Origin of the sequence: Pseudomonas aestuarii (genome assembly GCF_027988105.1) — a bacterium.
Lineage (GTDB): Bacteria > Pseudomonadota > Gammaproteobacteria > Pseudomonadales > Pseudomonadaceae > Aquipseudomonas > Aquipseudomonas aestuarii.
This window is the reverse complement of record NZ_JAQJZJ010000003.1, coordinates 343,872-401,542: the sequence shown is the minus strand read 5'-3', so window position 1 is coordinate 401,542 and position 57,671 is coordinate 343,872. Positions and strand designations below refer to the sequence as shown.

Below are 57,671 nucleotides of genomic sequence, written 5' to 3'. Positions count from 1 at the left end.
ATTTCTTCCTGCCGGTCGAAGAGCGCGAGCAGCCACACATCTTCAGCTACGTACTGCGCAATAAGGAAGCCTTGTGGATGGGCGTACCGGCCACCCACAGCCTCAACGAACTGGTGACCCAGCCGCTTCGTCAGCGCCTGGGTCAGGGCATGTTCTTTATCGCCCCATTATTGGCCGGCAATCGCGAGATTGGGGTGATCTATGCGGACAGTCGGGTTTCCGGACGCGCCCTGAAGCATGAGCAGTTTGTTGCATTTCAGCGCTTCACTCAGCTGGCCCGGCGTTGCCTGGAGGCGCTGATCAAGCGCGATTGAACTCTGCCTGGTCAGGGCAGACGCAGGGTCAGGGTCTGCCCCGGCTTGATGGCGCTGCCCGTACGCGGGTTCCAGCTTTGCAGATGCTGCATCTCGACCTTGAAGCGTTTGGCAATCACATATAACGAATCGCCTTTGCGCACCTTGTAATAGGTCACGTTGCCGCGCGGGCCGCTGCTGGACTTCGTTGTTGCCTGAGCGTCGTATAAGGCCAGAGCCTGGCCGGCACGCAGGGAGTTGCCAGTGATGTTGTTCCAGCGTTTTACATCTTTGACCGAAATCCGATGAGTCTTGGCGATTTGCCAGAGGTTGTCCCCACTCTTGACCCGGTAAGTGCGAGGCTTCGCTAAGCGTCCGGCGGCGGCCTGAAGCAGCGGCTCTTTCGGCGTGACACCGGGTTGCCCGGGTATGCTCAGCACCTGGCCAATGCGTAAGCGGTTGCTGGAAAGCTTGTTGATATCTTTAAGATTAGCGACCGTCAGATGGTGGCGGTTGGCAATCCCGCTGAGGCTGTCGCCCGAGCGCACCCGGTACTGCTGCCAGTCGAGCAGGTCCTGTGGTTTCATTAGCAGCAGGTTGGCGGCCAGTAATTCCGCATTGGCGGTCGGCACCAGCAGCTGCTGCGGACCGTCCAGGGTGATGCGCTTTTTAAAAGCGGGATTGAGCTGATACAGCTCGTCTTCATCCAGGTCAGCCATGGCCGCAATCCTGGACAGGTTCATGTGCTGCTTGAGTGGGACCTGCTCGAAATACGGCTCGTTGGCTATGGGCTCAAGGTCTACACCGTACGCTTGGGGGGACATCACCACCTGTGACAGCGCCAGTAACTTGGGCACGTAATTCTGCGTCTCTTTGGGCAGTGGCAGATTCCAGTAGTCGGTCGGCAGGCCGAGTTTCTGGTTGCGCTCGATGGCCCGGCTGACGCGGCCTTCGCCGGCATTGTAGGCAGCCAGGGCCAGCAGCCAGTCGCCATTGAACATTTCATGCAGGCGCGACAGGTAGTTCATCGCGGCAGTGGTCGAGGCCATGACATCGCGGCGACCGTCGTACCAACTGGTCTGGCGCAGATTGAAATGACGGCCGGTGGAGGGGATGAATTGCCATAAACCGACGGCATTGGCGCTGGAGTAGGCCAAGGGGTTGTAGGAGCTTTCGATCATCGGCAGCAATGCCAGCTCCATTGGCATATTGCGTTCGGCCAGACGTTCGACGATGTAATGGATGTAGGGGCTGCTGCGCTCGCCGGACTTCTCGATATAGGAGGGGTTGCTGACGAACCATAGGCGCTGCTGTTCGATGCGAGGATTGACACCAATGTCATCCTGCATTTGATAACCGTCACGGACACGTTGCCAAATATCTGTGGGCTCAGCGGGGACGATGCTATCGGTCAGCCACACGGGCTCGCGCTCAAGCTCCACCGTCAGCGCGGTGTTGTTACCGCTATTCTCGGGTTTTTTGCCGGTGGTCTGACAGCCGGCCACTATTGCACAAAACACCACCACCAGCGTCTTCGCGCCTTGTGTAAATGCCTTTATATTCAATGTGTTACGCGATAATAAAGGCATTAGTTGGTTGGGGCTTCCCGAGGAAAAGGTCGGGGGATTCTAGGAACCGATGCCAGGGTGGTCAAGTTTTAACCACTTTTTTTGCTAAGTTATCGACTTTTTAGAAATTATCCTTCCAAGCACGCAGACGCGCGAACACCTCGCTGGGTGAGCGGTTTTGCACGCCGTCACGCTGATCGATCTTTGCCTTGACCGCTTCTTCGGCGCTACGCAGAAAGGGGTTGGTCGCGCGCTCCAGGGCCAGGTTGGAGGGCAGGCTGATGCGGCCTTCGGCGCGCCAGGCGGTTACTTCCTGCAGGCGTTGAGCGATCTGCGGGTTGCCTGGCTCGACCGTTTGGGCAAAGCGCAGGTTGCTCAAGGTGTATTCATGGGTGCAGTACACCTGGGTGTGCTCGGGCAAGGCGGCCAGGCGAGTTAGCGAGTCGTGCATCTGCGCGGGTGTGCCTTCGAACAGGCGGCCGCAGCCGCCGGCGAACAGGGTATCGCCACAAAACAGCCAGTGCTGCTCCGCCTGGTAATAGGCGATATGCCCGAGGGTATGACCGGGTACCTCGATCACGCGAAAGCGCTGGCCGAGCACCTCGACCTTGTCATTTTCACGCAACGCCAGATCGCGCGCGGGAATATTTTCCTGCGCCGGGCCGAGTACCCGTGCCCCGGTGGCGGCCTTCAACGGCTGGATGCCGCCCACATGGTCGGGGTGATGGTGGGTGATCAGGATATCGCTCAATTGCCAGTCGCGGTGGCTGTCCAGCCAGGCCAGCACCGGCCCCGCATCACCGGGGTCGACCACCGCGCAGCGGCGCTGTTCGAGGTCTTGCAGCAACCATATATAGTTGTCAGAGAAGGCGGGCAGGGCGTCGATCTTTATCATGATGCGGGTCGCTAAGCAGGTCATAAAGGTGCATCTTAGGACTCATTGGCGGTGCTGGCTACGCAGGTAATCCTTTATGTCCGATCATCCTTTCGCCCAGGCCGATGCCGATTGGCTCAAGCTCATAGGCACGGCGCGCCATTGGTTCAATGGGCCTTATGGCCAGATGCTGCTGGAGGACGAGCAGCGTTTGCTCGAGGAAGAGCTGGCGCGCTTCTTTGGCGGCTACATGGTGCATTACGGTCCTTCCGCACGAGCCTTGCCGAATGCCGCGCAGATCCAGCGCAGCGTGCGGGTCGGTGCGCCTTTCAACGGGGTGGAGATCGTCTGCGAGGAGCAGGCCTGGCCGCTGACCGAGTATGCCGCCGATGTCGTGCTGCTGCAGCATGGCCTGGACTTCAGCCTGTCGCCCCATGGCCTGTTGCGCGAAGCCGCGCACAGCGTTCGCCCAGGAGGCCATCTGCTGGTGGTCGGTATCAACCCGATGAGTGCCTGGGGCGTGCGTCACCTGTTCGCCCGTGATGCCTTGCGCCAGGCCCGCTGCATTGCACCCAATCGCGTCAGTGACTGGCTGCACCTGTTGGGCTTCGCGCTGGAGAAACGCCGCTTCGGGTGCTATCGTCCGCCGCTTGCTTCCACTGCCTGGCAGGCTCGTCTGGCTCCACTGGAAACCTGGGGCGACGCCTGGCAATCGCCAGGAGGCGGCTTCTATATATTGGTGGCGCGCAAGCTGGTGATCGGCTTGCGCCCGTTACGGCAGACGCAACGAGCGCCCATGGGCAAGCTGGTGCCCATGCCGGTGGCCAAGGTCAGTCGCCGCGATTCGACGCCGTAAGCGCTAGAGCCTGCCGAGCGGAATTTACTGAGAGAAATGCTCTGCATGAATGAACAAGTCGAGATTTATACCGATGGTGCCTGCAAGGGCAATCCCGGGGTCGGTGGCTGGGGCGCGTTGATGATTTTCAAGGGCGTGGAAAAAGAGCTCTGGGGCGGTGAGGCCGAGACCACCAACAACCGCATGGAGCTGACCGCAGCGATTCGCGCCCTGGCCGAGTTGAAGCGGGCTTGCGATGTGCGCCTGGTGACCGACTCGCAGTACGTCATGCAAGGTATCCAGGACTGGATGCCGAACTGGAAGAAGCGTGGCTGGAAAACCGCCGCCAAGCAGCCGGTGAAGAACGCCGATCTGTGGCGCGAGTTGGACGAGCAGGTCAACCGGCACCAGGTGACCTGGCAGTGGGTGCGAGGACATACCGGCCATCCCGGCAACGAGCGTGCCGACCAGTTGGCCAACCGTGGCGTCGAAGAAGTGAGAGGGCTGCAACGTGCGTAGCGTAGTGCTGGATACTGAAACTACCGGTATGCCGGTCACCGATGGCCACCGGATCATCGAGATCGGCTGTGTCGAACTGATGGGCCGACGCCTGACCGGGCGGCATTTTCATGCCTATCTGCAGCCCGATCGCGAGATCGACGAGGGCGCTATTGCGGTGCACGGTATCACCAACGATTTCGTTCAGGACAAGCCGCGCTTCAAGGAAGTGGCCGACGAGTTCTTCGAATTCATCAAGGGTGCGCAGCTGATCATCCACAACGCGGCGTTCGACGTTGGCTTTATCAACAACGAATTCAGCCTGATCAAGCAGCTGGACCGCGCCGACCTCAGCGAACATTGCGCGATCCTCGATACCCTGCTGATGGCCCGCGAACGCCATCCGGGGCAGCGCAACAGCCTCGATGCCCTGTGCAAGCGTTATGGCGTCGACAACTCCGGACGCGACCTGCACGGCGCCTTGCTCGATGCCGAGATCCTCGCCGATGTCTACCTGACCATGACTGGCGGGCAGACCAATCTGTCCCTCGCCGGTGATGGCTCAGAGGGTGACAGCAATGGTCGCCAGCAAGCCAGCGCAATTCGCCGCCTACCCGCCGAACGCCAGCCTACCTTGGTAGTGCGCGCTTCTCAGGCCGAGCTGGAGGCACATGCCGCGCGTCTGGCTGCGATCGAGAAGGCAGCCGGCGGCCCTGCCTTGTGGTCGACGCTGGAGCCCTAGGCCGGACAAGTTGATGCCGTTACCGTGAGGACCAGCAGGCTGGCGCCTACAGAAGTTGTGTTGCCGCATCGATACATAAAAAAACAGCCCCGGCGTGATGCGTCGGGGCTGTTTTTTATTGCGTTGGGGCTCAGTCGAAAACGATGCCCTGGGCCAGCGGCAATTCGCGGGAGTAGTTGACCGTGGTGGTCTGGCGGCGCATGTAGGCTTTCCAGGAATCGGAGCCGGACTCGCGACCACCGCCGGTGTCCTTCTCGCCACCGAAGGCGCCACCGATTTCCGCACCACTGGTGCCAATGTTGACGTTGGCGATGCCGCAGTCGCTGCCCGCGGCGCTCTGGAACTGCTCGGCCTCGCGCAGGTCGGTGGTGAAGATGCAGGACGACAGCCCCTGCGGCACCTCGTTGTTCAGGCGCAGGGCCTCATCGAAGTCGCTGTAGCTCAGCACGTAGAGGATCGGCGCGAAGGTCTCGTGGCGCACTACCGCGCTCTGGCCAGGCATCTCGACGATGGCCGGTGCGACGTAGTAGGCGTTGGGGAACTGTTCGGCCAGTTGACGCTCGCCACCGAACACCTGACCGCCTTCCGCGCGGGCCTGGTTCAGTGCGGCTTGCATGGCCTCATAGGCGTGCTGATCGATCAGCGGGCCGACCAGGTTGCCCTGCAGCGGATGGCCGATGCGCACCTTGGCATAGGCCACTTTCAGCCGCGCGACTATCTCGTCCTTGACCGACTCGTGGGCGATCAGCCGGCGCAGGCTGGTGCAGCGCTGCCCGGCAGTGCCGACGGCGCCGAACAGGATGGCCCGCACGGCCATGTCCAGATCGGCACTCGGGGCGAGGATCATGGCGTTGTTGCCGCCCAGCTCTAGGATGCTGCGGCCGAAACGGGCTGCCACGCGTGGACCGACTTCTCGGCCCATGCGGGTGCTACCGGTGGCGCTGATCAGGGCCAGGCGCGGGTCGTCGACCAGTGCTGCGCCGGCCTCGCGGTCACCGATGACCAGCTGACTGAGACCTTCCGGGGCGTCGCCGAAGGCCTGCAGGGCCAGCTCGAACAGGGCCTGGCAGGCGAGGGCGGTGAGCGGGGTCTTCTCCGAGGGTTTCCAGATCACCGAATCGCCGCAGACCAGGGCCAGGGTGGCGTTCCAGGCCCAGACCGCGACCGGGAAGTTGAAGGCGCTGATCACGCCGACCACGCCAAGCGGCTGCCAGGTCTCGCGCATGTGGTGGCCCGGGCGCTCGGAGGCGATGGTCAGGCCGTAGAGTTGCCGCGACAGGCCGACGGCGAAGTCGCAGATGTCGATCATTTCCTGTACTTCACCCAGGCCTTCCTGGGTGATCTTGCCGGCTTCCCAGGAGACCAGTTCGCCAAGATCGGCCTTGTGCTGGCGCAGCACCTCACCGAACAGGCGAATCAGCTCGCCGCGACGGGGGGCAGGCACACTACGCCAGGCCTGGAACGCCTGCTCGGCGCGCTCGACCTTGGCCAGTACCGCGGCGCGGTCCTCGAGGCCGACCAAACCGATCCGGCTGCCGTCGATGGGGGTATAAACCGGGTAGTTGCCAATCTCTACTGCGTGGGCGCTAACCGCGAGGCGGCTCAGAAGTCCGTCAACCATGGCTATCTCCTGTTTGTCCTGGCGGTTGAGAATTGCGATCCGGATCAGTATTAATCTTCCGCCTGGAACACAACAAGCGACCATTATTCGCCATGTCATTCCTAGGATTCATTCATTCGCCCCTGTGGGCCTTCGCGAGTACTCCATGTCCAAACGCCTGATGCCGTCGATGGCCGCTCTGCAGTGTTTCGAGGCCGTGGCCCGGCATCTCAGCTTCACCCGCGCCGCCGAGGAGCTGTTCCTGACCCAAAGCGCGGTGAGCAAGCAGGTCGCGCAGCTGGAGGAAATGCTCCAGCATCTGCTGTTCCGCCGTATCCGTCGGCGCCTGCAGCTGACCCCTGCCGGCTCGCTGTACCTCACCGAGGTCAACAAGATTCTCAAGCAGGTGGAGATGTCGACCCGCTACATCCTCTCCTACGGCGGCGAGACCGAGGTGCTCAAGGTCGCGACCCAGCCGACTTTTGGCGCGCGCTGGCTAATCCCGCACCTCAAGGGTTTTGGCGCCGCCAACCCGGGTATTCACCTGGATATCTGCAATGAGCTGGAACCCTTCGACCTGCTGCAGTCGCGGGCCGACGTGGTGTTCTTCTTCGGCCAGGGCACCTGGCCGGGCGCCGAGTGCATCGAACTGTTCGGCGAGCAAGTGGTGCCGGTGTGCGCCCCCGATATCCTCCCGGTCGCGCCGCTGGACAGCCCCCTGCAGATGGCTGACATGCTCCTGCTGCAGTGCGCCTCGCGTCCCGAGGCCTGGCATGAATGGTTCCAGGGCCTGGGCCTGCAGACCGAACACAGCTACCACGGCCCGCGCTTCGAGACCTTCTATATGTGTATTCGCGCCGCCCAGTCCGGCTGCGGGGTGGCGCTGGTGCCGCGCTTCCTGGTGGAGGATGAACTGAGCGAAGGCAAGTTGGTGATTCCCTGGGATCACCCGCTCACCAGCAGTGGCGCGCACTTCCTGGCCTACGCGGAGCACGCGGCAGAGGTGCCGAAGATCCGTAGCTTCGTCAGGTGGATCGAGGCGCAGGTCGGACTCGAGCAGCGACGCTGAGCTGGCGCGGTGGTCGGCCGGCGCGAGCTGATGGACGCGCTGCCCAGGGGCGGCCTGGGCGGTACCGCGTCTCGAAGAAGGTTTCGACATCTTCGAGCGTTGCCTGGACGCGCTGGTCTGAGTAGACGCTCGCGGCCAGCGGATGTGCCCTCACGTCACCCGGGGCAGTCTAGAAAACTTGGGCCAGGGACTTTGTCAGGACCTGCCGGTGAGTTTCCAGGAGCGCCTTGATGCACCCGCTGAGAGAAAGCCTGCACGCTGAACTGCATGCGCGACCGTCGATCTATTTTTCCGGTCCGGCCCATGTCTACCACTTCGCCCTGCTGGATGACGGGGTGTCGCTCGACGGTCTGGTCCGCCAACTCGACGAGCTGGCGGACAACCCGGGGCGGGGCGTGCAGCGTCATGGCCTGCTGCGCATCGCCGGCTGTGCCTTCAAGTGGGAACGCCACAGCGAATTTCTCTCGCTGACCTGGGTGGTGCCGCGTCTGGCCGATACCTCACGCTGGGCCGAACTGCCGCAGCCGTTGCGCGGTGTGCTCGACACGCATCGCGAACTGATCATCAGTGCCCTGGTGATCCTGGTCGAGGATCAAGCGGACGCCGACGGGCAGCCATCCAGCTACGGTTTCAAGGACCCGGCCGGCTCTCTGCTCGGCGGTGGCGACGCCACCGTCTGGAGCGACTTTCGCCTGTCGGCGCAGGGCTTCAACCGCATGCTGCTGGTCAATCGTGGCCTCAACGCCTACCGGCTGGGACGGATGATCCGTCGCCTGGTGGAGATCGAGACCTACCGCATGCTTGCCTCGCTGGCGTTGCCGGCCGCCCAGCAGCTCGGCGATACATTGCAGGAGCTGGACCGCGAGCTGATCGGTCTGGCCGAGCGCAATGCCGCCGCCGACAACAGCCAGGCCAAGGCCCTGCTCGATGGCCTGACCTCGCTCTCGGCGCGGCTGATGCGCTGCTCGGCCGGCTGCCGACAGCGCTTCAGTGCTACCGCGGCCTACGCCCAGATCGTCTTCGAACGCATCGCCGAGTTGCGCGAAAGCCATGCCGACGGTCACCAGCGCCTCGGTGTGTTCATCGAGCGGCGCTTCAAGCCCAGCGTGCGCTACTGCGCTGCCACCGAGCAGCGTCTCGATCGCCTGGCAGCCGGCATTGCCAATCTCGGCGAATTGCTGCAGGCCAAGGCCCAGGTGGAGGTGGAGGAGCAAAACTCGAAGATCCTCGAGAGCCTCAATGCGCGTAGCAACACTCAGTTGAAAATTCAGAAGGCAGTCGAGGGCTTTTCCCTGATTGCCATCAGTTACTACCTGCTCGGCTTACTGAAGATGACTCTGGAGGGGCTGGCGGCTCTGGGATCGCCGCTGTCCAGCAAGGTGCTGTTCGTCCTGCTGGCACCGCTGTTCCTGCTCGCTCTGGTGCTGTTGGCGCGGCGCCTGAAACAGGCGGCGCAGCATTGACGGATGCACTGGAGGATTCTTTCAGGGAATGATCTGGAGAAAATTAGTCGTTTGAAAGGGGCTATTCGGCTCGCCAGAATGTTACGCATGAATCACCGGAATAGTCTCCGCGCTGGAGACTGCGGTCAGGCCGATCAGGCGAAGCAAGGAGTCGAACCCCATGAGTGTGTACGCGGACGCCAACCGAGAAACCTGGGTCCACCCGGACGAGATCCGCATGCAATTTTCCCGCGCCATGTCCGCCATGTACAAGGCCGAGGTGCCGCTCTACGGCGAGTTGCTGGTGCTGGTGGGCCAGGTCAACCAGCAGGCTCTGGAGCAGGATGCCGAGCTGGCCGAGCGGCTGCAGCTGACCGGAGAAATCCAGCGCCTGGACATGGAGCGGCACGGCGCCATCCGCTTGGGCTGCGCTAGTGAGCTGGCCACCATGCGCCGGTTGTTCGCGGTGATGGGTATGTACCCGGTCGGCTACTACGACCTGTCCTGTGCCGGCGTGCCGGTGCATTCCACCGCGTTCCGGGCGATCCACGAAGGCTCCTTGCAGCACAGTCCCTTCCGCGTGTTTACCTCCTTGCTACGGCTGGAGCTGATAGACAACCCCGAGCTGCGCGAGCTGGCGCGCAGCGTGCTGGAGCGGCGCAATATCTTCACGGCGCGTGTTATCGAGCTGATCGAGCGCTTCGAACAGGCCGGCGGGCTGGAGCAGACCGAGGCGGTCGAGTTCATCGAGCAGGCCCTGGAGACCTTCCGCTGGCACCGCGAGGCGACGGTCAGTGCGGCGTTGTATCAGCAGCTGAGCGAGCAACACCGGCTGATCGCCGATGTGGTGGCGTTCAAGGGCCCGCACATCAACCACCTGACCCCGCGCACCCTCGACATAGACGCGGTGCAGGCCGGCATGCCGCAGCGCGGCATCGAGCCCAAGGCCATTGTCGAAGGCCCGCCCGCGCGGCGCTGTCCGATCCTGTTGCGTCAGACCAGCTTCAAGGCCCTGCACGAGCAGGTGGTGTTCGTCGAGGACAATGGTGATTGGGCAGTGGGCGGCCATTCGGCCCGTTTCGGCGAGATCGAGCAGCGCGGCGCGGCCCTGACCGCTAAAGGGCGGGCACTGTATGACCGTATGCTGGACAACGCGCGTCAGGCAGACGGCGACTATGCGTCGGCGCTGGTCGCCCAGTTCGCCGATTTCCCGGATGACTACGCCAGCCTGCGGCGCCAGCAATTGGCCTATTTCCGTTACTTCGTCAGTCCGGTTGGGAGGGCTGCCAAGGCGCAAGGCGAGCTGGCGAGCACCCTGGAGGCCTTGCTCGCTGCCGGGCATCTCTGTTGCGAGCCGCTGGTCTACGAGGACTTCCTGCCGGTCAGCGCGGCGGGCATCTTCCAGTCGAATCTCGGCGATGCGGCGCGCGACAGCTACGGGAATTCAGCCAATCAGGACGCCTTCGAGCGTGACCTGGGTGCGCGGGTCTACGACGAGCTGGCGTTGTATGCCGAGACCCAGCAGCGCTCGTTGGAGCGCTGCGCCGAGCAATTGGGCTTGCCTGGTCTGAGTCTCTGCTAGGACGTGCTTCAGCTCCGGGCCTGCAGCCAGGCAAAGAGTCGTTCGGTATCGGCGCGGCGACACAGTTCGCTGCCCGCCGTCATGATCGCCGCGCTGCCGGCGGCGATACCATAGCGTGCGGCTTCTGAAAGGCCCGCGCCTTGGGCGAGCTTGAGGGTGACGGCGCCGACCAGGCTGTCGCCGGCACCCACAGTGCTCAGCTTCTTGACCGTCGGCGCGATGATTCGCTCGCTCAGCTCGCGGGTTGCCAGCAGCGCGCCCTGGGGCCCGAGCGAAACCAGCACAGCTTCGCATTTACCCGCATCGACCAGGCTGCGCGCCACCCTGAGCAGCTGGTCCGATTCGTCGACGCTCTCCCCGGTCAAGGCGGCGAACTCATTGAGGTTCGGCTTGATCAGGAACAGCCCACCGATGTCCAGCGCCTGGCGCAATACCTCGCCCGAGCTGTCGAGGATGCAGCGTGCGCCACGCTGCGCGACTGTCTGTAGCAGGCGCGCCATGAAGTCATCGGCGAGCCCGGCAGGCAGGCTGCCGCTGATCACCAGGTAGTCCAGTTCGGGCAGCTCGTTCAGCGTCGTCAGCAATTTCGTCTGTTCGGTCTCGCTCAGGCGCGCACCCGGCAGGATGAAGCGGTACTGCTGGGCGCTGGCCTGTTCCACCACATTCAGGCATTCGCGGGTCCAGGCGCTGATCGGCAGGGCCTGGCAGGCCACCCCTTCGGCGACCAGCAACTCGGCCAGGTGCAGGCCGGTGGGGCCGCCGGCCGGGAACAGCGCCAGGGCACTGCCACCGAGCAGGTGAATCGCGCGGGCGACGTTGATGCCGCCGCCGCCGGGCGCGTAGCGTGGCTCGCTGCAGCGCAGCTTGGCGTCCGGGCGCAGGCGCGCAATGCTGGTGGCGCTGTCGAGCGCCGGGCTGAGGGTCAGGGTCACGATGCTGGCCATGAGGGACTCCGTTGGCGGCTGGGTGCTCGCGCCGGCCGCGTCTGTTGGTTGGCCTCAAGCTTAAAGATAGTGCCTGGGAGGCGGGACTCATGAAAAAACTCCCGCCGACTGCGGCACGTCTATTTTCACAACCTCCTGCTGAAGGGGTCACCGCTGGGGTGTCGACACCTGGCAATCCGCGACTCGATAAGGCCACTGGTCCTGCAATGATTCATAAATGCGACAAAGCATTACCGAGGTCGACGGGCCGGTTTCCTAAAAGGTTATTGCATGGTGTTTACTGGCGGCAGTTATCAAATCGTTCCGTTAATGCCGGATGCCCCCAATGTATAAAGACCTCAAGTTTCCCGTGCTGATCGTACACCGCGATATTAAGGCCGATACCGTGGCCGGCGATCGGGTGCGGGCCATCGCCCACGAACTGGAGCAGGACGGTTTCAGCATCCTGTCCACTGCCAGCTCCGCCGAAGGGCGGATCGTCGCCTCGACCCATCACGGCCTCGCCTGCATCCTGGTCACTGCCGAAGGCGCGGGGGAGAATGAGCATCTGCTGCAGGACATGGTCGAGTTGATCCGCATCGCCCGGCGCCGGGCACCGCAATTGCCGATCTTCGCCCTGGGTGAGCAGGTGACCATCGAGAACGCTCCGGCCGAAGCCATGGCCGACCTCAACCAGCTGCGCGGTATCCTCTATCTGTTCGAGGACACGGTGCCGTTCCTCGCCCGCCAGGTCGCCCGCGCCGCGCGTAATTACCTGGACTGCCTGCTGCCGCCATTCTTCAAGGCGCTGGTGCAGCACACCGCACAATCCAACTACTCCTGGCACACGCCCGGCCATGGCGGCGGGGTGGCTTACCGCAAGAGTCCGGTGGGCCAGGCGTTCCACCAGTTCTTTGGCGAGAACACCCTGCGTTCCGACCTGTCGGTGTCGGTGCCGGAACTGGGTTCGCTGCTCGATCACACCGGCCCCCTGGCCGAGGCCGAGGCCCGCGCTGCACGGAACTTTGGCGCCGATCACACCTACTTCGTGATCAACGGCACCTCGACCGCCAACAAGATCGTCTGGCACGGCATGGTCGGGCGCGACGACCTGGTGTTGGTCGACCGCAACTGCCACAAGTCGATCCTCCACGCGATCATCATGACCGGTGCGATTCCACTGTACCTGTGCCCGGAGCGTAATGAGCTGGGCATCATCGGGCCGATTCCACTGTCCGAGTTCAGCCGCGAGTCGATCCAGGCGAAGATCGACGCCAGCCCCCTGGCCCGCGGGCGCGTGCCCAGCAGCAGCGGGGCGATGGTCAAGCTGGTGGTGGTGACCAACTCGACCTACGACGGGCTGTGCTACAACGCCGAACTGATCAAGCAGACCCTGGGTAACAGCGTCGAGGTGCTGCATTTCGACGAGGCCTGGTATGCCTATGCGGCTTTCCATGAGTTCTATGCCGGGCGCTATGGCATGGGCACGAGCCGTACGGCCGATGCGCCGCTGGTGTTCAGCACCCACTCCACGCACAAGCTGCTGGCGGCGTTCAGTCAGGCTTCGATGATCCATGTGCAGGATGGCGGTGCCCGTCAGCTGGATCGCGATCGCTTCAACGAAGCCTTCATGATGCATATCTCGACCTCGCCGCAGTACGGCATCATCGCTTCGCTGGATGTCGCCTCGGCGATGATGGAAGGTCCGGCGGGGCGTTCGCTGATCCAGGAAACCTTCGATGAGGCGCTGAGCTTCCGTCGTGCCCTGGCCAATCTGCGGCAGAACCTCAGCGTCGACGATTGGTGGTTCAGTATCTGGCAACCGCCCCAGGCCGAGGGCGTCGACGAGGTGGCGACCGAGAGCTGGTTGTTGCAGCCGCAAGCCGAGTGGCATGGCTTTGGCGAGGTGGCCGAGGATTACGTGCTGCTCGATCCGATCAAAGTCACCCTGGTGACCCCGGGCCTGACTGCGGGCGGCAAGCTCGATCGCTGCGGGATTCCGGCGGCGGTGGTGAGCAAGTTCCTCTGGGAGCGTGGCCTGGTGGTCGAGAAAACCGGCCTGTATTCCTTCCTGGTGCTGTTCTCCATGGGCATCACCAAGGGCAAGTGGAGCACCTTGCTCACCGAGTTGCTGGAGTTCAAGCGCAGCTATGACGTCAACCTGCCGCTGACGGTCGCCTTGCCCTCGATTGCCAAAGTGGGCGGTGCGCACTACCACGGCATGGGTCTGCGTGACCTGTGCGATGCGCTGCACCGCTGCTACGGCGACAACGCCACGGCCAAGGCGATGAAGCGCATGTACACGGTGCTGCCGGAAGTCGCCCTGAGACCCGCCGATGCCTACAACCAGCTGGTGCGCGGCGAAGTCGAGGCCGTGCCCATCGACCAGCTCGACGGGCGGATCGCCGCGGTCATGCTGGTGCCCTATCCACCGGGTATCCCGCTGATCATGCCGGGCGAGCGCTTTACCCCGGCGACCCGCTCGATCATCGATTATCTGGAGTTCGCCCGCACCTTTGACCGCAGCTTTCCCGGCTTCGACGCCGACGTGCACGGCCTGCAACGCAATGAAGGTCCCGACGGCAACGCCTACACGGTGGACTGCATCAAGCTCTGAGGCGCCAGCGCGGACTATTTCCGCTAGATCAACTGGTTACCGTCAACAGTCAAAACGCTGCTTAAGTCCAGTGGCGTGTTCTGCGTCACAGAGGCCGGCATCGACATTTATGCCGTGCTTGTTATAGTTGCGCGGCAATGACCACAAGAATGTCTCTGCGCGCGTTCGCGCCTTTAGTTGCTGAGGATGACTGCCGTGTCCGACTACCAAGCCTTTAGTGTCGAGTTGGCAGATAAGATCGCCCACGTGTTGATCAACCGCCCGGAAAAAATCAACGCCATGAATGCCGATTTCTGGACGGAGATCATCGAGATCTTTCGCTGGATCGACGCCACGGACGAGGTGCGGGTGGTCGTGCTGTCGGGGGCCGGCAAGCATTTTTCTTCCGGTATCGACCTGATGATGTTGGCCCAGCTCGGCAGCCAGATGGGCCCGGATGTCGGCCGCAACGCGGAAAAATTGCGGCGCAAGATCCTCGAGCTGCAAGCCTCTTTCAATGCCGTTGACCAGTGTCGCAAGCCGGTTTTGGCGGCGATCCAGGGTTATTGTCTGGGCGGTGCCATCGACTTGGTCTCGGCCTGCGATATGCGCTACTCGACGGTCGACGCGCAGTTCTCGATCAAGGAAATCGATATTGGCATGGCCGCCGATGTTGGTACCTTGCAGCGCCTGCCACGGATCATTGGCGATGGCATGATGCGTGAGCTGGCGTTCACCGGGCGCACCATCGACGGTGAAGAGGCGCGGCGCATCGGTCTGGTCAATCGCACTTACCCGGACATGCCTGCCTTGCTCGACGGGGTGATGGCGATTGCCCGTGAAATCGCCAAGAAATCCCCGGTAGCGGTACGCGGTACCAAGGAAATGATTCGCTACATGCGCGATCATCGGGTTGACGATGGCCTCGAGTACATCGCCACCTGGAACGCTGCGATGCTGCAGTCGGTCGACTTGCGCGTGGCCATGGCCGCGCATATGAGTAAGCAGAAGCCGGAGTTCGCCGACTGATGCGAGCCATGCAATTGTCTTCACTACCGGCGCGGGAGGCGCACTAGCGCATGGTTTCTGGAGCCACGTCACTGAGTCTGGTGCGGAACGAACTGTTCACCACCATGGAGGAGGCCGAGTCGAGCCTCGAACATTTCATTGCCGAGCGGCATAACGGCAGCCTGCTGCAACAGGCGGTGGAAAGTCTTCGTCAAGTCCGCGGTACGCTCAATGTGGTCGAGTTGGCCGGTGCCGAGTTGCTCGCTCAGGAAGTGCTCGAACAGGCCACCGATATTCCTGTCGGCGCTGGCCCAGAGCGCGATGTGCAACTCTCGGCGCTGAGCAATGCGCTGCATGTACTGCGTCGCTATCTGGAAAACGTCGGCGTGCACCGTCAGGAAATGCCCGAGTTGCTGCTGCCGGCGATCAATGACCTGCGCCAGGCCGGTGGCCAGCCGGCACTGCCGGAAAGCTTCTTCTTCAGCGTGCGCCTTGACCATGCCCGCCCGCGCTCGGCACCGGCGGCACTGGACGCAGCCGCCAAGGAAACCGAAGGGCGACGCTTGCGCCACATGTATCAGGTGGGCTTGCTGGGCTTTATCCGCGATCAGAATCCGCAGGCCAGCCTGAAGCTGATGGGCCGCGCCATGGGCCGACTGGACAGCCTGTACGCCAATGAGCCGCGTGGCCGACTGTGCTGGCTTGGCGCTGCGGCTATGGAGGCGCAGCTTGAGGGTCAGCTGCTGGCACGCAAGTCGCGCAAGCAGTTGTTCTCGCGCATCGACCGTGAACTCAAGCAGGTACTGGCTAATAGTCAGCATGAGCCGCCGCGCAGCCTGCTCAAGGAGCTGCTCTATCTGGTGGCCTTGGCCGACAGCCGCGGACCTTTGGCCACGCCCGTACGCGAGCTGTTTGCGCTGACTTCGCTGCCATTCACCGATCATCTGCTGGAAGAGGAATACCAGCGCCTGTCCGGCCCCGGTCAGGCGGTGATGCGCTCGCTGAGCACGGCCATTCGCGAAGAGCTGATCAGCGTCAAAGACATGCTCGACCTGATCGAACGGGGCACCGTGCAGGCTGAAAGCATCGGCAATCTGCATGCCCTGCTGGGCAAGCTGAGCAAGACCCTGGGCATGGTTGGTCTCAGCTCGGCGGGCAATATGCTGAATGCGCAGCTGCACACGGTTGCCGTCTGGAGCGAGGCGCGCGCCCCGCAACAGCAGGAGCTGCTAAAGCTGGCCGATGCGGTGCTCTATGTTGAAGGGATGGTCGCCAGCCTGGAGCGCGGTGAACAGCGTGACAACAGCGCCACGCAGCCAGCAGCGGGCAAGGAGCTGGAATCCTTTGCCTACTACCAGCTCAACGAGGCACGTATCGTCGTGGTCGATGAGGCCCGTGGCGGTGTGGCGCTGGCCAAACGCGCGATCACTGCCTATCTGGAGGCCGACGGCGACCGCATGCACCTGTCCAATGTGCCGTTCAGCCTGCAGGCGGTGCGCGGCGGGCTGTGGTTTCTCGGCCAGGAGCGGGCAGCCTTGCTGATTGGCGCCTGCGCCGAATATATTCAGACGCAGATGTACGAAGCGCCGAAGATGCCGTCCGAGCAAATGCTGGAAACCCTGGCCGACGCGCTTAGCAGTCTCGAATACTATCTCGAGGCGGGTGCGGTAATGCGCCCGGAAACTCAGCCCAGCGTGCTCGACTTGGCCGCAGAGAGCGTGCGCGCCCTTGGCATAGAGGTAGCCGCATAAATGCCCCAACGTTGGCAGCCCGCCTTACTCGATAGCCAGCTGCCCGGCGGTTGGGCGCTGGTGCATTGTCGGCAGGAGTTTCTGGCGGACAGCAACGGCGTGCTGTTTCCCCGCGAATGGTTGAAAAAGCAGGAGCTGCCGCTACTGGCCGAACACGGCATCGGCCATTTCGATGGCGATGCCATCTACCTGCTGGAGTTGCAGGAACCCTTCGCTATGCCCGGTTGCAGCTGGCAAAGCCTGCGACAGTTCATGCTGCAGGGCGATGCCGAGAGCTTCAAGATGCTCGGCTATGCGGCGCAGATCGGCACCTGGGCGCGCCAGCACCGTTTTTGCGGCAGTTGTGGCGAACCGATGCTGCATTTCGCTGGCGAGCGCGCCATGCATTGCCCGCGCTGCCAGTTGCACCACTATCCGCGTCTATCACCGAGCATGATCGTGCTGGTCACCCGCGAGGATGAAGTTCTCCTGGCCCGATCGCCGCGCTTCGTGCCCGGTGTCTACAGCACTCTGGCCGGCTTCGTCGAGGCGGGGGAGTCGGTCGAACAGTGTGTGGCACGGGAGGTGCGCGAAGAAGTCGGGGTCGAGGTCAGGAACCTGCAGTACCTGGGGAGCCAGGGCTGGCCGTTTCCGCATTCCCTGATGCTCGGTTTTCATGCCGAATATGCGACTGGCGAAATTGTCATGCAGGTCGACGAGATCGAAGATGCACAGTGGTTCAGCGTGCACCAGTTGCCGCCGTTGCCAGCCCCGCGCTCGATAGCCCGCTACCTGATCGACCTCTATGTGGCTCGCCGGCTCGGGCTGCCGGAACCGGCGCTGCTGGAATAACCGTGCTCGGCAACCACCTACGCCAGGCCGAACCAGTGCTGCCAGGCTAGCCGGGCGGCGAGCGCCAACACCATCAGGATGAACACCGGGCGGATGAATTTCGAGCCGCCGCGGATTGCCGAGCGTGCACCGAGAAAAGCCCCGGCCATCAGGGCGATGCCCATGCTGATGCCGAGCAGCCAGGCCACTTGCCCGGCGACGATGAATACCACCAGGGCACAGGCATTGCTGACGAAGTTCATGCTGCGGGCCACGCCACTGGCGCGTACCAGATCGAGCGGGTAAAGCAGCAGGCTGCTGACCGTCCAGAATGCACCGGTGCCCGGCCCGGCGACGCCGTCGTAGAAGCCCAGACCGAGGCCTTGCGGCCACTGCCGGCCCTGGGCAATAGGCGCATCAGCGTTGAGCGGAGCCGCCGGGGTGCGACCGAACAGTAAATAGAGTCCGCAGGCGAATACCACCACTGGCAACAGTTGATTGAGCCAGGCGGCCGGCAGCCAGTGCACCAGTGTCGCCCCCAACAGGGCGCCGATCGCGGTACCAATCAGCGCATTGCGCCAGGATCGAGGGGCGAACAGCTTGCGTCGGTAGAAGGTATAGCTGGCAGTGGCCGAACCGAAGGTCGCGCAGAGTTTGTTGGTGCCCAGCACCAGGTGAGGTGGCAGACCGGCCATCAGCAAGGCCGGAATGGTCAGCAGCCCGCCGCCGCCGGCAATTGCATCGACGAAGCCGGCAACGAAGGCTACCAGGGCAAGAATGGCTAGGGTTGCCGGGTCAACGGCAAGCTCGAAAGGCAAGGGCATGGAAAAGACGACCTGTGTCCGATTGTGCGGCGAAGCTGCTGTTCGCTGGCGGGGTTGCTGCGCATAATGCCGGCATTTTCACGGGCAAGGAATCGACTCGATGCAATATGACGGTCTGGCATGGGCGACAGCGTTGCTGGCAGTGTTGGCGGTGTTGGTTGCCGCGCGAATTCTGTTTAACACACACTGGTTCCTCGGCTGGTTGCGTGGCACCTGCGGCCTGGCTTTTCTGGCCCTGGCCGGTTTCATCGGCCTGGTGGCCTACGACCTCCACAGCTATGCCCCATTGCCGGAGGACAAGCCGCTGGTGACCCTGAGCTTCGAGGCTGACGGCCCGCGCTATCGGGTCAATCTGCTGGAGGGCGGGGGCGAGCGCAGCGTGCTGCTGGAGGGGGACTTGTGGCAGCTGGATGTGCGTTTTCTGCAATGGAAGGGGCTCGCTGCTCTGATCGGGCTGGAGCCTGGCTACCGCCTGGAAAATCTCTCGGGTCGTTTCCTGTCCATCGAGCAACAGGCGCAGGCGCAGCAGGCTCAGGTCGAGCTGGCCCAAAGCCCCTATGGCGTCGACCTGTGGCGTTGGCTGCGCCTGGGCCAGCACGACCTGCTCATGTTCGATGCCCAGGCGCGCCGGGTCTCCTATCTGCCAATTGCCGATCAGGCGGTATACAGCATCAGTCTTACGCCGACCGGTCTGCTGGCGCAGCCGATGAACCAGGCGGCCAAGCAGGCGCTGCAGGATTGGCAGTAGAACAAGCTGCGCCAGCGTCTAGGCGGGATTGGGTGTCCAGCGCTGCGGGCTTGTATCGCGCTGTGGCGTGCCAGATGCGCAGCGGTCAGGGCATAGAAACAGAAAGGGACCCGAAGGTCCCTTTGCCTGCTCCCTGAGCCGTATCAGGACAGGAAGCCACCGTCGACGTTCAGTGACACGCCGGTGGTGTAGCTGGAGGCATCGCTGGCCAGGTACAGCACGGCGCCGGCCATTTCGCTCGGATCGGCCACGCGCTTGAGCGGGATGCGCTGCAGCGCCAGGTTGAGGATGGCGTCGTTCTTGGTCAGGGCCGAGGCGAATTTGGTGTCGGTCAGGCCTGGCAGCAGGGCGTTGCAGCGGATGCCAAACTGCGCGCATTCCTTGGCGAAGACCTTGGTCATGCTGATCACCGCGGCTTTGGTCACCGAGTAGATGCCCTGCATTTCGCCCGGGGATACGCCGTTGATCGAGGCGACGTTGACGATGCTGCCACCGCCGTTTTCCTTCATCAACTTGCCGCCTTCGATGGACATGAAGTAATAGCCGCGGATGTTGACGTCGACGGTCTTCTGGAAGGCCGACAGGTCGGTCTCCAGGACGTTGCCGAACTGTGGGTTGGTGGCGGCGTTGTTGACCAGGATGTCGAGACGGCCGAACTGCTCGCGGATCTGCGCGAACACGTTGCTGATCTGCTCCATTTCGCCGATATGGCAGGCCATCGCGGTAGCCTTGCCGCCGTCGGCGTTGATGGCGTCGGCGACGCCCTGGCAGCCATCGATCTTGCGGCTCGAGACGATCACGTGGGCGCCTTGCTGGGCCAGCAGTTTGGCGATGGCCTCGCCGATGCCGCGGCTGGCGCCGGAAACGAAGGCGATCTTGCCGTCGAGGTCGAACAGAGTGGTTTTGGACATGGGCATTTCCTTTCTGGTTGAAGGCCTGTTCGGCCTGTTACAACTGCGACTTGGCGATGACCTGCAGGCTCATCTGTTCCAGCAGCTTGTTCATCTGCACGAACTGGGCGAAACGTTTGTCCTGGGTCTGGCCGTGGTAATAGCGGTAGTAGATCTGTTGCACGATCCCCGCCAGGCGGAACAGACCGTAGGTGTAGTAGAAGTCGATGCTCTTGATTTGGATGCCGGCGCGTTCGGCGTAGTAGTCGGCGAACGCCTGACGGCTGAGCATGCCGGGCGCATTGCTTGGCTGACGGCGCATCATTTGCACCGGCGCCGGGTCGTCGGCCTCGATCCAGTAGGCAAGGGTGTTACCCAGGTCCATCAGTGGGTCGCCAATGGTGGTCAGCTCCCAGTCGAGCACGCCGATGATCTGCATCGGGTTTTGCGGGTCGAGGATCACGTTGTCGAAGCGGTAATCGTTATGCACGATGGCCGATTTGGGGTGGTCGGCCGGCATCTTGTCTTTCAGCCAGGCCTTGACCGGCTCCCACAATGGCGCGTCAGGGGTCAGGGCCTTCTCGTAGCGAGCGCTCCAGCCGCCAATCTGCCGCTCTACATAGCCCTCCGGTTTACCCAGGTCGCCGAGACCGCAAGCGGCGTAGTCGACGTTATGCAGCTCGACCATCTTGTCGATGAAGCTCTTGCACAGCTGGCGGGTCTTGTCGGCATCGAGGTTCAGCTCGGCCGGCATGTCGGAGCGCAGGATGATGCCGTTGACCCGTTCCATTACATAGAATTCGGCGCCGATCACCGCTTCGTCGGTGCAGTGCACATAGGCTTTCGGGCAGTAGGGGAAGGCCTCGTAGAGCTGGTTGAGAATGCGGTATTCGCGACCCATATCGTGAGCGGATTTGGCCTTCTGGCCAAAGGGCGGTCGACGCAGGACGAATTCCTTCTCGGGATATTCGATCAGGTAGGTAAGGTTCGAAGCGCCGCCGGGGAACTGGCTGATCCGTGGCTCGCCAGTCAGGCCAGCTATATGCGCCTTGAGGTACGGATCGATGATCGCAGCGTCGAGCTCTTCGCCCTCGCGGATACGAGTGGACTGGTCAGTAAGCGCCATGCTTATCCCTTCTGCTTATAATGGGTGCCCTAGATTATTGGTCAATCTAATACTGCACCCTGGCCGTAACAAGCAATACACGCCGTTATAGGCGATCGTGTTGCCGCTCAATCAAGCAGCCTGATTGATCTGCAGGTGTGCCTGCAGGCGAAAAAAAACCGGAGCACCAGGCTCCGGTTTTACGCTGAGGCTACTCAATCAAGCTTAGACCGGGAACAGTTCACCCAGCTTCATGGCCAGCATCATGTCGCCTTCGGCGCGCAGCTTGCCGGCCATGAAGGCCTGCATGCCATCGGTCTCGCCGCTGGTGATACCCTTGAGGGTTTCGCTGTCCATGATCAGGGTCACGCTGGCGTTGTCGGCATCGCCTTGCTGGACGTCGCAGGTGCCGTCCTTGATGACCAGGTAGTGGTTCTCACCGTCTTCGATGTTGAACTGGAACACCAGGTCCAGACCCGCAGCGGCAGAGGCATTGAACTTGGACTGCATGGTATTGATGATGTCTGCAACGCTCATGATGTCTTCCTTTGTTTTCAGGGTTTTCACGCGCCCTTATGGGCGCGGTAGGCCGGTACTCAGCGGTAGGTGATGAGTTCCGGCTCCTTCAGCAGCTGTAAATGCACATGGCTGTTGAAGGAAGCCAGGCTCACTTGGCTGCCGCGAAATTTCAGGCAGCTCAGTGAAGTGTTGACGATTTGCCAATTCAGTTCGAAGGCCTTGGCCGCCGGTACGCCGGTGATCAACTGCAACAGTGCGGTGATGGTACCGCCTGAGGTGAAGATCGCGATGTTCTGCTTGCGATCGGCCTGTTGCAACAGGCGGGTCAGGCCACCCTGGACCTGTTCGACGAATGCCTGCCAGCTTTGCAGGCCGGGCTGGTCGTGTTCGCCGGAGATCCAGCGGCCGATCAGCAATGAGAATAGACGTTGGAACTCGGCGCGGTTCTGTGCCCCGTTGCGTAGCACATGCAGGGCTTCGGGTTCTTCGTCAAGCAGGCCGGGAAGCAGGCGGTGGATCACCGCGTCGGCATCGAACTCGTTGAAGGCGGCATCCACCTGCAGATCAGGTATTGCCTGGCCGCTGTTGCTCAACTGGCTCATCGCCGCGTTGGCGGTGTGTTGTTGGCGGCGTAATGCGCCACTCAGGCTGCGATCGATGCGAATGCCGAGATCAGCCAGGTGTGCGCCCAGCACTTCAGCCTGGCGAATGCCGATGGGTGATAGCACATCGTAGTCAGCGGCGCCGAAGGAAGCTTGGCCATGTCTGATCAGGTAAATGCTGCCCACGTTAGCCACTGTCCTGGTTCGGTAAAAGTTCGCCGAGCGTATGAGGATCGTGTAGAGCTGTCAACGAAAAGACATACGCTTGTTTGAATTTATGGGCTGTCATTCATGCCTGCACGCCAGGCAACTGGCCGGCAGCCGGTGGCGTCGGTATGCTTGATTAGAACGAGCGGTGTCAGGCGCTGGGCGCAGCAACCAATAATTGAGGGGACATGCGTGGAGTTTTTCGCAGAATATGCGGCCTTTTTGGCCAAAACGGTAACGCTGGTAGTGGCTGTTCTGGTGATTCTGCTGGCGGCCGTTGCAGCACGCGGCAAGGGCCGGCGCGCTGGCGGGCAGTTGCAGGTGGACAAGCTCAACGACTTCTACAAGCAGCTGCGCCAACGACTCGAGCAGGCCGTGCTGGACAAGGACCAGCTCAAGGCGGCGCACAAGGAAGAGGCCAAGGCAGACAAGTTGGCGAAGAAAGCCGGGGTGCACAAACCGCGGGTATTTGTCCTGGACTTCGATGGCGATATCAAGGCATCGGCCACTGACAGCTTGCGCCATGAAATTACCGCCTTGCTGAGCCTGGCCACACCTGAGGATGAAGTGGTGCTGCGCCTGGAAAGCGGCGGTGGCATGGTCCACAGCTATGGCCTGGCCAGCTCGCAACTGGTGCGTATTCGCCAGGCCGGCATCCCGCTGACCATCTGCATCGATAAAGTCGCGGCCAGCGGCGGCTACATGATGGCCTGTATCGCTGAGAAGATTATTTCCGCACCCTTTGCCATGCTCGGTTCCATCGGTGTGGTGGCCCAGTTGCCCAACGTGCACCGCCTGCTTAAAAAGCACGACATCGATTTCGAGGTGCTTACCGCTGGCGAGTACAAGCGCACCCTGACCATCTTTGGCGAAAATACCGAGAAGGGCCGGGAGAAATTCCAGGAAGACCTGGAAGTCATCCATGAGCTGTTCAAGAACTTCGTGGCCCGCTATCGGCCGCAACTGGACATCGACGACATCGCCACCGGCGAAGTCTGGCTGGGCCTGGCCGCGCTGGAAAAACAACTGGTCGATGAACTCAAGACCAGCGACGAATACCTGGCTGAGCGGGCCCAGCAGGCTGAGCTGTTTCACTTGCACTACGTTGAGAAGAAAAGCTTGCAGGAACGTGTCGGCTTGGCGGCCAGCATAGCCCTGGATCGTTTCAGCTTGAATTGGCTAAGCCGCCTGAATCAGCAGCGTTTCTGGTAATCCACTTTTACCCTAGGGGATGAAGATGACCATGTTCACAGCACTGCAGGCCCGCGCAAGTGCGACGGGCGAGTTCGAACAAGCGATTGTCCAGCGCACTATCGACGAACTGCCGGCCGGCGAGCTGTTGATCCGGGTTCGCTACTCGTCGTTGAACTACAAGGATGCCCTGTCCGCCACTGGTAATCGTGGCGTGACCAAACATTTTCCGCATACGCCCGGCATCGATGCGGCGGGCGTGGTCGAGCAGTCGAGCGTCGCCGAATTCAGCGTGGGCGATGAAGTGATTGTGACCGGCTATGACCTGGGTATGAATACCGCGGGCGGCTTTGCTCAATACATTCGAATTCCGTCGGCCTGGGCGCTGAAACGACCGCAAGGCTTGTCCCTGCGTGAAGCCATGGTGCTGGGTACCGCGGGCCTGACTGCTGCGCTCTGCGTCGCCAAGCTCGAGCAAGCCGGCGTGCTCCCGGATGCCGGGCCTGTGCTGGTGACGGGGGCGACCGGCGGCGTTGGCAGCGTTGCCGTGGCCTTGCTGAGCAAGCTTGGCTTCAGCGTGGCGGCGTCCACTGGCAAGGCCGAGCAGGGCGAGTTCCTCAAGAGCCTGGGTGCACGACAGATAGTCCCGCGTAGCGAACTGCAGGAGGGTGCGGAGCGTCCGCTGCTCAAGGAACAATGGGCGGCGGCGGTGGATACCGTCGGCGGCGATATCCTGTTCAATGTGGTCAAGTCGCTGCGCTACGGTGGCAGCGCCGCTTGCTGCGGGTTGACTGCCGGGGTGGCGTTCAAGGGCAGCGTGCTGCCGTTCATTCTGCGTGGGGTCAACCTGTTGGGGGTCGACTCGGTCGAGCTGCCGCTGGTGGTCAAAGCCTCCATGTGGGACAAGCTCTCGCTGCAATGGAAGCTCGACGACCTCGAGCATTTGGTGACTGAAGTCAGTCTGCAGCAGTTGCCCGAGGCCATCGGCCAGATAATCGCCGGCAAGCTGGTTGGCCGGGTACTGGTGCGGGTGGACTGATAAGGCGCTGTACCATCTGGAGCATGGGGTATCTGTCCCCTGCAGGCGCGGCGTGGACGGCTGGTCTTTATCCGCGAAGTGCGCGGATAAAGACTCTCCTATCAACCAATTCGTATGTCTCCGATTTTATGGGTTATGACGCGTTCTGTAGGCGCGGTGGACGCCTGGTTCCATGCCCTCAAAATCCCTCGCGGCCATGGGCCGCTCCTACAGGTGTCCATAAACCGACAGGCACGAGGCCGTTCAGCACCTGGTGGCGCCAGGAAAAACCGTGTTTCCGGGTTTTTTTATCGATGGCATGCTTAACTCTTCATTCGCTTTCATTCCCAGACCGAGAGAGGAAATCTCAATGGCTCAAGTAACCCTGCATGGCAATCCGGTACAGGTCGATGGTCAGCTGCCGCAAGTCGGTCAGCAAGCCCCGGCCTTCACCCTGGTCGGCACCGATCTGGCCGATGTCAGCTTGGCCAGCCTGGCCGGCAAGCGTAAAGTGCTGAATATTTTCCCCAGCATCGACACCCCGACCTGCGCGACCTCGGTACGCTCCTTCAACGCCCGGGCCAGCAAGCTGAATAACACCGTAGTCCTGTGTATCTCCGCCGACCTGCCGTTCGCCCAGGCGCGCTTCTGTGGCGCCGAAGGCCTGGACAACGTGGTCAACCTGTCGACCATGCGCGGCGGCGAGTTTCTCAAGGACTACGGCGTCGCCATCGCCGACGGCCCGTTGGTCGGCGTTGCCGCCCGCGCCGTGGTGGTGCTGGATGAGAACGACAAGGTCCTGCACAGCGAGCTGGTTGCCGAGATCGGCAACGAGCCGAATTACGAGGCGGCGCTGAGCGTGCTCAAGTAATACCCGGCAACACAGCCGACGGCCTCCCTTGGAGGCCGTTTTCAGTTGTGGCTCAGGGGCTTAGCACGTCAGCTGGAGGTAAATAGCCGGTAAAGAGGCTTTGCTTCATGCCTGACACTGCTTATCGTTCAGGCATTCCAAGGAAGTGATCCAGCCATGCCTGAAACAACTGCAATCCCCCGTACTTCGAAGCCGTCACGCCAATGGCTGATTGGCCTGATGCTGTTGGCGCTTCTGCTCGTGCTGATCTGGTGGTTCTGGCCCGCAAAACCGCAGAGCCAGGCCGGCGGTCGTTGGGGCGATGGTGGCGCGGTGCCGGTGCGGGTAGCGACTGTCACGCAAGGCAGTTTCCCGATCGAGCTGAAGGCCCTGGGCACCGTGACCGCCTACAACACGGTCAATGTGCGTGGCCGGGTGGAAGGTGAGCTGGTCGAGTTGCTGTTCGCCGATGGTCAGCGGGTCAAGGCCGGTGATCTGCTCGCAGTGATCGATCCGCGGCCTTATGAAGTGGCCCTGCAACAGGCTCTGGGGCTGCAGCAGGAAAATCAGGCGCAGTTGCGCAATGCCGAGTTGGATCTGGGCCGTTACCGTGGCCTGTACGCCGAAGACTCGATCGCCAAGCAGACCCTCGACACCCAGCAGGCCCTGGTCAACCAGTACCGCGGCACCCTCAAGAGCAACCAGGCGGCAGTCGCCGAGGCGCGTCTGAACCTCGACTTCACCCAGGTGCGCGCGCCCATCAGTGGGCGGCTCGGCCTGCGTCAGGTGGATCGCGGCAACCTGGTCAAATCCGGTGATGCCCTGCCGCTGGTGGTGATTACCCAGACCCTGCCAATTTCCCTGATGTTCACCTTGCCCGAGGCCGAGTTGCCGGCAGTGTTGCGCCAGTTCAGGGCAGGGCAGCGCTTGCGCGTCGAGGCCTGGGACCGCAGCGATACACTCAAGCTGGCCGAAGGGTATCTGGACAGCCTGGATAACCTGATCGATACCGCCACCGGCACGGTCAAGCTCAAGGCCCGCTTCGAGAATGCCGAAGAGCTGCTGTTTCCCAATCAGTTCGTCAACGTCCGCCTGCTGGTGGAGACCCGCGAACAGGCCCTGCTGATTCCCGCAGCGGCCTTGCAGTTCGGTGCCCGCGGCACCTTCGTCTATGTGATCGATGAACAAGACAAGGTGCAGGTGCGGCCGATCGTGGCGGGGCCGAGCAATGGCCAGCTGACGCTGATCGAGGAGGGCGTCGCGGTGGGCGAACGCCTGGTGCTGGAGGGCACCGACCGCCTGCGCGATGGCAGCGCCGTCGAGGTGGTCGGCGAAAGCCAGGCACCGACCGCCAAGCAAACCCGCGTGCGGACTCTGGCAGACGCATGAACGCTTCCCGTCTGTTCATCCTGCGCCCGGTCGCCACTACCCTGATCATGCTGGCGATCTTCCTCAGCGGCCTGATCGCCTACCGCATGTTGCCGGTGTCGGCGCTGCCCGAGGTGGATTACCCGACCATTCGCGTCATGACCCTGTATCCCGGCGCCAGCCCGGACGTGATGACCAGTGCGGTGACCGCGCCACTGGAGCGCCAGTTCGGCCAGATGGCGGGCTTGCAGCAGCTGTCCTCGAGCAGTTCGGCGGGCGCCTCGGTGATCACTCTGCGCTTCAATCTGCAGGTGCAACTGGACGTCGCCGAGCAGGAGGTGCAGGCGGCGATCAACGGCGCGAGCAACCTGCTGCCCGGCGATCTGCCGGCGCCTCCGGTGTACAACAAGGTCAACCCGGCGGATACCCCGGTGCTGACCCTGGCGATTCGTTCGGCCACTCTGCCGTTGCCGCAGGTGTTCGATCTGGTCGATACCCGCCTGGCGCAGAAGCTGGCGCAAACCAGTGGCGTCGGCCTGGTCACCCTGGCCGGCGGTCAACGTCCGGCGGTACGCATCCGGGTCAATCCGCAAGCCCTGGCCGCCTATGGCCTGAACCTGGCCGATGTGCGCAACCTGATCACCGCGAGCAACGTCAACCAGCCCAAGGGCAACTTCGACGGGCCGACCCGGGTCTCGCAACTTGATGCCAACGACCAGCTGAAATCCCCGGACGAGTACCGCGAGCTGATCTTGAGTTATCGGGACGGCGCGGCGCTGCGCCTGAAGGATGTCGCCGAGATCATCGACGGTGCGGAAAACAATCGTCTGGCGGCCTGGGCCAATCGCAACGAGGCCGTGCTGGTCAATGTACAGCGCCAGCCCGGCGCCAATGTGATCGAGGTGGTCGAGCGGATCCAGGCCTTGCTGCCCAGCCTCACCGCAGGCTTGCCGGCCACTGTCGAGGTCAGTGTGCTGACCGACCGTACCCAGACCATTCGCGCCGCAGTGAGGGACGTGCAGCACGAATTGCTGCTGGCGGTGCTGCTGGTGGTGCTGGTGACCTTCCTGTTCCTGCGCAAGCTGGCGGCGACCATTATTCCGTCGATAGTGGTGCCGTTGTCGCTGATCGGCACCTTCGGCGTGATGTACCTGGCTGGCTTCACCATCAACAACCTGACCCTGATGGCCCTGACCATCGCCACCGGTTTCGTGGTCGACGACGCCATCGTCATGCTGGAAAACATCGCCCGCCACCTGGAAGCCGGGGAAACCCCGCTGAATGCGGCGCTCAAGGGCGCCAGGCAGATCGGCTTCACCCTGATCTCGCTGACCATCTCGTTGATCGCGGTGCTGATTCCACTGTTGTTCATGGCCGATGTGGTGGGCCGACTGTTCCGCGAGTTCGCCATCACCCTGGCGGTGGCCATCCTGATTTCCCTGGTGGTGTCGCTGACGCTGACGCCGATGATGTGCGCACGTCTGCTCAAGCGTGAGCCGGTGGCGCAGCAGGGTCGCTTCTATCGGGCCAGTGGCGCGGTTATCGACGGCATGATCGCGCGCTACGGCAGCTGGCTGCAGTGGGTGCTCAAGCGTCAGCCGCTGACGCTGCTTGTGGCCATCGCCACCCTGGGCCTGACCGTGCTGCTGTACCTGGCCGTGCCCAAGGGTTTCTTTCCGGTGCAGGACACCGGGGTGATCCAGGGCATTTCCGAGGCGCCGCAGTCGATATCCTTCGCCGCCATGAGCGAGCGCCAGCAGCGCCTGGCCGAGGTGATCCTGGCGGATCCGGCGGTGGTCAGCCTGTCGTCCTACATTGGCGTGGATGGCGACAACCCGACCCTCAACAGCGGGCGCCTGCTGATCAACCTCAAGCCGCATGCCGAGCGCGATGTCAGCGCCAGCCAGGTGATCGAGCGCCTGCGTCCGCAACTGGCCCGCCTGCCCGGCATCGAGCTGTACCTGCAGCCGGTGCAGGACCTGACCATCGAGGATAGAGTCAGCCGCACCCAGTTCCAGTTCAGCCTGGAGTCGCCGGAGCAGGCATTGCTGGAGCAATGGGTGCCCAAGCTGGTCGCCGCGCTGCGTCAGCAGCCGCAACTCAACGATGTGGCCAGCGACCTGCAAAGTCGCGGCCTGCAGGTGTACCTGCAGATCGACCGGGACATTGCCGGGCGCCTCGGCGTGAGCATCGCCGACATCGACAACGCGCTCTACGACGCCTTCGGCCAGCGGCAGATCTCCACCATCTATACCCAGGCCAGCCAGTACCGGGTGGTGCTGGAGAGCCAGAACGCCGGCAGCATCGGCCCGGCCGCGCTGCGGCAGATCCACGTGGCCACGGCCGACGGCGGGCAAGTCCCCTTGTCGTCGCTGGCGCGTATCGACGAGCGCGCCGCCAGCCTGCTGATCAACCATATCGGTCAGTTCCCGGCGGCGACCCTGTCGTTCAACCTGGCTGAGGGGGTGTCCCTCGGCGAGGCGGTGGCGCTGATCGAACGGGTAGAGCAGGACATCGGTCTGCCGGGCGGGGTGCACAGCCAGTTTCAGGGCGCGGCCGAGGCCTTCCGCGCCTCGCTGTCGAGCACCTTGCTGCTGATCCTGGCCGCGATCGTGACCATGTACATCGTCCTCGGCGTGCTCTACGAGAGCTATATCCACCCGATCACCATTCTCTCGACCTTGCCCTCGGCCGGGGTCGGCGCGCTGCTGGCCTTGCTGCTCAGCGGCAATGAGCTGGGTCTGATCGCGATCATCGGCATCATCCTGCTGATCGGCATCGTCAAGAAGAACGCGATCATGATGATCGACTTCGCCCTCGACGCCGAGCGCAACCAGGGCATGGAGCCCGAGGCGGCGATCTATCAGGCGGCGCTGCTGCGCTTCAGGCCGATCCTGATGACCACCCTGGCGGCACTGTTCGGCGCCATTCCGCTGATGCTCGCGAGCGGCTCCGGTGCCGAACTACGCCAGCCGCTGGGGCTGGTGATGGTCGGTGGCCTGCTGCTCAGCCAGGTGCTGACGCTGTTCACCACGCCGGTGATTTACCTGTACTTCGACCGCCTGTCGCGGCGCCTGAGCGGGCGCAGCGCCGCCGGAGTGGCGGTGTGAACCTCTCCGCGCCCTTTATCTGCCGGCCGGTGGCGACCCTGCTGCTGAGCCTGGCGATCCTCTTGCTCGGCGGCGTCAGTTTCGGCCTGTTGCCGGTGGCGCCGCTGCCGCAGATGGATTTCCCGACCATCACGGTGCAGGCCAGCCTGCCCGGCGCCAGCCCGCAGATCATGGCCTCGAGCGTGGCCACGCCGCTGGAACGCTCGCTCGGTACCATCGCCGGCATCAGCCAGATGAACAGCCGCAGCAGTCAGGGCAATACGCGGATCATGCTGCAGTTCGATCTGGACAAGGACATCAACGCCGCCGCCCGCGAGGTGCAGGCGGCGATTAATGCCGCGCGTGATTTGTTGCCCAGTGGCATGCGCGCGATGCCGAGCTATCGCAAGGTCAACCCGTCCCAGGCGCCGATCATGGTGCTGTCGCTGACCAGCGCGGTGCTGGATAAGGGCCAATTGTATGATGTGGCGTCGACCATCCTGGCGCAGAAGCTCTCGCAGGTCAGCGGTGTCGGCGAGGTGAGTATCGGTGGCAGCTCGCTGCCGGCGGTGCGGGTGGCCCTGGAACCGCGCCTGCTCGACCAGTACGGCATTGCCCTGGACGAGGTGCGCCAGACGATCACCGCAGCCAATGCCAAGCGGCCCAAGGGCGCGGTGGAAGCGGGCGAGCGCCACTGGCAGGTGCAGGCCAGCGACCAGCTGGACAAGGCCGCCGACTACCTGCCGCTGATCATTCGCTACCAGAATGGCGCCGCCGTGCGCCTGGGCGATGTGGCGACGATCAGCGATGGGGTGGAGGATCGCTACAACAGCGGTTTCTACAACGACCAGCAGGCGGTACTGCTGGTGGTCAATCGCCAGACCGGGGCCAATATCATCGAAACCATTGCCGGCATTCGCCAGCAGTTGCCGGCGTTGCGCGCGGTGATTCCGGCCAGCGTCACGGTGCAAGTGGCGATGGACCGCTCGCCGGTGATCCGCGCCACCTTGCACGAGGCCGAGCGCACCCTGTTGATTGCCGTGGCCCTGGTGATTCTGGTGGTGTTCGCCTTCCTCGGCCGCTGGCGCGCGGCGTTGATCCCGGCGCTGGCGGTGCCGGTATCCTTGGTCGGCACCTTCGCGGTGATGCACCTGTTGGGCTTCTCGCTGAACAACCTGTCGCTGATGGCGCTGATCATCGCCACCGGCCTGGTGGTGGACGACGCCATCGTCGTGCTGGAAAACATCACCCGGCATATCGAGGCCGGCGCCGCGCCCATGGCCGCCGCCTTCAAGGGCGCGCGCGAGGTGGGCTTCACCCTGTTGGCGATGAACCTGTCGCTGGTCGCGGTGTTTATCTCGATCCTGTTCATGGGCGGCATCGTCGAACGGCTGTTCCACGAATTCTCCATCACCCTGGCGGTGGCCATCGTCATCTCCCTGCTGGTGTCGCTGACCCTGACGCCGATGCTCTGCGCGCGCTGGCTCAAGGCCGAACAGGCCGAGCGGCCAGCCAATGCCATGCAACGTCTGGGCGCGCGCGTGCAAACCCGGGTGCTGGGTGTTTACCAGCGCAGCCTGGATTGGGCCCTGCAGCACTCCTTGCTGATGCTGTTCAGCCTGCTGGCGACCATCGCGCTAAATGTGTTCCTGTTCGTCAGCGTGCCCAAGACCTTCCTGCCGCAACAGGACACCGGCCAGCTGATCGGCTTCGTGCGTGGCGACGACGGCCTGTCATTCCAGGTCATGCAGCCGAAGATGGAAATCTTCCGCCGCGCGCTGTTGGCCGATCCGGCGGTGCAGAGCGTGGCCGGTTTTATCGGTGGCTCGGGCGGGATCAACAACGCCTTCCTGATCGTGCGCCTGAAACCGCTGAGCGAGCGCCAGCTGTCTTCCCAGGCCGTGATCAACCGCCTGCGCCGCACGGTGCCCAAGGTTCCCGGCGGGCGCATGTACCTCATGCCCGATCAGGACCTGCAGATCGGCGGGCGCGAAGGGCGCAGCTCGGAGAACGAATACATGCTGCTGTCCGGCGACCTGGAGCAGTTGCGCATCTGGCTGCCGAAGGTGCGCGAAGCGCTGCGCAGTCTGCCGGAGCTGACCGATATCGACGCCAAGGAAACCGATGGCACCCAGCAAATCCGCCTGGTCGTCGACCGCGATGCGGCCAAGCGCCTGGGCGTGGACATGGCCATGGTCACCGGGGTGCTCAACAACGCCTTCAGCCAGCGACAGGTGTCGACCATCTACGACAGCCTCAACCAGTACAGCGTGGTCATGGAAATCAATCCGCAATACGCCCAGCACCCCGAGGCACTGGCGCAGATCCAGTTGATCAGCGCCGCGGGCGCCCGGGTGCCGCTGTCGAGTTTCGCCCGCTGGGAACGCAGCCTGGAAGAGGATCGGGTGTACCACCAGGGCCAGTTCGCCGCGGAGAACATCGGCTTCGCCCTGGCCGAAGGCGTCAACCTGGAGCAGGCCAGCCTGGCGATCGAACGTACGGTGGCGCGACTCAACCTGCCGACCGAGGTGCAAGGTCGGCTCGGCGGCACCGGCGGTGCCTTCCAGCAGACCCAGCAGAGCCAGCCGTGGATGATCCTGCTGGCGCTGGGGGTGGTGTATATCGTCCTCGGCGTGCTCTACGAGAGCTATATCCACCCGCTGACCATACTCTCCACCTTGCCCTCGGCCGGGGTCGGCGCCTTGCTCGCCCTGCAGTTGATGAGCATCGAATTCAGCCTGATCTCGCTGCTCGGCTTGTTCCTGCTGATCGGCATCGTCAAGAAGAACGCCATCCTGATGATCGACCTGGCCCTGCAGCTGGAACGCCAGGAGCAGCTGAGCCCGCAGGAGTCGATCCGGCGTGCCTGCCTGCTGCGTTTTCGGCCGATCATGATGACCACCCTGGCGGCGATCCTCGGTGCCCTGCCGCTGGTACTGGGCAGTGCCGAAGGCTCGGAGATGCGCCAGCCGCTGGGCATCACCATCGTCGGCGGGCTGATTCTCAGCCAGTTGCTGACGCTCTACACCACCCCGGTGATCTACCTGTATTTCGATCGCCTGCGCCACCGGGTCAACCGCTGGCGCGGCGTGCGCACCGACGCTGCCCTGGAAACTCCGCTATGAACATGCTGCCAATACCCGTAGGCGCGAGCCGGGCTCGTGAAGCCTTTTTCGTGGCGAAGCCATTCGCGAGCATGGCTCGCTCCTGCATGGGGCTGCTGACGCTCAGTTTGCTGTTAAGTGGCTGCATGCTCGGCCCGGATTACCAACGCCCGCCACTGGCCACCCCGGTGCAGTTCAAGCAGATTCAGGGCTGGACCCAGGCCGCGCCCGGCGATGCGCTGGCGCGCGGTGCCTGGTGGCAGCTGTATGGCGATGCCGAGCTCAGTGCACTGGTCGCTCGCCTCAACCTGGACAACCAGAGCCTCGCCGCCAGCGAGGCCCAGTACCGCCAGGCCCGCGCGCTGGTGCGTGGTGCGCGCGCGACCTTCTACCCAAGCCTGTCGAGCAGCGCCGGCGTCACCCGGGCCGGGCAGGGCGCCGGCAGCAGCTCGAACGATAGCGCCGCCGGCGTCGCCAACAGCTTCGACCTGAGCCTCAACGCCGCCTGGGAACTGGATATCTGGGGCAAGCTGCGCCGCGCGCTGGAGTCGAGCCGCGCCGGTTTCGCTGCCAGCGCCGCCGATCTGGCCGCGCTCAAGCTCAGCCTGCAGGCCGAGCTGGTGCAAAGCTACCTGCAACTGCGCGTGCTGGATGATCAGCAGCGTCTGCTCGATGCCACCGTGGCCGCCTATGCGCGGTCGCTACGCCTCACGGAAAACCAGTACCGCGCCGGCATAGTGCCCAAATCCGACGTCAGCCAGGCGCTGAGCCAGCTGCGCAGCACCGAAGCCCAGGCCATCGACTTGCAGTGGCAGCGTGCCCAGCTGGAACACGCCATCGCCGTGCTGATCGGCGTGCCACCGAGCGAGCTGAGCATCGCCCCCCGCGAGCAATTGCCGGCCCTGCCCACGATTCCCGTGGCGCTGCCGTCGCAACTGCTGGAACGCCGCCCGGATGTCGCTGCCGCCGAGCGCCGGGTGATTGCCGCCAATGCCGAGATCGGCGTGGCCGAAGCGGCCTGGTACCCGGATCTGACGCTCTCGGCCAGCGGCGGCTACCGTGGCAGCAGCTTTGCCGACTGGGTCAGCCTGCCCAACCGTGTCTGGTCGCTCGGTCCGCAACTGGCGTTGAGTCTGTTTGACGGCGGCGCGCGCCGCGCCGAGCTGGCGCGTAGCGAAGCGGTGTACGACCAGACCGTCGCGCAATACCGCCAGGCCGTGCTGGGCAGCTTCCGCGAAGTCGAAGACTACCTGGTACAGCTGCGGGTGCTGGAGCGCGAGGCCGTGTTCCAGCAACAGGCGCTGGACGCTGCGCGCGAGTCGCTGCGCCTGATCGAAAACCAGTACAAGGCGGGCACCGTCGATTTCAACAGCGTGGTCAACGTGCAAGCGACTGCGTTGAACAGCGAACGCAGCAACCTGACCCTGCTCGGCAGCCGGCTGACCGCCAGCGTGCAGCTGATCGCCGCCTTGGGTGGCGGTTGGCAGGCGGAGCGCTGACCCCGTGAGTGGCGGCTTCAGCATCCGATAACCTGGCTGCGCTCACTGCGCCGTCAGTCGCGTTGCTTGCGATTGACGGTTTGCGCCGCCTTGATCACATCCGCACCTATTTCCTGCTCGAACTGCTGCCACACTGGCTGCATGGCCTGGCGCCAGGCAGCGCGTTGTTGTTCATCGAGGGTGATCAGGCGGCTTTTTCCCGAGGCCGCGATCCGCAGACGGTCGGCCTGGTTGGCGGCTTCGGCCTGGCGATTAACCTCATAGGTCACCTCGTCGATGATGCCTTCCAGTTCGCTGCGGATCCGATGGGGAATGGCATACCAGAAGCGTGAGTTGCTTACCAGCATGTAGTCGAGCACGCCGTGATTGGTTTCAGTGATAAACGGTTGAACGGTGTGCAATTGCTTGCTGTAGATGTTCGACCAGGGATTTTCCGCGCCCTGTACCTTGGTGTTCTTCAACGCGTCGAAAACCTCGGCGAAGGGCAGAACCTGCGCTGTGGCGTGCAACTGCTTGAACTGTGCCTCAAGCACGCTGGAGGGCTGAATACGGAAGCGCAAGCCTGCTGCATCGCCTGGCATCAGCAGCGCCTTATTCGCCGATAGCTGCTTCATGCCATTGTGCCAATAGGCCAGGCCGACGATGTCCTGATCCTCCATGACGCGCAGTAATTGACGACCCTTGGCGCGCTTCTGGAAGCGGTTGACCGCGTTCAGGTCGTCGAACAGAAAGGGCAGGTCGAACACCTGCAGTTGCTTGGTGTACTTCTCGAATTTGGCCAGTGAGGGCGCCAGCAACTGCACGTCGTTGTTGCGCAGAGCCTGCAGCTCGTTGGCGTCGCCATACAGCGAGGAATTGGCGTAGACCTCGACCTTTACCTTGCCACCCAGGCGCTCTTCGACCAGTCGTTTGAACAGCAGGGCGCCCTGGCCCTTGGGCGTATTGTCGGCGACCACATGGGCGAACTTGATCAGGATTGGTGGGCTTTGTGTTTGTGCGGCATAAGCGCCGGCAGAAGTTAGCACCAGGGCGCAGGCGGCCATGGCGAAGATCGACTTGAACATCTGGCAGTCCTTTCTTGTTATTGATCGGTCTGCACCCTGCAGGCAAGAGGCTGTGGGGGCATCCGTGGCTAGAGCGGCGGAGTCAGATCCGCCAGGCGCTCACAATCTTTTGCAATGCCTGCGCCAAGAGTGCGGGTGCCGTGCACCCCTGGCATCGCCGGCGCAAGCATGTGAACCAGTTCGCATGGGTTGGCGGTTTTCCGCCTTTTCGGCATGCAGGTGAGCAGTTATTCGCCGGTTTCGCCGTGGGCATGCATGGCCTCAGCGCCTCCCGCTGCCCATTGATTGAACGTCCTGCGCCGATCGCGGCTATACCAGTAGTTACAGCCTGTGCAGCGCGAGCTGCCTTTATCGCAGGAGTCAGCATGTCAAAAGTAGCCATAGTCACCGGCGCCTCAAGGGGTATTGGCGCTGCCATCGCCAAACGTCTGGCCGCCGATGGCATCAGTGTGGTGGTCAATTACACCGCTCAGCCCGCGGATGCCGAGCGTGTGGTCGACGAAATCGTCAAAGCGGGCGGTCAGGCCTATGCCGTACTGGCCGACATCAGCGATTCGGTGGCGGTCGAAGCCTTGTTCGACCAGGCGCAGATGAAGTTCGGGGGTATCGATATCCTGATCAACAACGCCGGCGTGATTCAGCCCGGCATGGTCAGTTTGGCCGACAGCGACGATGCGCTGTACCAGCGAATCTTCGCGATTAACACCAAGGGTACCTTCAATACCCTGCGGTTGGCGGCCAGGCACCTGCGCGATGGCGGACGCATTGTCAATTTCTCCACCAGCGTGGTTGGCTTGGCGCTGCCGGGGTACTCGGTATACGCCGCGTCCAAGGCTGCGGTGGAAAGCTTCACCGCAATCTTCGCCAAGGAGCTGCGCGGGCGGGGAATCTGCGTCAACGCCATAGCCCCCGGACCCACGGCGACCGAGTTGTTTCTCAAGGGCAAATCCGCCGAGCAGGTCGAGCGCCTGGCCAAGCAACCGCCGCTGGAGCGCCTGGGCACTCCCGAGGACATCGCCGCTGTCGTGGCCTTTCTGGTCAGCGAGCAGGGCGGCTGGGTCAACGGCCAGACGCTGCGGGTCAATGGCGGCATCGTCTAGCCGAGCAGCGGCTATGCCCTGGCTTTGCCGATCGCGCGCCACGCCACAAACAGCATGAATGCGAACAGCAGGGTGACGCTCAGCAGCGTCCAGTTGGTGAAGGACACGCCGAGGATCGCGTAGTCGTTTTGCCCGCAAACGCCGGCGCTCATGAATACCGCGGGAAGGTACTCATGCAGGGGCAGGTAGAAGGCATAGAAGGGGAAGGGAGAACAGCTGAAACTTTCCATGATGCCGGTTTCGATCAGCACCAGATGGCTATTGTCGTACACCGCCATAAAGCCCGCGGCCAGCAACAAGGGCCAAAATATCAGGGTCAACCAGCGTTGCCCGACAGCCTCGGCGGCAATGATCAGCAGGCTGAGCGTGCCCCCCAGCAGCAGCCACAAACGAATCTGCACGCACAGGGTGCAGGGTTCCCAGCCGAACAGGTGCTGCAAGAGCAACGCACCGCCAAGCATGGCGAAACAGGCAACGGTAATGATCGAGAGCAGAGGAATTATGGATTTCTGGCGGGTCATGTGAAATTCCGTGGGAAGCTGGAAGTGGCCTGAAGCGGTTGCCACGTGGTGGTTCTATCGCGAGCGATAACGTTGCTCGAACGTGGGCGCTATGGTGCCGGCTGAAACCATAGCGTGCAATCGAGCAGGTGGAGCAAATGATGCTGGACAGCCTGGCTGATTTTAAAGGCTAGGTCCCGGTTATCTGTTGCAGGCAGCAAAGCCCTGTAGCTAACGGATTGCGGTGCTCCGGCACCCGGCAGATCCTGTTGATCTGCACAGCGCTAGCAAGCACTGGGCGTCCCCCTGGCTCCTGCGCAGCACGCGGCGCGACCGCGCGGTGTCGATTACGCCGAGCGAACTCTTGCTCGTGATCTCTCCTGCACAGCTGTCAGCTCAGGTTGGCTAACAGCAAACTTGTCGAGAACCCAAAAAAACCCCACGGCAAGGAGCAACTGCCGTGGGGCGCAAAGGGAGGTTGGCTTGGCCAACCTGGGGTGAGCGATTCGAGCTCAGACGCTAGGCTGCCAGCCGCCGCCAAGGGCCTTGTAGATGGCGACTATGCCGCGGTATAGCTCGACTTCGGCCAGCGCCTGGGCATCTTCGGCGGCCAGGCGTTCGCGTTCGGCGTCGAGCAGCACGAGAAAGTCCACTTCGCCTTCGCGATAACGCACCCCGGCTTGTGCGGCGGCAGCGCGGCTGGCCTGCGATTGACGCACCAGGGCGAGCAGGCGTTGCTGCTGTTTGGCGTAATCGCCGAAGGCGTTTTCCGATTCCTCCAGGGCCAGCAATACCCGCTGCTCGTAGTTGGCCAGGGCGCCGTCGGCGGCGGCTTCGGCGCCGCGCAAACGGGCGCGCACGCTACCCAGGTCGAAGGCCGCCCAGGTGATGGTTGGCGCCACGCCCCAAGCGCGTGCCGCCGATGAACCCAGCAGCGAACCGCGCCCAGCGGTAAAACCGAGGAAACCACTCAGACTGACCCGAGGGAACAGATCGGCGGTGGCCACGCCGATGCTTGCCGTCGCCGCCGCCAGCTGGCGTTCGGCGGCGCGCACATCGGGGCGGCGGCGCAGCAGTTCGGCCGGGTCGCCGATCGGTAGCGCCTTGGCTATCGCCGGCAATGGCTGCGCGGACAGGTCCACACTCAATTGCTCCGGACGCTGACCGAGCAGGGTGGCGATGCGATTGCGCGCGCGCAGCTGTTCGGCTTGCAGCTGTGGCAGGCTGGCTTCGGTGGCGGCCAGGCGCGCGTCGCTGCGCAATACATCCAGCTGGCTGCCGACCCCGGCATCACGCAGTTGCTCGGTGATGCCGCGCGACTCCTGCTGGTTGGCCAGATTTTCCCGGGCGATGCGTTCACGCAGTTGCGCCCCGCGCAGGTTGCCGTAGGCATCCACCAGTTCGGCGATCAGGCTGACCTGTAACTGGTAGTAGTCGGCTTCGGCCACTTCGATCTGCGCCCCGCTGGCTTCCAGTTGGCGCTGGATACGGCCGAACAGGTCCAGCTCCCAGGCCATGTCCAGGCCCAGGTCATAACGCTCGGTTTTGACCCGCTGGCTGCTGATGCCGGGCTGCTGGGCCTTGCCGAACTCGCCACTGGCGCGGCTGCTGATGGTCGGTAACTGGTCGTTGGCCACGTCGTCGCGGATCGCCCGCGCGGCGCGCAGGCGGGCAAAGGCCCCGCGCAGCTGACGGTTTTCCACGAGCGACTGCTGCACCAATTGGTCCAGCGTCGGATCATCGAACTGCTGCCACCAGACTGCTTCGAACCGCGTGCGGTCATAGTGGCCGGTTGCGGCGCTGGTCAGTTCGGCCGGCGCAGTTTGCGGGCTTTTATAGTCGGGACCGACGGCGCAAGCGCTCAGCGCCAGGGCGAGCAGGCTGATTGTCAGGGTATTTCTCATGCCTGCACCTCCAGCAAACGCGCGGCTTTGTTCGCCTCGCGCTGCTCCACGAAGGCGCGGATCAGCACATAGAACAGTGGGGTCAGCAGCAGGCCGAAGAAGGTCACCCCGAGCATACCGCTGAACACCGCCACGCCCATGGCGTGACGCATCTCGGCACCGGCTCCGGAGGACAGCACCAGCGGCACCACGCCCATGATGAAGGCGAAGCTGGTCATCAGGATCGGCCGCAGACGCAGGCGACAGGCTTGCAGCACAGCGCTGACGCGGTCGAGCCCTTCTTCCTGTTTCTCCTTGGCGAACTCGACGATCAGAATGGCGTTCTTGCAGGCCAGGCCCACCAATACGATCAAGCCGATCTGGGTGAAGATGTTGTTGTCGCCACCGGTGAGGATCACCCCGGTGATCGCCGACAGCAGGGTCATCGGTACGATCAGGATCACCGCCAGCGGCAGGCTCCAGCTCTCGTATTGCGCGGCCAGCACCAGGAAGGCCAGCAGCACGCAGAGCGGAAAGACGAACAGCGCGCTGTTGCCGGCAAGGATCTGCTGGTAGGTCAGCTCCGTCCACTCGTAGCTCATGCCGTTGGGCAGTTCTGCCTTGAGCAGCTTCTCCATGGCGGCTTCAGCCTGGCCGGAACTGTAACCGGGAGCTGCGGCGCCGTTGATCTCGGCGGTGAGGTAGCCGTTGTAGTGCATCACCCGATCCGGGCCGGCGCTCGGGCTGACCTTGAGGAAGGCCGCCAGCGGGACCATTTGTCCACGGTTGTTGCGCACCTTGAGCTGGCCGATCTGCTCCGGCTCCAGGCGGAACTGCTGCTCGGCCTGGACGTTGACCTGGTAGGTGCGGCCAAAGCGGTTGAAGTCATTGGCGTACAGCGAACCCAGGTAGACCTGCAGGGTGTCGAAGATGTCACTGATGGCTACGCCGTGGGTCTTGGCCTTGTCGCGGTCGATGTCGGCGTCGATCTGCGGCACGTTGACCGTGTAGCTGGTGAACAGTCCGGCCAGTTCAGGCACGTTGCGGCTCTTGCCGATGACGTTCTGCACTTGCTGGTACAGCTCGTCGTAGCCCAGGTTGGCACGGTCCTCCACCTGTACCCGGAAGCCGCCGATGGTACCCAGGCCCTGCACCGGTGGTGGCGGGAAGATGGCGATATAGGCGTCTTGAATGTCGCTGAACTGGGCGTTCAGTTCGGCGGCGATAGCACCGGCGCTCATCGACGGGTCAGTGCGCTGGTCAAAGGGCTTGAGCGGGGTGAAGACGATGCCGCTGTTCGGGCTGTTGGTGAAACCATTGATCGACAGCCCTGGGAAGGCCACGGTGTTTTCCACGCCGGGGTGCTTGCTGGCGATTTCCGACATGCGCTTGATCACCGTCTCGGTGCGGTCGAGGGTGGCGGCATCCGGCAGCTGGGCGAAGGCCACCAGGTACTGTTTGTCCTGTGGCGGTACGAACCCGGTCGGGGTGTTGGCAAAGCCCAGGTAGGTCAGGCCCATCAACCCGGCGTAGACCAGCAGAGCCACCGAGCTGCCGCGCAGCACACGCTTGACCGTGCCGACATAGCCATGGCTGGCGCGGTCGAACAGGCGGTTGAAGGGTGCGAACAACCAGCCACCGAAGAGCTTTTCCAGCAAGCGGGAGAAAGCGTCCTTGGGTGCATCGTGGCTGCGCAGCAGCACGGCGGCCAGGGCAGGCGACAGGGTCAGCGAGTTGAAGGCGCTGATTACGGTGGAAATGGCGATGGTCAGCGCGAACTGCTGGTAGAACTGCCCGCTAAGACCGGAGATGAAGGCGGTCGGCACGAACACCGCACACAACACCAGGGCGGTCGCGACGATCGGCCCGGTGACTTCCTTCATCGCCTGCTTGGTGGCTTCGATCGGCGTTTTACCCAGGCCGATATTGCGTTCGACGTTCTCCACCACGACGATGGCGTCGTCCACCACGATGCCGATCGCCAGCACCAGGCCGAACAGCGACAGGGCGTTGAGCGAGAAGCCGAGCAGGTGCATGACGGCGAAGGTGCCGATCAGCGACACGGGCACGGCGACCAGCGGGATGATCGAGGCGCGCCAGGTCTGCAGGAACAGGATGACCACCAGCACCACCAGCACGATGGCTTCGAGCAGGGTATGCACCACGGCTTCGATGGAACCGCGGACGAAGATGGTCGGGTCATAGACGATTTCGTAGTCCACGCCCTGGGGGAAGCTCTGCTTCAACTCGGCCATGCGTACGCGCACCGCATCGGAGATGGCGATGGCGTTAGAGCCGGGACGCTGGAACACCGGGATGGCCACGGCCGGTTTGTTGTTCAGCAACGAGCGCAGGGCGTATTGGCTGGAGCCCAACTCGATGCGGGCGATGTCGCGCAGGCGGGTGATCTCGCCGTCATCCCCGGCGCGGATGATGATGTCCTCGAACTCTTCCTCGCTGACCAGCCGACCCTGGGTGTTGATCGACAACTGGAAGCTGTTACCCGCGTCGCTTGGCGGCGCGCCGAGGGAGCCGGCGGCGACCTGACGGTTCTGTTCGCGAATGGCGTTGACCACGTCAGTGGCGGTGAGATTGCGCGAAGCCACCTTGTTGGGGTCGAGCCACACGCGCAGCGAGTAGTCGCCCAGACCGAACAGCTGCACATCACCAACACCGTCCAGCCGCGCCAGCTCGTCCTTGACGTTGAGCGCGGCGTAGTTGGACAGGTAGAGCATGTCGTAGCGGTCATCCGGCGAGGTCAGGTGCACGACCATGGTCAGGTCGGGCGAAGCCTTGTCGACGGTCACACCGAGGCGCTGCACTTCGCTGGGCAGGGTCGGCATGGTCCGCGTCACGCGGTTCTGCACCTGGACCTGGGCCTTGTCCAGATCGGTGCCCAGGGCGAAGGTCAGGGTCAGTGACATCTTGCCGTCGGCAGTGCCCTGGGATGACATGTAGAGCATGCCTTCGACGCCGGTGATCGCCTGTTCCAGCGGCGAGGCCACGGTTTCGCCGATCACCTTGGGGTTGGCGCCGGGGAAGGCGGCGCGTACCACTACGGTGGGCGGTACCACTTCCGGGTATTCGCTGATCGGCAGTTGGAACAGCGAGATGGCCCCGCCGATCAGGATCAGCAGCGATAGCACCGCGGCGAAGATCGGTCGCTGAATAAAGAATTGAGAGAAATTCATCGTCGTAACCCTGTTAGCTGCGCGGCGCTGAAGGAGAGGACAGGTTCTTCACCGCCACACTCGGGGTAGTGCGGCGTTCGACGACCTGACGCTGGCGCGCAAGGCTGGCCAGGGTTTGTGCATCGGCCATGGGCACGTTCTGCGGGTCGACAATCGAGCCCGGCATGGCGCGCTGCAAGCCGTTGACCACGATCTGCTCGCCCTTGGCCAGACCGCTGCGGACAATACGCAAACCGTCCAGCTTCGGCCCCAGTTCGATGGCGCGGTAGTTCACGCTGTGGTCGGCGCCGAGCACCAGGACGAACTTCTTGCCGAGGTCGGTGCCGACGGCTTCGTCCTTGATCAGGGTGGCGGCATAGATGCTGCTGCCAACCAGTTTCAGCCGGGCATAGAGGCCCGGCGTGAAGGCCCCAGCGCTGTTGTCGAATACCGCCCGGCCGCGGATGGTGCCGGTCTTGGGGTTGACCTGGTTGTCGATGAAGTCCAACTGCCCCAAGTGTGGATGACCCTCTTCATTGGACAGCCCGAGATAGACCGGACTGGCATCGCGGGTCTGGCTGCCGGCTTTTCGGGCCAGTTCGACGTACTTGAGGAACACCCGCTCATCGGCATCGAAATAGGCATACACCCTGTCGGTGCTGACCAGCGAGGTGAGCTGGGTTTGCCCGGCGGTCACCAGGTTGCCGGCGGTGACTTCGGCGCGGCTGACCCGGCCGTCGATGGGGGCGGTGACGCGGGTGAAGCTCAGGTTGAGGCGGGCGTTGTCCAGTTCCGCCTGAATGCCGGCGACAATGGCCTTGGCTTCCTGGGCGGCGCTGGCGCGGGCGTCGGCCAGTTCGGCGGAAATCGCATTGCTCTTGCGCAACCGCTCGCCACGACGCGCTTCGCTCTGGGTGCGCGCCTGGCTGGCACGCGCTTGTTGCAGCTGGGCTTGGAGGCGCTTGACCTCGGCCTCGAACGGCCGCGGATCGATCTGGAACAGCAGCTCGCCTTGCTTCACCAGGCTGCCTTCGTCGAAGGCCACCCGGTCGATGAGCCCGGACACCCGCGGGCGGATATCCACCGATTCCGGGGCTTCCAGGCGGCCGGTGAATTCATCCCACTCGTTGATCGGCTGTTCGATCACTTCGGCGACGCTGACCTGGGCGGCCGGCATCTGCGTGGTGGCTTCCGGGCTTTTGCCGCAGGCGCTGAGCGCCAATAGGGTGGCAAGGGCTAAAGGCAACTGCCAGCTAGGGTTGTAGGGCTGTTCCATGGATGATTCCGCCAGAGGGTGTTATGGATGGGCGGAGTGTGCGGGGTGGGGTGGTGGCGGACGAATCGAATGCCGCGAAGATGGATATCAGCGGGAATGATGATTGCACGGCTTGTATCAACATGAGGCCATATTGGTGCGGCCAGACCTGCGCCCGCTAGCCGCGAAGCATGCTTCGCTCACCGCGGCGCTGCGCGGCTGAAACCCCTCCTAGGGATTCGCCACCAAGTCGCAGCCGTTTAGCTCAGGCTGTCCGGGTCGCCGCAGAACATCTGGATCCGCGAGCGCAGCCAGCGCTCGGCGGGGTCATTGTCCTGGGCACCGCGCCAGGCCATGGACATTTCGAAGCTTTGGGTCTCGAGGGGCAAGTCCTCGGCGCGCAGGCCGCCGGCGGCGGTCAAGGCGGCGGCGGTATAGTCCGGCACCACCGAGAGCAGGTCGGTGCCGGCCAGCAGCGTGCCCAGGCCGTTGAACTGCGGTACCGCCAGCACCACTTTGCGGCTGCGGCCCATCTTCAGCAGCTGCTCGTCGATAAAGCCGTTGAGGTCGCCGGCAAAGGACACCAGGGCATGCGGTCTGGCGCAATAGTCGTCGAGGCTCAGCGCGCCCGGCACCGAATCGGCGCGCAGCAGCTTGGGCTTGCTGCGACGCAGGGTCTTGCGCTTGGCGTTGGCCGGCAGCTCCTCGGTGTAGCTGACGCCCACCGAAATCTCGCCGGATGCCAGCAGGTTGGGCATCAACAGGTAGTTGGCCCGGCGCACCACCAGCACCACCCCCGGCGCCTCGGCGCGCAGGCGCCGGAGCAGGGCGGGCAGCAGGGCGAACTCGACGTCATCCGAGAGGCCGACGCGAAACACCGCGGTACTGGTTGCCGGATCGAAGTCGGCGGCGCGACTGACCGCCGTGGAGATCGAATCCAGCGCCGGAGAGAGCAGGGCGAAGATTTCCACGGCGCGGGCGCTTGGCTCCATGCTGCGACCGGTGCGCACGAACAGCGGGTCGTCGAACAGACTGCGCAGGCGGGCGAGGGCGGCGCTGATCGCCGGCTGGCCGAGAAACAGTTTCTCCGCCGCGCGGGTCACGCTGCGCTCGTGCATCAGCGTCTCGAACACGATCAGCAGGTTGAGATCGAGGCGGCGTAGGTCGTTACGGTTCATCCGGTTACCATTCGAAGTGAAGCGGCCTTGATGCGCTCAGGCGGGGCATGCTGCACATTCCAGTAATGTGTTGCCAGTAATACGTTGCCAATGTGCGCCTGTGCCGGGCAATAGTACGAGCTGTAATGCCGTTAAGGAAAGCCGGCAATCACTGCCAGACATGACAACTATCACTGCCAGCGGGTGGTGTTGCCGGACATCAGCGGATAGAGTCCACAGTCATTGAAGTGTCAATTCGTGATCAGAGGTTAAGGTAACGATGTCCCACATGATCCGTTTCCACAAATTCGGCGACGCTGATGTGCTTCAGCATGAAGAGTTGCCAACCCCGACACCTGGCCCAGGCGAGGTGCTGGTGCGCGTCCAGGCCGTAGGGCTGAATTGGAACGACGTGCTGTGGCGGCAGAATCTGGCCGCCGAACAAGCCCAGTTACCCGCCGGCATGGGCAGCGAGCTGGCCGGCACCATCGAGGCCCTGGGCGCGGGTGTCGACGACCTTGAAATCGGTACGCCGGTTGCCAGCTTCCCGGCCAGCACCGCCAATCGTTACCCGACCTGGGGTGATCTGGTGCTGATGCCACGCTACGCCCTGACCCGTTACCCGGAGGAGTTGTCGCCGCTGCAAGCCAGCGTGCATTACAGCGCACTGCTGTTCGCCTATTTCGCCCTGGTCGACCTGGCCAAGTTACAACCAGGCCAGCATGTGCTGATCACCGAGGCCAGCCATTGCCTGGCTCCGCAGACCGTGCAACTGGCCAAGGCGCTGGGCGCCACGGTTATCGCCTCGACCAGCCAAGCGAGTAACCGCGAGTTTCTGCGCGAGTTGGGCGCCGACAAGGTGGTGGTCACCGACGAGCAGGACCTGGTCCTGGAAATCGAGCGCTACACCGAGGGCAAGGGGGTCGAGGTGATCCTCGATCAGTGCGCCGGCCAGCAGATGAAGCTGCTCGGTGATGTCGCGGCGGCGCGCGGCAAGTTGATCATGTGTGGCGTCAATGGGGGCAACGACACGGCCTTTCCGGCGTGCGCCGCGTTCAAGAAGCACTTGCAGTTCTTCCGCCACTGCGTGCTCGACTTCACCGGCCTTCCCGAAATGGGCATCGAGCCCAATCAGGAAGCCGTGCAGCGCGCCTTGCAACACATCAATCAGTTGACCGCGGAGCACGCGCTCACGCCGGTCATCGACAAGGTGTTTGCCTTCGACGACTTCATCGCGGCTCATCGCTACATGGAAACCTGCCCCAATCGTGGTCGAGTAGCGCTGCTACTGCCCTGATCGCGCCAGCCTGTCGCCGGACTGCGTTGCCATGACACGCAGGTCCGGGGACCGGGTAGCGCGGTTTACAGATATTCGTCTTTCTCTCTACCTTGCTTCTCCAGCAGGCGCTCGCTTGCTGTTCTCCTGCGCCTGCTCAAGTAGGTGCTTGCGCGCCAAAGTCAGCCTTCGCTTCCTCTCATCTTTCGATAGTCGGTAATGTAGTCATTTGGACTCTGTAGGGTTATATCAACCATTTTTACCAATGGTTATATTGACCTAATGATTATTAGAACGTTGATTTATATAGCTTTAATTGTTGGCACGATTTCTGGATTAGTAATGGTGAAGCGAATCATTCAGCCGGAGTCAGTCATGAAAGTGTTCAACGTGTTTTTCCTCAGTGCAGCGCTACTCGGCGCTGCCGTAGTACAAGCCGACGAAGTGATCAAGGAAACCGCCGACAACAGCGTCGGTGCGGTTTATGGCGGGCTCAGCGGTGTGCTGATCGGCGGCGCCGCCGGCGGCCCGCTGGGCGCATTGGTCGGCGCGGGCATCGGCTTGTTTGCCGGGGAGGGTGCTCAGCAGGTCAGCGGGTTGAGCCAGCGCGCCTATGTGGTCAAGACCGCACAAGGCGAGGAAACCACCGTGCGCTCGCCCAATGCGCAGTTCCACCCGGGCGATCAGGTCAGTCGCCAGGCTGGCCGCTTGCAAGCAATCCATTGATGCACAAGGCGACCGGTATCTGTCGGGCAACTTCAGTGGTTGCTTGACGCTGGTCAGTGGCCTGTCGCTGCATAGGAGCGATCATTATGTTTGAAGTCATGGCTGGCAATCTGGAACAAGGGGCCGAGTATTTTGCGGTGCACCTGGCTCGCCGCGGGCGACAGGCTGCCGTTGCTGGCGCATGCTCGCGCTTGAGCAATCACGGGCTACTGTTGGGCCTGCTGGTGCTCGTTTGGGTGGCCTGCGTGCTGGTTGAGTAAATTGGGCCGGCTTCGCTCGGCCCGCTAAAGGAGTTGCATCATGCAAGTGCTTGACCGCCGCAAGGCATTGGCGATCGCCCCGGTGTGGCGTCTGGGGTTTCGGCCGTTCTTTCTGGGTGGCTGCCTGTTCGCCCTGTTGGCCGTGCCGCTGTGGCTGGCAGCCTATAGTGGCTGGCTGGGCGAGTGGCAGCCGGCCGGCGGCTGGTTGGCCTGGCACCGGCATGAGCTGCTGTTCGGTTTCGCCCTGGCGATCATTGCCGGCTTTCTCTTGTCCGCGGTGCAGACCTGGACCGGCCAGCCCGGACTGCAGGGGCGCCCGCTGACCCTGTTGGCGCTGCTCTGGCTGGCGGCGCGACTGGCCTGGCTCAGCGACCTGCCGGTGCCGGTACTGGCCGTGCTGGAACTGGCATTCCCGCTGGCGGTGGCCGCGGTCATGGGCCGCGCGCTATGGCAGGCCCGGCAGAAACGCAACTACCCGATTGTCGCGGTCCTGCTGCTGCTGACGGCTGCGGATGCCGTCGCCATGCTCGGCCTGGCCGCTGCCAGCGATATCCTGCAGCGCCAGGGCGTGCTGGCCGGAGTCTGGCTGGTCGCGGCGATGCTGGGGTTGATCGGCGGGCGGGTGATTCCGTTCTTTACCCAGCGCGGCCTGGGTCGGGTGGAGGGCGTCAAGCCCTGGCCCTGGCTCGATCTGCTGTTGCTGCTGGGCTCGGCCCTGGTCGCCATCCTGTATGCCGTCGGTATCGCCCTGCAGGCCAGCGCCTGGGTTGGCCTGCTGTTCGCACTACTGGCGATCGGTCATCTGCTGCGCCTGGCGCGCTGGCATGACCCGGGCATGTGGCGGGTGCCGCTGCTCTGGTCGCTGCACCTGGCCTATGCCTGGTTGGGCCTGGCCTGCCTGGGCATGGCGCTCTGGCACCTTGGCCTGCTGAGCAACCCGAGCCAGCCGCTGCATGCCCTGACCGTCGGCTCCATCGGCGGGTTGATCCTGGCCATGGTCGCCCGTGTCAGCCTGGGCCATACCGGCCGGCCGCTGACGCCGCCGAGCGGGATGACCCTGGCGTTTATCCTGGTGCAGTTGGCCTGCCTGTTTCGCGTTGGCCTGATCGAAGTCTCGCCGTTCTGGGGGCTGTGGCTGGCCGCCGGATGCTGGAGCCTGGCCTTTGCCCTGTTCGCCTGGCGCTATGGGCCCATGCTCTGCAGTGCCCGCGTGGATGGTCATCCGGGATGAATGCGCCGCTGCGTGATGCCTCGTTTATTGCTGTCCTGCCTGCCGAGTAGCCGATGATTTATCCGATCCTGCTGACCCTCCATCTGTTTGCCGCGCTGATGTTCATCGGCACGGTGTTCTTCGAGGTACTGATTCTGGAAAGCGTGCGCAAGCAGGTGCCGGCCGAGGCCATGCGCCTGATCGAGCAGGGCGTCGGACGGCGCGCCCGGCAATTGATGCCCTGGGTGTTGCTGGCGCTGTTCGGCGCCGGCCTGGGCATGCTCTGGCTGCGTTATCTGCCCGCGTTGGCCGCACCGCTGGAGGCGTCCTTCAATACCCTGCTGACCCTGAAGATCATGCTCGCGGCCAGTGTGCTCGGGCATTTTTTCAGCGCCATGTGGCTGTTCAGGAGCAAGCGCATGAATGCGCGTTATCTGCGCATCATCCACGTCAGCCTGTTCGCCCACATGGTCGCCATCGTGCTGTTGGCCAAGGGCATGTTCTATCTGAGCTGGTGATCTGGCAGGGGGGCGGACACCCAGGCATCGCCGGCATGCCGGCGATTGAACCGCTGAATATGACTAAGCCTGGTCGGCGACGAACAACACGTTGTTTTCCAGGTGGATGTGCTGCATCAGGTCATCGTGCAGTTCGTTGAGCCCGCGGTACAGCGCACGCCAGGTATTGCAGGCATCTTCCGGCGGGGTGAGGCCGTGGGTCAGGGCTTCCATCTGCTCCAGGGCCAGGCCGTGGTGATCGTGTTCGAAGCGCATCACCGAGATCGGCGCGCTGGCCTGTCTGGCGTAACCGCTCAGGAGCATGGGGAAGAGGATCTGCTCCTCCTTGAGCATGTGGCTCTCCAGTTCCTGCTGCATGTCGCGCAGCAAGTCGGCCAGGCCGTTCGGGCAATCGGCGCGGTCGCCGTGGACCTGTTCCACCCGGCAGGCCAGGCGGATCAGTTCCGGCAGTTGCTCGCGATGGCGGGCGTGATAGCGCTTGAGGATATGCTCGATCAAGCGTGTGCTGGGCTCAGTGCGCCAGTCCAGTTGCGTGCCGCCTCTGGCCTGCAGGCTGTCCAGTTCGGCGGCGACCATCTCGGGCTCGATGCCGCGCAGGGCCGCCGCCTCGCGCAGGCTCTTGTGGCCGCCGCAGCAGAAATCGAGATGGAAGGCATGAAATACCCGGGTGGCACCGGGTATCTCGCAGGCCAGGCTGCCAAGGGGCTGGTCGAGAAGGGTCGGACTCATGGCGATTTCCTTGTGCATCGATCGATGGGGATGCCTAGGTCAATAGCAGCCGCCGTGCCAGGATCGAGCCCTTGAAAACAAAGGTGTTTCTATTTCACATGGTCGATCGAACCCCGATCTGTTAGGGTCCGATCGACCAATTAGGGTAATAAATACCATGATGGAAAGCAGTCTGCTCGCCGATCTCATCACCGAACTGCCCAATGCCGTGCGCTTGCAGCGTCTGGTGCATACCCTGCGCGAGCACTTCAATTGTGGCGCCGTGGGCTTGTTGCGTCTGGATGGCGACAGCCTGCGGCCATTGGCGGCCGTGGGCCTGGTCCATGAAGCGCTCGGCCGGCGTTTCGTGATCGCCCAGCACCCGCGCCTGGCGGCGATCATGGCCGACCGCGAGCCGACCTGGTTCGAGCCGGACAGTCGCCTGCCGGACCCGTATGACGGCTTGCTCGACGCACATGTCGGCGAGCCCTTGCCGGTGCATGACTGCATGGGCGTCAGCCTGTATGTCGAGGGCCAGCTGTGGGGCGCCCTGACCCTCGACGCCCTGCATGCCGGCACCTTCGACAGCAATGCCCGGCGCGATCTGCAGCGCTATGCCCTGATGATCGAAGCGGCGGTGCGGGTGACGCGCCTGGAGCAGGAAAACCGCAGCCTGCGCCTGGCCCGCAGCGATGTGCAGACGGCCGCCCTGGTCACCGAGGAAAGCGAGATCCTCGGCCACAGCCAGGCCATCCACCAACTGTTGAGCGAGCTGGAGGTGGTGGCCGACTCGGAGTTGCCGGTGCTGCTGCTGGGCGAGACCGGGGTGGGCAAGGAGTTGTTCGCCCGCCACCTGCATCGCCTGTCGCGGCGGCGCAACAAGCCGCTGATTCAGGTCAACTGCGCGGCGCTGCCCGAGTCGCTGGCCGAAAGCGAGCTGTTCGGTCACGTCAAGGGCGCCTTTTCCGGTGCCACCAGCGATCGCCCCGGGCGCTTCGATGCGGCCAATGGCGGCACCCTGCTGCTCGACGAGGTCGGCGAACTGCCCCTCAGCGTGCAGGCCAAGCTGTTGCGCACCCTGCAGAATGGCGAGATCCAGCGCCTGGGTGCGGACAAGCCGCTGCATGTCGATGTACGCATCATCGCCGCGACCAATCGCCACCTGCCGGACAGCATCCGCGACGGGCTTTTCCGCGCCGACCTCTATCACCGCCTGTCGGTGTATCCGGTGCCGATTCCGCCGTTGCGCGAGCGCGGCAACGATGTGCTGATGCTGGCCGGGCACTTCCTCGAACTCAATCGCGCGCGCCTAGGCTTGCGCAGCATGCGCCTGTCGCCCGCGGCGGAACGCGCCATGCTGGCCTATGGCTGGCCGGGCAATGTGCGCGAGCTGGAGCATGTGATCAGCCGGGCGGCCCTCAAGTTGCTCAGCCGCGGCGCCAGCCGCACGCAGATTCTGACCCTGGAACCCGACCTGCTCGACCTCGACAATGCCGTGCGCCGGCCCGGTGCCAGCGAGCTGCTGCAAGCGCAAGACACGCCCATGCCTGCCGCCTGCTCGATGCGCGAAGCGGTCGAAACCTGTCAACGCCAGAGCATCCAGCAAGCCCTGGAGTTGTGCGCCGATAACTGGGCCAGTGCGGCGCGCCTGCTCGACCTCGACCCGAGCAACCTGCACAAGCTGGCGCGGCGTCTGCGCTTGAAGTGATTGGCCCAGGAGTCTGCGCACTCAAGCCAGGTGAGGGTATTGCATAGGCTATGTCCCAATTAGCTGCTGCAACAGTTATCGGCTTTCAACAACCACGGTTCGGTGGCGCAGGTTGTGCTGTTGTGCTGAGTAGGGCGGACTCAGGAGCGCAGCGAACAGTCCGCCTGCGGTACGCAGGCGGCGTACTGCTTCGCGAGCACGCCCTACGCGGGCAAACCCTGGCGCCTGCAACTGCCCGCGCAATGCGTCCGGGCCACGGGTTGGACTGAGTCAACGATGACCCAGCGAAGCGGATCGTCACCGGCGCGCGGCTTTTGCCAAGGTTGACTCAGGTCAATGAGGCATGCCGGCAATACCCCGACACTGTGTTTGCGGCCATACGGGGGAAAGCCAGATGCGTGAATCCAACAGCTGGTACAGCAAGCTGCTCGGCCGCTACGCCCATGGCGATGCCAGCCATAGCTGCTATCCCGATACCAGCGCCTTTCATCGCGGTATTGGCTCGCTGGATCTGTTGCGCGCCTTGCGTGGCAGTCGACTGGCCCAGCGAGCGCTATCGCTTGCAGTGCAGCTGCCGATCAACCAGCCGCGCGCCGGTGGCTCGCCAAGCGACTTCGCCGCCTACCTGGAGCGCCTGGAGCAGGAGATCGACACCATCGGCTGCCACCTCGGTGCGCAGCAGCGCGTCGAACAATTTCACCTGGCGGGCGGGAGTACGCCCAGCGCCGCTCAGTTGCTCCGCTTGATGAGTCAGCTGCGCCGACGCTTCAATTTTCTCGATTACGACACGGGCGACTACAGCATCGAGCTCCAGTTGGCCCATGCGGACTGGCCGACCATGGGCCGCTTGCGCGAGCTGGGTTTCAATCACGTCAGTATCGGGGTGCCGGATATTGCCGCGGCCAGCGGCGCAGCATTGATCTGGCAGGATCCGCGGCACATCCGCTCGCTGATCGATGCCGCCCGCGCGCTCAACTATCGCTCGGTGAATATCGATATTGGCTATGGACGTGCCTGGCAAACCCGGGCCAGTTTCGCGCGCAAGGTGGCGGCCATCATCGAGCTGCAGCCGAATCGGGTAACGGTCTTCGACTATGCCGATCCACCGCAGCGCTATCGGCCGCTCGGCCGCTTTGCCGCCAGTGGCCTGTCTGATCGCGAGGACAAGCTGGCCATGCAGCGGCAATGCGTCGAGCAGCTCAGCCTGGCGGGTTATCGCTATATCGGCATGGGCTTGTTCGCCCTGGCGGATGACGACCTGGTCATCGCTCAGGAAAACGCCAGCTTGCAGCGCAATTGCCAGGGCTTCAGTCGGCACGCGGACTGCGACCATATCGGTCTGGGCGTCGCTGCCATCAGTCAGATCGACGGCCTCTATGTGCAGAACCATCGTGAGCTGCAGGGCTATCAGGCCCAGCTCGACAGGGGCCAGCTGGCCAGCTGGGGCGGCTTTCGCTGCGGCCCTGACGACCGTCTGCGGGGCGAGGTGATCGAGCGCCTGAGCTGTGACTTCGCTCTGGATATTCGGCGCATCGAGGCGCGTTTCGGCCTGCAGTTTCGCCACTATTTCGCCGATGCCTGGCCGGCCCTGGAGCAGATGCAGCGCGATCGCCTGATCAGCCTCGACGAGGCGTCCATTGCCATTCTTCCGGCCGGCCGTTTGCTGGTGAACTCGGTGTGCCGGTTGTTCGATCGCTACAGCGGTGCGCCGCGTGTGCAAGCCGTTTCCCGGGCGGTTTAGTCGCGCGCAAGACACCTGCGACCCTCGGTCGCAGCCGCTGTAAAAGCCGCTGCAAGCCCCAGGCAACAGGGGCTCGAGGCCGGCGCAGACGCTTCTGCTGCCAGGGGCATACCTCCAACGAGGAATGGGCTGTACCAAAGTACCGGTGCAGTCTGCGGCCAGACATCCTATGGAGGCTTCCAGCATGGCTCATCTGTCCAGCGCCGAATTCCAGGCATTACGCATCGCCGTCCTGACCGTCAGCGACACCCGCACTCTGGCCACCGATACCTCGGGGCAGACCCTGATCGAGGGGCTGGAGGCGGCCGGCCACGCGCTGGTCGAGCGGGCCCTGGTGATCGACGATATCTGGCAGATCCGCGCACGGGTCTGTGCCTGGATCGCCGACCCCCTGGTGCAGGTGATACTGATCACCGGTGGCACCGGTTTCACCGTGCGCGACAATACCCCGCAAGCCGTGGCGCCCCTGCTGGACAAGCTGGTCGATGGTTTCGGCGAACTGTTCCGCCAGGTCTCGCTGGATGAGATCGGCACCTCCAGCCTGCAGTCGCGTGCCCTGGCCGGAATCAGCAACGGCGCGCTGGTCTGCTGCCTGCCCGGTTCGCCCAACGCCTGTCGCACGGCCTGGACGAAGATCCTCCGTGAGCAACTGGACAGCCGCACCGGGCCGTGCAATTTCGTCGCCCACCTCAAGCGCCTGGCCGATCAGCCGCAGGTCGCGCGCTGCGGAGCCCGCTCATGAGTGCCTGTGGCTGCGACGGCAACAACCTGCGCCCGGTTGACCAGGCCATCGCCGAACTGCTGGCGCGTGCCCCGGCGCCGCCACCCGTGGAGCGGGTCGCCCTGAGCCAGGCCCTCGGTCGGGTGCTGGCCGAGGCGTTGCACGCTCCCTTCGCAGTGCCGGCCTGGGACAACAGTGCAATGGATGGTTACGCCCTGCGCGCCGCCGATCTGCCGGCCGCAGGTGGTTGCCTGCCGCTGGCCGGGCGAATCGCGGCCGGCGATGCGGCGGCGCAAGCCTTGCCGGCCGGTCATGCGGTGCGCATCTTCACCGGCGCGCCCTTGCCGGCGGGCGCCGACAGCGTGGTGATGCAGGAGCACTGCCGGCTCGAGGAGGGGCGGGTGCGGCTGCCGCCGGTGCAGGGCGGCGAGCATGTGCGCCGGCGTGGCGAGGAGTTGGCCGCGGGCACCCCGGTGCTGAGCGTCGGCCAGCGCCTGCGCCCCCAGGAGCTGGGCCTGCTGGCCAGCTTCGGCATCGACCGGGTGGCGGTCTATCGGCGCTTGCGGGTCGGCCTGCTGAGCAGCGGCAACGAGTTGCGCGAGCCGGGTGAGGCGCTGCAGCCCGGGCAGATCTATAACGCCAATCGCTACAGCCTGGCCGGCGTGCTGAGCAGCCTGGGCGTGGAAGTCCACGATTACGAGATCATGGCCGACGAACTGGCGGCTAGCCGCGATGCCCTGAGCCTGGCCGCGTCGGAGTGGGACATGCTGATCACCTCCGGCGGGGTGTCGGTCGGCGAGGAGGATCACCTCAAGCAGGCGATCCGTGAACTGGGCGAGTTGCACCTGTGGCGCCTGGCAATCCAGCCGGGCAAGCCGCTGGCCTTCGGCGCAGTGGGTGGTAAGCCCTGGCTGGGCTTGCCGGGCAACCCGGCCGCCGCCCTGATCACCGCCCTGGTGGTGGCGCGGCCCTTTCTGCTGCGCGCCCAGGGTTGCCAGGATGTAGTGCCGCAGGCCCTGCGCCTGCCTGCCGGATTCGCCTGGCCCAAGGCCAATGCTCGCCGCCAGTACCTGCGGGCACGGCTGGAAGCGCGAGACGGCCAGTTGCGCGTGTGCCTGCATCCGCAGCAGGGCTCGGCCATGCTCACCTCGGCCTGCTGGGCCGACGGCCTGGCGCTGGTCGAGGTTGGGCAGACCCTGGAGGAGGGCGATCTGCTCGACTACCTGCCGTTCAGTGCGCTGCTGCATTAAGTGGCGTAGCAGCGGGGGCGCCTAGTTCCATGCCCGCGAAACCCATCGCGGCCATGGGCCGCTCCTACAAGTCAGGTGTTTTGCGAATCGACCCAGTAACCGTGAGCCTGGCGAGTCGAGGCGAGTTGACCGCGGTCAAGGCCTCGCCCAGAGCCACCCCCTACAGTGCCCGACAGTATTCCGCCCGGAAGGAGTTTTCATGCAACTGGTTTGTCCCGCAGGCAGCCTGCCTGCCCTCAAGGCCGCGGTGCGGCAGGGCGCCGACGCCGTCTATGTCGGTTTTCGCAATGACACCAACGCCCGCCATTTTTCCGGTCTGAACCTCGACGACAAGCAGCTCGAAAGCGGCCTGCAGCTGATCCGTGCGCAGGGCCGGCAGCTGTATATCGCGGTCAATACCTATGCCCAACCCGACGGCTGGGCACGCTGGCAGCGCGCGGTCGACCAGGCCGCGGCGCTGGGAGTGGACGCGCTGATCGCCGCCGATCCGGGGGTGCTGGCCTATGCCAGTCGCCGCCATCCCGGTCTCAACCTGCACCTGTCGGTGCAGGGCTCGGCGACCAATGCCGCCGCCCTGGCGCTCTATCAGCAGCGCTACGGCATCCGCCGCGCGGTGCTGCCACGGGTGCTGTCGCTGGCCCAGGTGCGCCAGGTGGCGGAAAAGAGTCCGGTGCCGATCGAGGTCTTCGCCTTTGGCAGCCTGTGCATCATGGCCGAGGGCCGCTGCCATCTGTCGTCCTATCTGACGGGCGAATCACCCAACCTGTGCGGCGTCTGTTCGCCGGCCAAGGCGGTGCGCTGGCAGGAAGACGCCGATGGCCTTACGTCGCGCCTCAATGGCGTGCTGATCGACCGCTATGGCAAGGATGAACCGGCCGGTTACCCGACCCTGTGCAAGGGCCGCTTCCTGGTCGGCGGCCAGCGCTTCCATGCCCTGGAAGAGCCGACCAGCCTGAACACCCTCGACCTGATCCCGCAGCTCGCCGCCATCGGCGTGACGGCGGTGAAAATCGAGGGCCGCCAGCGCAGCCCGGCCTATGTCGAACAGGTCACCCGAGTCTGGCGCGCGGCCCTGGATGCCTACGCCAGCGCGCCGCAGAATTTCACGGTGCAGCCGCAGTGGCGCAGCGCACTGGACAGCTTGTCCGAGGGCAGCCAGACCACCCTGGGCGCCTACCATCGTTCCTGGCAATGAGGAGATCATCATGAAGCTCAGTCTGGGCCCTGTCCTGTTCTACTGGAGCCGCGCAAAGCTGCTGGATTTCTATGCCGAAATGGCCGAGCAGCCACTCGATGCCATCTACCTCGGCGAGACGGTGTGCGCCAAGCGCCGTGCCCTCGGCCTGGATGACTGGCTCGGCCTGGCCCGCGAGTTGGCCGAATGCACCCGCGCCGAGCTGGTGTTGTCGGGCCTGGCGCTGGTCGAGGCGGCTTCCGAGCTGTCCAGCCTCAAGCGCCTGTGCGACAACGGCGAGCTGCTGGTGGAGGCCAACGACATGGGCGCGGTGCAGTTCCTGCGCGAGCGCAAGCTGCCCTTCGTCGCCGGCCCCGCCCTCAACCTCTACAACGGCCATGCCCTGGCCGAGCTGATCGACTGCGGCCTGCAGCGCTGGGTGCCGCCGGTCGAATGCTCCGGTGCGCTGATCCGCAGCACCCTGGAGCAACTCGACGGCCTCGGCCTGGCGCGCCCAGAGGTGGAGCTGTTCGCCTACGGGCATCTGCCCTTGGCCTACTCGGCGCGCTGCTTCACTGCCCGCGCGGAAAACCGGCCCAAGGACGACTGCCAGATCTGCTGCGAGAGTTTCCCGGAAGGCATCGTCCTGCACAGCCAGGAGGGCGAGGCGTTGTTCACCCTCAACGGCATCCAGACCATGTCGGCCAAGGTCAACAACCTGCTCGCCGACTATGCGCAACTGGCCGCCACTGGTGCCGATCTGCTGCGCCTGAGCCCGCGCGCCGAGGGCATGGCCGGGGTCATCGCGGCCTTCGATACGGTGCGCTGCGGCGCGCTGCCGCCCGTGGCGGTGGAAGGCTGCAACGGTTATTGGCACGGCCGCGCCGGTATGCTGCGCGCCGACGAGGTGGTTCTATGAAGACCTTTGCCCGCCTGGCCATGCGAATCGCTCCGCCCCTCTTGCCGCTGGGCCGCCATGTGCCATTCCGGCTGCAGCGCCTGGTGCTGGAAAAGGTCATTGCCCGGCTGTTCGCCGAACCCCTGGCGGAGGGCGAGTTCGACTTGTTGCAGGGCCGCTGGCTGCGCTTGGAAATCAGCGATCTGCAGCTGGCCTGGTGCCTGACCCGCGATCAGCATGGTCTGCGCATCGCCGCCGAGGCGCCGGTGGATGTCTGCATCCGCGGCAACTGGCGCGAGTTCCTCCTGCTGGCCAGTCGTCAGGAGGACCCGGACACCCTGTTTTTCCGCCGCCGCCTGATGATCGAGGGCGATACCGACCTGGGCCTGGGGATCAAGAACCTGCTCGACAGCCTCGACCCGGAAGGCTTGCCGCCGCGGCTGTGGCAGTTGATCTGCGCGCTGGGCGCGGCGGTTGAAGTGCCCGCGCAGAAGGCCAAGGCCGAGGTTTTTACCTAGGTGCAATTACACCTGAAGTCTAATTGCTCGGATGTGGCGAGTTTTCAAGAATGATCAATCAAATTGCATGATGCAAAAGGACTCGACATGTCTGACACCTTGACGCACGGAATTCAGCGGCTATTGCGCGTTTTTGGCCTGCGCACCCTCAACAGCCAGTTCTTCTTTTCCTACAGCCTGATCTTCCTCTGCGCGGCGCTCACCGCCGGGGTGCTGTTTACCTCCGACC

Annotated in this window: 47 protein-coding genes and 1 pseudogene (2 of these 48 cut by a window edge); 32 read left to right on the top strand and 16 right to left on the bottom strand. The window is 63.7% G+C overall.

Annotation, left to right across the window (positions count from 1 at the left end):
• Nucleotides 1-314, top strand: partial view of an HDOD domain-containing protein gene (locus PH586_RS08805; protein ID WP_271347383.1) — the end only. It extends 1,132 nt beyond the left edge of the window; 314 of the gene's 1,446 nt are visible here — the last part of the coding sequence; the start codon falls outside the window, past its left edge; the stop codon is at nt 312-314.
• 11 nt (nt 315-325) lie between these two features.
• Here PH586_RS08805 and PH586_RS08800 read toward each other — a convergent pair whose 3' ends face one another.
• Both PH586_RS08800 and gloB read right to left on the bottom strand, forming a co-directional pair.
• Nucleotides 326-1,882, bottom strand: coding sequence for a lytic transglycosylase (locus PH586_RS08800; RefSeq protein ID WP_271347382.1), 1,557 nt, complete (start codon nt 1,880-1,882; stop codon nt 326-328).
• Nucleotides 1,883-1,982: 100 nt separating this feature from the next.
• Nucleotides 1,983-2,756, bottom strand: coding sequence for a hydroxyacylglutathione hydrolase (gene gloB / locus PH586_RS08795; RefSeq protein WP_271347381.1), 774 nt, complete (start codon nt 2,754-2,756; stop codon nt 1,983-1,985).
• A 76-nt stretch (nt 2,757-2,832) separates the two neighbouring features.
• Between gloB and PH586_RS08790 the strand changes: the two genes are divergently transcribed.
• Genes PH586_RS08790 through dnaQ form a run of 3 tightly spaced genes read left to right on the top strand, consistent with a single transcriptional unit; the run spans nt 2,833 to nt 4,810 of the window.
• Nucleotides 2,833-3,591 carry a methyltransferase domain-containing protein gene (locus PH586_RS08790; protein ID WP_271347380.1) on the top strand — a complete coding sequence of 253 codons (759 nt, stop codon included), beginning with the start codon at nt 2,833-2,835 and terminating at the stop codon, nt 3,589-3,591.
• A gap of 45 nt (nt 3,592-3,636) precedes the next feature.
• Nucleotides 3,637-4,089 (top strand): ribonuclease HI, encoded by a 453-nt coding sequence (rnhA, locus tag PH586_RS08785; protein ID WP_271347379.1) that lies wholly within the window; start codon nt 3,637-3,639, stop codon nt 4,087-4,089.
• Nucleotides 4,082-4,810: a DNA polymerase III subunit epsilon gene (dnaQ, locus tag PH586_RS08780; protein ID WP_271347378.1), complete on the top strand. Its 729-nt coding sequence runs from the start codon at nt 4,082-4,084 to the stop codon at nt 4,808-4,810. The genes rnhA and dnaQ overlap by 8 nt, the downstream gene beginning before the upstream one ends.
• Before the next feature lie 130 nt (nt 4,811-4,940).
• On the opposite strand, the gene amaB is transcribed toward dnaQ, so the two are convergent.
• Nucleotides 4,941-6,431: an L-piperidine-6-carboxylate dehydrogenase gene (amaB, locus tag PH586_RS08775; RefSeq protein ID WP_271347377.1), complete on the bottom strand. Its 1,491-nt coding sequence runs from the start codon at nt 6,429-6,431 to the stop codon at nt 4,941-4,943.
• Nucleotides 6,432-6,576: 145 nt separating this feature from the next.
• Between amaB and PH586_RS08770 the strand changes: the two genes are divergently transcribed.
• From PH586_RS08770 to hglS, 3 genes are all read left to right on the top strand, one after another.
• Nucleotides 6,577-7,479, top strand: a complete 903-nt coding sequence (locus tag PH586_RS08770) for a LysR substrate-binding domain-containing protein (protein ID WP_271347376.1) — start codon at nt 6,577-6,579, stop codon at nt 7,477-7,479.
• Between the two features lie 230 nt (nt 7,480-7,709).
• Nucleotides 7,710-8,942, top strand: a complete 1,233-nt coding sequence (locus PH586_RS08765) for a DUF3422 domain-containing protein (RefSeq protein ID WP_271347375.1) — start codon at nt 7,710-7,712, stop codon at nt 8,940-8,942.
• A 160-nt stretch (nt 8,943-9,102) separates the two neighbouring features.
• On the top strand, nt 9,103-10,503 hold the full coding sequence (gene hglS, locus PH586_RS08760; protein WP_271347374.1) for a 2-oxoadipate dioxygenase/decarboxylase HglS: 1,401 nt from the start codon (nt 9,103-9,105) through the stop codon (nt 10,501-10,503).
• 8 nt (nt 10,504-10,511) lie between these two features.
• On the opposite strand, the gene pfkB is transcribed toward hglS, so the two are convergent.
• Nucleotides 10,512-11,447, bottom strand: coding sequence for a 6-phosphofructokinase II (pfkB, locus tag PH586_RS08755; protein WP_271347373.1), 936 nt, complete (start codon nt 11,445-11,447; stop codon nt 10,512-10,514).
• Nucleotides 11,448-11,772: 325 nt separating this feature from the next.
• Here pfkB and PH586_RS08750 point away from each other — a divergent pair, with 325 nt between their 5' ends.
• From PH586_RS08750 to nudC, 4 genes are all read left to right on the top strand, one after another.
• Nucleotides 11,773-14,043, top strand: coding sequence for an Orn/Lys/Arg family decarboxylase (locus PH586_RS08750; RefSeq protein ID WP_271347372.1), 2,271 nt, complete (start codon nt 11,773-11,775; stop codon nt 14,041-14,043).
• 195 nt (nt 14,044-14,238) lie between these two features.
• A complete protein-coding gene (locus tag PH586_RS08745; protein WP_271347371.1) occupies nt 14,239-15,051 on the top strand; it encodes a crotonase/enoyl-CoA hydratase family protein in 813 nt (270 codons plus the stop codon).
• A gap of 50 nt (nt 15,052-15,101) precedes the next feature.
• Nucleotides 15,102-16,781 carry a ferrous iron transporter B gene (locus tag PH586_RS08740; RefSeq protein WP_271347370.1) on the top strand — a complete coding sequence of 560 codons (1,680 nt, stop codon included), beginning with the start codon at nt 15,102-15,104 and terminating at the stop codon, nt 16,779-16,781.
• Nucleotides 16,782-17,612 carry an NAD(+) diphosphatase gene (gene nudC, locus PH586_RS08735; RefSeq protein WP_271347369.1) on the top strand — a complete coding sequence of 277 codons (831 nt, stop codon included), beginning with the start codon at nt 16,782-16,784 and terminating at the stop codon, nt 17,610-17,612.
• Between the two features lie 17 nt (nt 17,613-17,629).
• Here nudC and PH586_RS08730 read toward each other — a convergent pair whose 3' ends face one another.
• Entirely contained in the window at nt 17,630-18,409 is a 780-nt protein-coding gene (locus PH586_RS08730; protein ID WP_271347535.1) for a TSUP family transporter, read from the bottom strand.
• A gap of 106 nt (nt 18,410-18,515) precedes the next feature.
• Here PH586_RS08730 and PH586_RS08725 point away from each other — a divergent pair, with 106 nt between their 5' ends.
• Nucleotides 18,516-19,163 (top strand): hypothetical protein, encoded by a 648-nt coding sequence (locus PH586_RS08725; RefSeq protein WP_271347368.1) that lies wholly within the window; start codon nt 18,516-18,518, stop codon nt 19,161-19,163.
• 143 nt (nt 19,164-19,306) lie between these two features.
• Here PH586_RS08725 and PH586_RS08720 read toward each other — a convergent pair whose 3' ends face one another.
• The 4 genes from PH586_RS08720 to PH586_RS08705 all read right to left on the bottom strand — a co-directional run bounded on the left by PH586_RS08720 (nt 19,307) and on the right by PH586_RS08705 (nt 22,465).
• Complete coding sequence (locus tag PH586_RS08720; RefSeq protein WP_271347367.1) at nt 19,307-20,074, bottom strand: SDR family oxidoreductase; 768 nt, start codon at nt 20,072-20,074, stop codon at nt 19,307-19,309.
• 37 nt (nt 20,075-20,111) lie between these two features.
• Nucleotides 20,112-21,179: a phosphotransferase family protein gene (locus PH586_RS08715; RefSeq protein WP_271347366.1), complete on the bottom strand. Its 1,068-nt coding sequence runs from the start codon at nt 21,177-21,179 to the stop codon at nt 20,112-20,114.
• 204 nt (nt 21,180-21,383) lie between these two features.
• Nucleotides 21,384-21,698 (bottom strand): SCP2 sterol-binding domain-containing protein, encoded by a 315-nt coding sequence (locus tag PH586_RS08710; protein ID WP_271347534.1) that lies wholly within the window; start codon nt 21,696-21,698, stop codon nt 21,384-21,386.
• Nucleotides 21,699-21,754: 56 nt separating this feature from the next.
• Nucleotides 21,755-22,465 (bottom strand): histidine phosphatase family protein, encoded by a 711-nt coding sequence (locus PH586_RS08705; protein ID WP_271347365.1) that lies wholly within the window; start codon nt 22,463-22,465, stop codon nt 21,755-21,757.
• A gap of 213 nt (nt 22,466-22,678) precedes the next feature.
• Here PH586_RS08705 and sohB point away from each other — a divergent pair, with 213 nt between their 5' ends.
• The 7 genes from sohB (at nt 22,679) to PH586_RS08670 (ending at nt 34,605) form a co-directional block, all read left to right on the top strand.
• The gene (gene sohB / locus PH586_RS08700; RefSeq protein WP_271347364.1) at nt 22,679-23,698 is read left to right on the top strand and encodes a protease SohB; all 1,020 of its coding nucleotides are present in this window, start codon (nt 22,679-22,681) and stop codon (nt 23,696-23,698) included.
• A 25-nt stretch (nt 23,699-23,723) separates the two neighbouring features.
• On the top strand, nt 23,724-24,716 hold the full coding sequence (locus PH586_RS08695) for a YhdH/YhfP family quinone oxidoreductase (protein ID WP_271347363.1): 993 nt from the start codon (nt 23,724-23,726) through the stop codon (nt 24,714-24,716).
• A gap of 349 nt (nt 24,717-25,065) precedes the next feature.
• Nucleotides 25,066-25,566, top strand: a complete 501-nt coding sequence (tpx, locus tag PH586_RS08690; protein ID WP_271347362.1) for a thiol peroxidase — start codon at nt 25,066-25,068, stop codon at nt 25,564-25,566.
• A gap of 156 nt (nt 25,567-25,722) precedes the next feature.
• The gene (locus PH586_RS08685) at nt 25,723-26,934 is read left to right on the top strand and encodes an MdtA/MuxA family multidrug efflux RND transporter periplasmic adaptor subunit (protein WP_271347361.1); all 1,212 of its coding nucleotides are present in this window, start codon (nt 25,723-25,725) and stop codon (nt 26,932-26,934) included.
• Nucleotides 26,931-30,023, top strand: coding sequence for an MdtB/MuxB family multidrug efflux RND transporter permease subunit (locus PH586_RS08680; protein ID WP_271347360.1), 3,093 nt, complete (start codon nt 26,931-26,933; stop codon nt 30,021-30,023). The genes PH586_RS08685 and PH586_RS08680 overlap by 4 nt, the downstream gene beginning before the upstream one ends.
• On the top strand, nt 30,020-33,127 hold the full coding sequence (locus tag PH586_RS08675) for an efflux RND transporter permease subunit (protein WP_271347359.1): 3,108 nt from the start codon (nt 30,020-30,022) through the stop codon (nt 33,125-33,127). Before PH586_RS08680 ends, PH586_RS08675 begins: the two co-directional genes overlap by 4 nt.
• Nucleotides 33,128-33,198: 71 nt before the next feature.
• Nucleotides 33,199-34,605 (top strand): efflux transporter outer membrane subunit, encoded by a 1,407-nt coding sequence (locus tag PH586_RS08670; protein ID WP_271347533.1) that lies wholly within the window; start codon nt 33,199-33,201, stop codon nt 34,603-34,605.
• A gap of 53 nt (nt 34,606-34,658) precedes the next feature.
• On the opposite strand, the gene PH586_RS08665 is transcribed toward PH586_RS08670, so the two are convergent.
• Nucleotides 34,659-35,669, bottom strand: coding sequence for a TRAP transporter substrate-binding protein (locus tag PH586_RS08665; RefSeq protein WP_271347358.1), 1,011 nt, complete (start codon nt 35,667-35,669; stop codon nt 34,659-34,661).
• Nucleotides 35,670-36,034: 365 nt separating this feature from the next.
• On the opposite strand from PH586_RS08665, the gene PH586_RS08660 reads away from it, so the two are divergent.
• Entirely contained in the window at nt 36,035-36,769 is a 735-nt protein-coding gene (locus tag PH586_RS08660) for an SDR family oxidoreductase (RefSeq protein WP_271347357.1), read from the top strand.
• 11 nt (nt 36,770-36,780) lie between these two features.
• Here PH586_RS08660 and PH586_RS08655 read toward each other — a convergent pair whose 3' ends face one another.
• From PH586_RS08655 to PH586_RS08635, 5 genes are all read right to left on the bottom strand, one after another.
• Nucleotides 36,781-37,290, bottom strand: a complete 510-nt coding sequence (locus PH586_RS08655; protein WP_271347356.1) for a disulfide bond formation protein B — start codon at nt 37,288-37,290, stop codon at nt 36,781-36,783.
• Between the two features lie 491 nt (nt 37,291-37,781).
• Nucleotides 37,782-39,173 (bottom strand): efflux transporter outer membrane subunit, encoded by a 1,392-nt coding sequence (locus PH586_RS08650; protein ID WP_271347355.1) that lies wholly within the window; start codon nt 39,171-39,173, stop codon nt 37,782-37,784.
• Entirely contained in the window at nt 39,170-42,343 is a 3,174-nt protein-coding gene (locus PH586_RS08645; RefSeq protein ID WP_271347354.1) for an efflux RND transporter permease subunit, read from the bottom strand. The genes PH586_RS08650 and PH586_RS08645 overlap by 4 nt, the downstream gene beginning before the upstream one ends.
• Before the next feature lie 13 nt (nt 42,344-42,356).
• On the bottom strand, nt 42,357-43,598 hold the full coding sequence (gene mexE / locus PH586_RS08640; RefSeq protein ID WP_271347353.1) for a multidrug efflux RND transporter periplasmic adaptor subunit MexE: 1,242 nt from the start codon (nt 43,596-43,598) through the stop codon (nt 42,357-42,359).
• A 239-nt stretch (nt 43,599-43,837) separates the two neighbouring features.
• Complete coding sequence (locus PH586_RS08635) at nt 43,838-44,755, bottom strand: LysR family transcriptional regulator (RefSeq protein ID WP_271347352.1); 918 nt, start codon at nt 44,753-44,755, stop codon at nt 43,838-43,840.
• A 259-nt stretch (nt 44,756-45,014) separates the two neighbouring features.
• Here PH586_RS08635 and PH586_RS08630 point away from each other — a divergent pair, with 259 nt between their 5' ends.
• The 4 genes from PH586_RS08630 (at nt 45,015) to PH586_RS08615 (ending at nt 48,724) form a co-directional block, all read left to right on the top strand.
• Nucleotides 45,015-46,031, top strand: coding sequence for a zinc-dependent alcohol dehydrogenase family protein (locus PH586_RS08630; protein WP_271347351.1), 1,017 nt, complete (start codon nt 45,015-45,017; stop codon nt 46,029-46,031).
• A gap of 354 nt (nt 46,032-46,385) precedes the next feature.
• Nucleotides 46,386-46,736: a hypothetical protein gene (locus PH586_RS08625; RefSeq protein WP_271347350.1), complete on the top strand. Its 351-nt coding sequence runs from the start codon at nt 46,386-46,388 to the stop codon at nt 46,734-46,736.
• Nucleotides 46,737-47,036: 300 nt separating this feature from the next.
• Entirely contained in the window at nt 47,037-48,227 is a 1,191-nt protein-coding gene (locus PH586_RS08620; RefSeq protein ID WP_271347349.1) for an NnrS family protein, read from the top strand.
• A 53-nt stretch (nt 48,228-48,280) separates the two neighbouring features.
• Nucleotides 48,281-48,724, top strand: coding sequence for a CopD family copper resistance protein (locus tag PH586_RS08615; RefSeq protein ID WP_271347348.1), 444 nt, complete (start codon nt 48,281-48,283; stop codon nt 48,722-48,724).
• A 63-nt stretch (nt 48,725-48,787) separates the two neighbouring features.
• Here PH586_RS08615 and ytfE read toward each other — a convergent pair whose 3' ends face one another.
• Complete coding sequence (gene ytfE, locus PH586_RS08610; RefSeq protein WP_271347347.1) at nt 48,788-49,453, bottom strand: iron-sulfur cluster repair protein YtfE; 666 nt, start codon at nt 49,451-49,453, stop codon at nt 48,788-48,790.
• A gap of 157 nt (nt 49,454-49,610) precedes the next feature.
• Here ytfE and norR point away from each other — a divergent pair, with 157 nt between their 5' ends.
• The 8 genes and pseudogenes from norR to PH586_RS23690 all read left to right on the top strand — a co-directional run.
• Nucleotides 49,611-51,140 carry a nitric oxide reductase transcriptional regulator NorR gene (gene norR / locus PH586_RS08605; protein WP_271347346.1) on the top strand — a complete coding sequence of 510 codons (1,530 nt, stop codon included), beginning with the start codon at nt 49,611-49,613 and terminating at the stop codon, nt 51,138-51,140.
• Nucleotides 51,141-51,534: 394 nt separating this feature from the next.
• Nucleotides 51,535-52,881, top strand: a complete 1,347-nt coding sequence (locus PH586_RS08600) for an oxygen-independent coproporphyrinogen III oxidase (protein ID WP_271347345.1) — start codon at nt 51,535-51,537, stop codon at nt 52,879-52,881.
• 184 nt (nt 52,882-53,065) lie between these two features.
• Entirely contained in the window at nt 53,066-53,623 is a 558-nt protein-coding gene (gene moaB, locus PH586_RS08595) for a molybdenum cofactor biosynthesis protein B (protein WP_271347344.1), read from the top strand.
• Nucleotides 53,620-54,852 carry a molybdopterin molybdotransferase MoeA gene (locus PH586_RS08590; protein ID WP_271347343.1) on the top strand — a complete coding sequence of 411 codons (1,233 nt, stop codon included), beginning with the start codon at nt 53,620-53,622 and terminating at the stop codon, nt 54,850-54,852. The genes moaB and PH586_RS08590 overlap by 4 nt, the downstream gene beginning before the upstream one ends.
• Nucleotides 54,853-55,051: 199 nt before the next feature.
• Complete coding sequence (ubiU, locus tag PH586_RS08585) at nt 55,052-56,047, top strand: ubiquinone anaerobic biosynthesis protein UbiU (protein WP_271347342.1); 996 nt, start codon at nt 55,052-55,054, stop codon at nt 56,045-56,047.
• Nucleotides 56,048-56,057: 10 nt separating this feature from the next.
• The gene (locus PH586_RS08580) at nt 56,058-56,945 is read left to right on the top strand and encodes a U32 family peptidase (RefSeq protein ID WP_271347341.1); all 888 of its coding nucleotides are present in this window, start codon (nt 56,058-56,060) and stop codon (nt 56,943-56,945) included.
• Nucleotides 56,942-57,442 (top strand): ubiquinone anaerobic biosynthesis accessory factor UbiT, encoded by a 501-nt coding sequence (ubiT, locus tag PH586_RS08575; RefSeq protein ID WP_271347340.1) that lies wholly within the window; start codon nt 56,942-56,944, stop codon nt 57,440-57,442. Before PH586_RS08580 ends, ubiT begins: the two co-directional genes overlap by 4 nt.
• An 87-nt stretch (nt 57,443-57,529) precedes the next feature.
• Nucleotides 57,530-57,671, top strand: a pseudogene (locus PH586_RS23690) (type IV pili methyl-accepting chemotaxis transducer N-terminal domain-containing protein); its annotated part runs 587 nt beyond the window's last position; the annotation flags it as partial.

Bases quoted from the DNA above. Each gene is read 5' to 3' on its own strand.
- PH586_RS08695 (WP_271347363.1), top strand. From the start codon at position 23,724: ATGACCATGTTCACAGCACTGCAGGCCCGCGCAAGTGCGACGGGCGAG.
- tpx (WP_271347362.1), top strand. From the start codon at position 25,066: ATGGCTCAAGTAACCCTGCATGGCAATCCGGTACAGGTCGATGGTCAG.
- PH586_RS08670 (WP_271347533.1), top strand. From the start codon at position 33,199: ATGGCTCGCTCCTGCATGGGGCTGCTGACGCTCAGTTTGCTGTTAAGT.
- PH586_RS08625 (WP_271347350.1), top strand. From the start codon at position 46,386: ATGAAAGTGTTCAACGTGTTTTTCCTCAGTGCAGCGCTACTCGGCGCT.
- PH586_RS08660 (WP_271347357.1), top strand. From the start codon at position 36,035: ATGTCAAAAGTAGCCATAGTCACCGGCGCCTCAAGGGGTATTGGCGCT.
- PH586_RS08720 (WP_271347367.1), bottom strand. From the start codon at position 20,074: ATGTCCAAAACCACTCTGTTCGACCTCGACGGCAAGATCGCCTTCGTT.
- PH586_RS08680 (WP_271347360.1), top strand. From the start codon at position 26,931: ATGAACGCTTCCCGTCTGTTCATCCTGCGCCCGGTCGCCACTACCCTG.
- PH586_RS08655 (WP_271347356.1), bottom strand. From the start codon at position 37,290: ATGACCCGCCAGAAATCCATAATTCCTCTGCTCTCGATCATTACCGTT.
- PH586_RS08615 (WP_271347348.1), top strand. From the start codon at position 48,281: ATGATTTATCCGATCCTGCTGACCCTCCATCTGTTTGCCGCGCTGATG.
- mexE (WP_271347353.1), bottom strand. From the start codon at position 43,598: ATGGAACAGCCCTACAACCCTAGCTGGCAGTTGCCTTTAGCCCTTGCC.
- PH586_RS08740 (WP_271347370.1), top strand. From the start codon at position 15,102: ATGGTTTCTGGAGCCACGTCACTGAGTCTGGTGCGGAACGAACTGTTC.
- PH586_RS08715 (WP_271347366.1), bottom strand. From the start codon at position 21,179: ATGGCGCTTACTGACCAGTCCACTCGTATCCGCGAGGGCGAAGAGCTC.
- PH586_RS08765 (WP_271347375.1), top strand. From the start codon at position 7,710: ATGCACCCGCTGAGAGAAAGCCTGCACGCTGAACTGCATGCGCGACCG.
- amaB (WP_271347377.1), bottom strand. From the start codon at position 6,431: ATGGTTGACGGACTTCTGAGCCGCCTCGCGGTTAGCGCCCACGCAGTA.
- PH586_RS08580 (WP_271347341.1), top strand. From the start codon at position 56,058: ATGAAGCTCAGTCTGGGCCCTGTCCTGTTCTACTGGAGCCGCGCAAAG.
- PH586_RS08620 (WP_271347349.1), top strand. From the start codon at position 47,037: ATGCAAGTGCTTGACCGCCGCAAGGCATTGGCGATCGCCCCGGTGTGG.
- gloB (WP_271347381.1), bottom strand. From the start codon at position 2,756: ATGATAAAGATCGACGCCCTGCCCGCCTTCTCTGACAACTATATATGG.
- PH586_RS08630 (WP_271347351.1), top strand. From the start codon at position 45,015: ATGTCCCACATGATCCGTTTCCACAAATTCGGCGACGCTGATGTGCTT.
- norR (WP_271347346.1), top strand. From the start codon at position 49,611: ATGATGGAAAGCAGTCTGCTCGCCGATCTCATCACCGAACTGCCCAAT.
- PH586_RS08800 (WP_271347382.1), bottom strand. From the start codon at position 1,882: ATGCCTTTATTATCGCGTAACACATTGAATATAAAGGCATTTACACAA.
- PH586_RS08600 (WP_271347345.1), top strand. From the start codon at position 51,535: ATGCGTGAATCCAACAGCTGGTACAGCAAGCTGCTCGGCCGCTACGCC.
- PH586_RS08790 (WP_271347380.1), top strand. From the start codon at position 2,833: ATGTCCGATCATCCTTTCGCCCAGGCCGATGCCGATTGGCTCAAGCTC.
- PH586_RS08650 (WP_271347355.1), bottom strand. From the start codon at position 39,173: ATGAGAAATACCCTGACAATCAGCCTGCTCGCCCTGGCGCTGAGCGCT.
- PH586_RS08725 (WP_271347368.1), top strand. From the start codon at position 18,516: ATGCAATATGACGGTCTGGCATGGGCGACAGCGTTGCTGGCAGTGTTG.
- PH586_RS08590 (WP_271347343.1), top strand. From the start codon at position 53,620: ATGAGTGCCTGTGGCTGCGACGGCAACAACCTGCGCCCGGTTGACCAG.
- PH586_RS08665 (WP_271347358.1), bottom strand. From the start codon at position 35,669: ATGTTCAAGTCGATCTTCGCCATGGCCGCCTGCGCCCTGGTGCTAACT.
- ubiT (WP_271347340.1), top strand. From the start codon at position 56,942: ATGAAGACCTTTGCCCGCCTGGCCATGCGAATCGCTCCGCCCCTCTTG.
- PH586_RS08770 (WP_271347376.1), top strand. From the start codon at position 6,577: ATGTCCAAACGCCTGATGCCGTCGATGGCCGCTCTGCAGTGTTTCGAG.
- hglS (WP_271347374.1), top strand. From the start codon at position 9,103: ATGAGTGTGTACGCGGACGCCAACCGAGAAACCTGGGTCCACCCGGAC.
- pfkB (WP_271347373.1), bottom strand. From the start codon at position 11,447: ATGGCCAGCATCGTGACCCTGACCCTCAGCCCGGCGCTCGACAGCGCC.
- moaB (WP_271347344.1), top strand. From the start codon at position 53,066: ATGGCTCATCTGTCCAGCGCCGAATTCCAGGCATTACGCATCGCCGTC.
- PH586_RS08645 (WP_271347354.1), bottom strand. From the start codon at position 42,343: ATGAATTTCTCTCAATTCTTTATTCAGCGACCGATCTTCGCCGCGGTG.
- nudC (WP_271347369.1), top strand. From the start codon at position 16,782: ATGCCCCAACGTTGGCAGCCCGCCTTACTCGATAGCCAGCTGCCCGGC.
- PH586_RS08685 (WP_271347361.1), top strand. From the start codon at position 25,723: ATGCCTGAAACAACTGCAATCCCCCGTACTTCGAAGCCGTCACGCCAA.
- rnhA (WP_271347379.1), top strand. From the start codon at position 3,637: ATGAATGAACAAGTCGAGATTTATACCGATGGTGCCTGCAAGGGCAAT.
- PH586_RS08750 (WP_271347372.1), top strand. From the start codon at position 11,773: ATGTATAAAGACCTCAAGTTTCCCGTGCTGATCGTACACCGCGATATT.
- PH586_RS08635 (WP_271347352.1), bottom strand. From the start codon at position 44,755: ATGAACCGTAACGACCTACGCCGCCTCGATCTCAACCTGCTGATCGTG.
- ubiU (WP_271347342.1), top strand. From the start codon at position 55,052: ATGCAACTGGTTTGTCCCGCAGGCAGCCTGCCTGCCCTCAAGGCCGCG.
- ytfE (WP_271347347.1), bottom strand. From the start codon at position 49,453: ATGAGTCCGACCCTTCTCGACCAGCCCCTTGGCAGCCTGGCCTGCGAG.